Consider the following 57,671-nt stretch of genomic DNA (forward strand, 5'->3'; position numbering starts at 1 on the left):
GAAAGTATGACGAGCGCTTTTTTACCAAATGGTTTGATAACCAGCTCTTACCCTCTTTGTCAGAGCCACATCTTATTGTAATGGATAATGCCAGCTTCCATCCTAAAGCGAAATTGGATAAGCTTGCTATAGCCAAGGGACATTATTTTCTTCCATTACCTCCCTATTCTCCTGAACTTAACCCGATTGAACAATATTGGGCTAATCTCAAAAACAAGGTTCGGAATCTACTCAGAGCTGGAAAGTCTGTATATGAAAGTTTAGAATACTGTTTATAAACTAAACGACTATAAAAGACTATATTAGCTCGAAGCTAGCAATGGAAACTTCAAGATTGCACAACTGTGCTCCACTATCTGCTGCCTCTAGCATCATGCGCTAGCAATTTTTAACAGAGCAATATCAAAAAGATAGTCCTTGTCAAATTGTCCCTGTTTAATCTGATAATCCGTTTCGATCAAGACTTGCACTGCTTTTTTTAGAAAAGAAAGTGACAGAGAACGAGAATCCCGCAGAGCAAACTTAACTTGAAAGGGATTCATTTTCCGTCCCATAATGGTCGATAATTCAGTAACCATATGTTGCTCGCTCAATCCCTCCTTGTGTAACATCTGAACCTGTAAAAACAGACGGAATTGGTTGAGCAAAATTGCAATTAACTTAATCTCATCTTCTCCTTGTAAACGTAAGTCACGCACCAGGCTTTGAGCTTGATCAATCTTACCTTGTAAAAGAAGCTGGCTCATATCAAAGAGATTATCCTGCAAGGTTTTGGGAATAGCCTGTTCAATATCGTCTAGACTAATCTGACTATCCCCCTTATAGGAGTACAAAAAAGCAAGATTTTTATGGATTTCAGCAAAATCAAAATTGGATTTGTTCAACAGATGATCCATAACTGTATTGTCCATGCTCAGCCCCATTTTTCCAATTTCTTGTTTAAAAAATTGTCGAAGCTCTGCTTCTTTGAGACTATTGGCTTCCAAAACAAAACCATCCCGTTTTAAGAGTTTGACCAGACGACGCTTGCTATCGAGTTTTCCTCCAGCAATAACAATCAGCTTTGTCGTTTCAACTGGTTGGCTCAAATAGTCCTCAAATTTTTTTAGCTCCTCATCACTTAAATACCGTTTTTTATCGGTTGTCACATCAGCAAAATAATCCAAGATAACAATTTTTTCATCTGAGAAAAAGGGCAGAGACACCAAATCCAGCTCCACCTGGGCGTAATCTGTCTCTGACATATCAAAGTAGGCATAGGTTAAATCACTGCTATCAAAACCAATTCGTTTCAATAGGATTTCTTTGGCCAATTGAAACTGTCCAATATCCTCTCCAGTCAGAACCGTCAGCAGCGCCAGGTTCTCTTTCTTCATTTTCCGAATCTCATCAATAATAGTCATTAATATTTCCCTCGCATTTCTTCTCTTCATTATATCAAAAAAACGTCCAATGAACGTTTTTTCATACAGTCTAAAATTAGAAAACAAGGTCTAGCAGAAAAGTGACTGTTGAAGCCCAATCCTCTATAAAAAAGAATGAAATACCACTTCCAATCTCTTTTCGATGAGTCAAGCTACCATTAGAGATTCTTCATTTTCATCTCTGCTTCCATTTTCAAGCGCTGCACTTTCATGGTTGCCGTCCGCGGGATATCCTCATAGGCCAATAAGATTGGTTCCTTGAGTAGGGGTAAATCTGCCACTTGATGCCACCAAGCATCCCAGTCCATATCTGCACCTTCTACAAGAGCGATAATGGGTTGTGGAGCACCATTAGCATCGCGAATGATAACGACTTCTGACAAGAAATCCAACTGATCCAACAAGAAATCTTCCAAAGCGAGATTGCTATCAATTGATTCAATTACATCAACCTGACGATCTTTCAAAATCAAGCTTCCTTCCTCAGTCATACAGCCATAATCGCCACTATCCCACCAGTCTCCATAAACATTCTCCTGGAACCGAGCATCCTCTTTATAATAAGTTACCGCACGACCTCGCGATAAGAGTTGAATATGCCCATTTTGACCAGCTGGCAAAGGATAGCCATTTGCATCTGTAATTCGTGCCTCTGTATAGCCTTTAAGACCGAATCCCATATCCCGACCGCTTGTCTGCTCCAGTGTGTCTAGACGGTGATAACGCAAAATCATCGGTCCACATTCACTCTGACCATACACCTGCATAAAGACAGGATCTTTTTCCCTAGAAGCCTCTAAAAAGGCACGCAAGGTTCCGATATTGATAGCATCAAAAGTGGAATGATAGTAACGGATACTTGAAAAAAGGGATGGATTTTTCTTAGCAAGCTGCGCCCATTGAACAAAATTATTAGGATGGGTTTCAAGCGCCATTGGTCTATAGCGTTCCAAACTCTTTGCAACATCTTGAGCTTTAGCAGACGACAAGGGAAGCAAGGGAAAACCAAGCCCAATGGCAGAAGAAACACCTATATTGTAGCGTGAGTGAACAGGAGAAATATGGAAAGCCAATAAATGGCGCTCACTCATCTTTTCAAAAATCGTCTGCTGCCAGGCTACGCGCCAACCCATGGTCTGTGCCGTGTGACAAATCAACTTGGGAATTCCGGTCGTTCCAGAAGTATGGGTCATATACTGAATCACATCCTCAGGAAGTAGATTCTCAGCAACAGGATTAGCAGGAAATGCCAATAAGTCTGCAATCGCAAGTGTCGTCACTAAATCCTTACGCTCCATTGCTGCAACTCGCTCTGCTGTCTCCTCATCAAAAACGATAAAAGAATGTTCCAAACGCTCTGCAAAGACATCAATGGTACTAGCTGGCAGGTGATAGGATGGCATTACTGGAACGGCCCCCAAGGCAGTCGCTGCGACTGCTAACAAATAGGTATCAAATGCCGGGCTTTTATAAAACATGACCTTATCACCATGGGAAACTCCTGATGCCGCTAGCTGATAAGCCCTTTGCTGAATAGCAGTAAAAACCTGCGCATAGGTATTTTCAAGCCCCAATTCAGGGAAAGATTGATAAGACTTGTCAAAAACAATCTTAACTTCTGGAAACTGCTCTGCTGCTTTCTTAAATTGACGATATAAATTTAATGGTTGATAGGAAATCATCTGATTTATTCCTAACCTTTCTAAGTTTGTGAAAAACAAAACATGATTACAACTATTATATCACGTTGAAACCTCTTCCACAAATGAGAACTGCTCTAGACATCATAAATGTATAAAATTAAAACTCCTAAACCTTTATTTAGTTAGACACCAACCTGTTTCTAAAAGATGTTTCTACTTTTTAGAAAATAACAGACCTTAACATTCAGAAAACGAATATTTCTCCGAAAAGTCTTTCATAAATCTCCCCTAAAATCTAAATTGTTATCAGTATTTTAAAAATATGTTCATTGCATATTTTCTCAAAAGAAGCACCCGTATCACAAGTGAAGTTCCTTGTTTCTAGAAAAATCATCATTTCTATTGATGTTATAGTCATTTCGTTTATATTTTTATTACTTCGTTCACTCGTCTTGCTGTACTCCAGTACTACCTGCGACTCCTTGCCTAGTACTAAAAATAAACGAAACGGCTATATCTTCAATTATGAAAACAACTTAGAGGTTGATTGTTGCTCCTACCTTTGAACAACCTTGAAATATTGGTAAATGACCTCCGTCCTTTCATTGGTTTGGCGGTGGTTCCTTGCTTATTCACTGCATTTCATTTATAACAAACCTAGTATCCTCAAGGAGTGGTCATCATTAGGAAATAGGCTATTGATAGATACCCAATAGGAACTCCTGTTCAACTATCCCGTTTCTCTATCTCACCGTTTCAATCTTCCACTTCCTCCAACCTCTGAAACGAATAGCACCTTGTTCATCCGTTCGAAACACCTGGATCTGCCGTTCTTGAAAACGCGTCAGAGTTTCTTGATGCGGATGCTTGTAACGATTGTTTTTCCCAACTGAAATCAAGGCAATCCTTGGAGAAATAGCAGCCAAAAATTCTGGATGAGAGGAACCTTTCGAGCCATGATGTCCTACCTTTAAAACATCAACAGACAACTGAGGATACTGTTTCATCAACTCTAACTCACTATCTTCCAAATCCCCTGTGAATAGAAAACGAGTCTGCAAAAACTCCCCATATAACACAACCGAATCATCGTTACCACCGTCTCCTTTTTGATAAGGATAGAGTACATGTAAAAAGCCGTCACCTATCGGAATAGTATCTCCCACTTTCACAAGATGAGGTCGCACCTTTACGCTCTGCAGGATCTCTGCTAATTTCTGACTGCTAGCACTTCCCTCAGAAATATATATCCTACCAATAGCCATTTCTCTCACCACTTCCAGTAAATCTCCCATATGATCCGTATGGGCATGAGTTAAGATTAGATAATCAATCCTACTCACACCGCGACTACGAAGATAGGGGAGCAACGTTCGCTTCGCATTCGCTTGATTTGTCCCTTGTTGCCAAACTTCTTTTGTAGCAACATTCACTCTACCACCTACATCAATCAAGACCGTCCGCCCTCGTATATCTCTCAAAAAAATACTATCCCCTTGCCCAACATCCACTACTGTCACCTCATTTTCTAAGGGATATTTGACTATGAAAACGAGCAGAGCTAACAAGCTGATAAGTCCCCAACACCATTTCCAATTCCGATACAGATCATACAAAGAGAGCAAAATAAGCAGCAAGATTAGAAGTAAAACAACTGTCGGCTTCCCAAAAATCAATGGTTTTAAGTCCAAGTCTACTATCCACCGGATACAGGCTTCTAACCATACAAAAAGAGCATTCACTTGCGTGAGCTTCATAAGCGGCGAAAGAAGAAAGACAAGGCTCAAGCCTGGTAGCAAGACTAGATCAAAAAGAAAGGAAAAGAGAAATGTTAATAGAATAGATAAGGGTTGAAAGCTGTAAAAATAATAAATCAATAAGGGAAACATAGCTAGAGAAATCGCTAAACTTTCTACAGCTACTCGCTTATAAGCTGCCAAATCTTCAAAATCAAAAACAGCCAATAAAAAAGCATAGGCAAAACTCAGAACACCGCCTACTGTTAGTAAAAAATGAGGCATGATTAGAAAAGAAAGGATAATCGTACAAGCTATATTATCTAACTTACTCATTCCCATATTGCTCAAAATCCTTTGCAAAAGGGAACGATTGACTGAAACTGAAAATCCTGTCAAGCTTGCATAAATAAAGGCAAACGGAAGCTGTAGCCAATCAACTATTTCTTTTCTTATTCCGAAACGTAAGAAAAAGGAACGGAACCTATCTACAAAGAAGCCAACCTGCATACCAGAAAGCGCAAATAAGTGGATTATCCCTAGGCTAGAATACAAATCGCTCATCTGCTCAAATTCCTTGTCCAAATCTCCAAGCAACAACCCTGTCATATAGTGCCGCATTGGATTTGGAAAATGCTCCTTAATATAGACTAAAAGCTTTCGTCGAAGTAAGGAGAGCCAGTCCAAAGGATTCCATGAAGTCTGCTGGGCAATCTTCTTAATTTGACTAATCTTGACCGTTCGATAAATCTCTTGTGTCCCCAAGTAATCTTGGTAATCAAAGCCATTAAAATTCCGCTGACTTTCTGGGACAGATACAGTCGCTTCCACCTCTAGCCTCACCAGATGCGACAGACTTTTGAAGTAAACCTGCTCCCTTTGACTTTTTAATTGGTAAAAAACCATATACCGATATCCTGACGATCTTGCACGAAACGAAAGGCTGTCACCATTGATATGAATGGTATCTGGTTTGACATCTAAGTAGCTAATCTCTGTCAGAGTAGATGCAGCATCCATTGCCACTTTCATACGTTGCAGGCCAAATAGGAGAAAAAAACAGGCTAAGATAGGAAGCACCTTATAAACTATCATCTTCCCTTGCTGAAAATAGAGAAGAAGTAACATTGCCACCAAAATCACCATTGATAAGAAGGACAAATGATGCATAACAAAGTAAAGGGCTAGTAACAAGACAGCCAAGTGGATGGGAGTAAGGGGCAGACCTTTAATCAACTGTGACATAAGGACGAATGTTCTCCAGACTCTTACTACCAATTCCAGGTACATCTTTCAAATCATCAACCGATTGAAAATGCCCCTTGCTCTCACGATAGGCAATAATATCTGTCGCACGCTTAGTACCGATACCTGCAATGGTCTGCAAATCTGCCTCTGTTGCAGTATTGAGATTCACTAGCCCCTCCTTTACTCCCTTATCGCTACTTGTTTGTGCTGTCCTTGTAGTAGGTACAACAGAGATTGCTTCCTCCTTGGTTGCTACGTAAATAACCCCCTCATCACTCAGCTTCTGAGCTAAATTGATGGATTTAGAATCAGCAGCCTCTGTCAAACCACCCGCTGCTTCCACCGCATCATGAACACGACTACCTACTGACAAATGATAAATTCCTGGTTTCTTGACTGCGCCTTTGACATCAACCATTAGGCTCTCTATGGACTGCTTACTAATTGGCATCTCCATTACCTGTTCGCTGCTACTTACTAATTCTTCCACGCGACCCAGCTCCCCACTCGGTCTTATTGGAGCTATCAAAAAGAAAGTCACAGTCATCACAAGCCCCCCTACAGCTACCACAACCAATAATTGATAGTGACGCAAAAATGGTATCCATTTTTCAGACATATTCCTACCTCCACTTATTTATTCGTAAAAAATTAAAAAAACTCGTCTGAAACGAGTTTTTTATTTACTTATCTAAATGAGTAGTTGGTTTCCAAACGAAACTTGCGAGATAGCTAAAGAGATAGGTCAAGCCTAGGACAAGAGCGACAAGGATCAAGACGGGGACGCGGTAGATGAACGTCCAATAACTCATGCGTTTCTTGCCTATCTGAGCCGAGCGAGCAAGGTCGTCCAAGCGATTGAACTCTGACTCAATGCGGTGGGTTACTTCTGCAATTCCTGCATCATCCAGACGTTTAATATCTGAAATATCAATCGGATTTCCAAAGGCAACATCAATTCGATCTCCCAGCAATAGATTTTTCAAGCTCATCGGTCCAACATAGGTTGCGGGCATAATTTTAACTTTAGCAGTCTTTGCAATGACAGCCACACCACCTTTTAATTCGCTAGAGTGACGGCTCCCCGACGGAAACATTACTAAAGAACGGTTGCTTTTTTTCAACATTTTAACTGGGTATTTAATGGCCGCAGTTCCTGGATTACCCCGGTCAATTGGAAAGGCACCGCACTTACTAATCCACCATCCAAATCCTCGATTCTTGAACAATTCTTTTTTAGCCATAAAAATAAATTGTTTCGGTGCTGAAGCATATCCTAAAAAGACAGGATCCCAGAAAGTTCTATGCGGTGCTACCAAGATATAATTTTCATCCTGAGGTAAAATTTTCTCCCTATCATGATAATGAATATTACCGTTGACAGCCCACAGTAAAAAGAATAATAAACTTCGTAAATAAGAATAAAACATTGTGCTCTCCTTTGCTCATTTCTTACCTATTATACCATACTTTGGAAACGAACAAAGATTTTTCATCTGCCCTAACAATGTGCTATAATAGATGTATGAACAAGCCAGTATTACAAGCTGGAGAGAGGATTGATCAGCTCTTCTCCACTGATGTCAAGATTATTCAAAACAAAGAAGTCTTTAGCTATTCTATTGACAGCGTTCTTCTATCTCGCTTTCCAAAATTGCCTAAAAAAGGGCTTATAGTGGACTTATGTAGTGGAAATGGGGCTGTCGGTCTCTTTGCTTCTACTCAAACCAAGGCCAAGATTACCCTTATTGAAATCCAAGAACGCTTGGCAAATATGGCAAAACGTTCCATTGCTCTCAATCAATTAGAGGGACAGGTTGAGATGATTCACGATGATCTCAAACACCTGCTAGCTTACGTACCGCGTTCACAGGTTGACTTGATTCTCTGTAATCCACCCTATTTCAAGATTGAACAACATCCTAACCTGAAAGCTAGCGAGCATTATCTATTGGCTCGCCATGAAATCACTACCAATCTGGAAGAAATTTGTAACGTCAGCCGTCACGCGCTAAAATCAAATGGTCGTTTAGCCATGGTACATCGGCCAGAGCGCTTCCTTGAAATTATCGATACTATGAAAGCCTATAACCTAGCCCCAAAGCGGGTCCAATTTATCCACCCAAAACCTAATAAAGAAGCTAATATGCTCTTAATTGAAGCTATTAAAGACGGGTCATTAGAGGGATTGAACATTCTACCACCTCTGATCATTCATCAAGAAAACGGAAACTATACAGCAGAAATCGAGGAAATCTACTTTGGAAAAGGCTAACCATTACATGTATGTAGTTCGCTGTGCAGATGACAGCCTCTACACCGGTTATACCAACGATCTTGATAAACGGCTTGCGACCCATAACAGTGGCAAAGGAGCCAAATACACCCGTATCCAGAGCCGCAGACCTGTTGAACTCCTCTACCATGAAACTTTCCTCGATAAATCAAGTGCCATGTCTGCAGAAGCCCTCTTCAAGCGCAAAACACGCCAGCAAAAATTGGATTATATCACAAAAAATCTCACTCCCGATAAGGAGTGAGATATTTTTATAGGCTTTTAGTTTACTTTTAATACAAGGCGACGAGCTGCAGGCTGTACTAGCGTACGACAAAGTGAGTGAACGAAGTCATAAAAGTAAACTGAATGACTAGATTATTTCAAATAGGTATAGGCTACACAGTCCATTTCATCAACTGCCCTAAATCCTAAGGATTCATAGAAAGCCTTTGTCTTTTCTTCTTTTCCTGTCAAAAGATGGAGTTGATAGATATTCGGATAGTTTGCTAATAGCTTCTCCATTAACTGGCGACCAATGCCTCTGCGCTGATAATCTGGAAGAACCAAAATATCCTGGACAAAGATAATCGAATAACCGTCACCAACAGCCCGCAACAGACCCACGAGCTTTGCATCATCAAATGCAGCAATAACCAATAAACTATTGTTCAAGGCCTGCTCAAGTAACGCAGGATCCCTCGTATAATTTGTCCACTCCACTGCTTCATAGAGTGCCAGTACTGCTTTCATATCTAACCTTTTTTGTATCATATAGGTAAGCATCATCTTCTCCTTTTTGTAGTTAATCGTCTAGAGTGATGATGCTTTGTTCAAATTTCTAATCCCCATGAAACCTCCTCATTTACGAATGACGTGCTAGCTTTTTATAGGCTTTTAGTTTACTTTTAGTACTAGGCAAGGAGCTGCAGGCTGTACTAGCGTACGACAAAGCGAGTGAACGAAGTCATAAAAGATAAACGAAAAGGCTATACCCCCTGTACACAGGAAGAAAATACAGGTAAGCATTGTTGAATTCTAGGCAGTTTTTAAACGATTTGCAGGTACGGTACATCTCAAGAGAAACAATTTCCTTGCTGCAGTTTCTAGTATAACAGACTAGCCTACTTCGTACCCCTTTCGTTGAACAGCTATTATCGAAAACGAAACTTTCTTTATCCATTTAGCTGTGACTTTTCCCTCAGAACCCCCTACCCAATTCATAAATCTCCTAGCTGTTTGGCAGAATAACTTTCTCTAACAATTCCTCTTCTTCTCTAATCCGACGCCACAAAACGAGTGTATAAAAAGGCGCTAGAAATACGGCTGCCAACCATGAATGGCATAGAAGGGTCAAACCAACTAATTCTGGAATGATATTTAGATAATAGTTGGGATGTTTGACAACACGAAAAAGAATATGGTCATTATAAGTGTGATTCTTGGCAATCATCAACTTCACTGTCCATATTTCTCCTAAAATAGACTGTACAAGGTACAACATACACATGGAGAATATGAGTAACACAATCCCAATTACTCCCAGCATATCTACAGGACTATGCTTTATGAGGGCTTCTACTAGACTAAACAGATAAAATAAAATATGTAGAATGGTCAAATAGCGAGTATTTTTAGCTCCATACTCTCTTCCACCATCTTTCAAAATCATTCGTTCATGTTGAATCGAAATCTTTAAAAACCATAGCCGTACTAAAAATACAACTAAAACAATACTAATAATCATACGATTTTCTCCTTATTCATCATTGTAGCCTTTACAAGACTATCTTAAGATAGTCTTTTCGTTTGCTTTTATAGCCGTTTCATTTATTTTTAGTACTAGGCAACAAGCTGCAGACTGTACTAGAGTACGGCAAAGAGAGTGAACAAAGTCATAAAAATATAAACGAAATGACTATAGTACTAGGCAACGAGCTGCAGACTGTACTAGAGTACGGCAAAGAGAGTGAACGAAGTCATAAAAGATAAACCAAAAGACTAGATTATCTTGTAAAGGAACTTTCTTATTATATAAAGGAGACATCACAAGGTCAATCACTTTCCCATATTTTACATCTTGACGAGATGAAACATAGATAGTCTGTAGATTCAAACTATTATACGGTTTCTAAGCATTCTTATTTACCGGTGATTTTGTAGCCCTTTACCCAGACACGAATGCTCCAAATGCCAAACAGTAGTATAAAGATGAGACCAACAATCAGGGAGACGACGGGGGCAAAAAAGAGACTAATCAGCAAGGCAAGTGCTCCTCCTATAAAGAGATAGGCTGCTTTTTTGCGGTCAGTTAAGGTTTGAGGAGAGGTTATACCTGCCACATCTTTTGGCATATAATTGCCCGTAATCAGATAAACACCTGCTAAAAAAGCGACAACTAAACGACGGATGTCTACCTGATAACCCAAATTATATAACAAAATGAAGCCTGTTACAAGTGTAGTGAGGATAGGCATTAGCCATTTAAGCACTCTAACAGCAGGAATTTGACTATTTTTTGTGACATCAAGTGCAATACACAAGCAAACATGAAAAATAAACGCCAGTACAGGAGTTAGCACCAGGGTTTCCCATTTACTATTTATCCCGTTTGCCTGGTTGTCAATTCCAAAGTGCGTATACAAAACAGCTGGTAATTGCCCATAATAACAGACTGCGAAAGCCAATGGTATCAAAAAAATCAAGCTGGTCACAAGCAGCTTCTTCCAATCAATTCTTTTCATCACTTTTTCCTCCAAAGCTGGCAATCCAGACCAGCACTTCTTCAAACACAGTATAATTGAGCCGATAGTAAATGAAATTCTTCTGTTTCTCTTCTAAAATGAGACCTGACTTTTTCAAGACAGACAAATGATGCGACACGGTAGCACTGCTCAAGTGAAACAACTCCACAATTTGACCTGCAGATTTGGAACCCGACTTCAAATATTCCAAAATCTGCCTGCGAATCGGTGCTGAAATCGCCTTTAAGGTTTCTGATAAGCCCATGTAATTTCCTTTCTGCTTTCTATTTAGAAATATTTCTAAATAGAATTATACTCCTTTTATTCATAATATCAAGAGGCATTTAGAAAAAAATCGAAATAGATTTCAAAAAGAAAGAAGAGATGCTGAACACCTCTCCTAGAATCTTCTATTTATCCCCTTTATTGCGAATGACAAAACCTGTCTTTTTCTCACTTGAGATACGTTTGCGTGGATTTTTGTTGTTGTCTTTTCCGAAACGGTTCCGATCGTTGGAACGACGTTTTTCTTTGTAATCACGACGTCCTCCACGGCGGTCATCTCCACGACGGTTGTTTGATGATTTACCGCCTTTACCAGACTTACCACGACTACCGCCTTTATCACCTGGGACATATTTAAACGGCAATGGTTTTTCACGTGCAATCTCTACCTCTGGCATCGATTCTGGATCTTGTACAGTCAAGCTCAAGATGTACATTGCCAATTCTTCTGGCGAAAATTCACTAGCCAGTTTAAGGGCATCCTTACCAAACTTCGCAAAGTTCTTACGAGTATGTTCATCTGCAAAATCCCGTTCAATTTTCTTCAGAGCAACTTTTTTCTTAGCTTGAAAGGCTTCTTCTGCTGTTGCAGGTTTCATGCCTGTCATGCGTTTCTTAGTCAAGTCTTCGATAATCTTGAGGTAGCCCATTTCATTTGGTGATACAAAGGTAATAGATTGTCCAGACTTCCCTGCACGCCCTGTCCGACCAATACGGTGAACATAACTTTCAGGATCTTGTGGAATGTCATAGTTGTAGACATGAGTCACTCCTGAAATATCTAACCCACGGGCTGCAACATCTGTTGCAACTAGGACATCCAGACCACCGGTCTTAAAATCACGTAACACACGGAGACGCTTACCTTGGTCCAAATCACCATGAATACCCTCTGCACGAAAACCACGGATTTTTAGACCACGGGTTAATTCATCTACACGGCGCTTAGTCCGACCAAAGACAATCGATAATTCTGGCTGCTCCACATCCATAAGACGGGTCATAGTATCAAATTTTTCTTGTTCTTTGACACGAATATAGTACTGATCCACCAATTCAGTTGTTAATTCCTTAGCTTCAATCTGCACATGCTCAGGATTTTTCATGAATTGAACACCGATACGTTTAATCGGAGCTGGCATAGTCGCTGAAAACAGAAGAGTTTGACGGTCTTCTGGAACACGGGAGATGATTGATTCAATATCCTCCAAAAAGCCCATGTTGAGCATTTCATCAGCTTCATCAAGGATAAGAGTTTCAACATGAGTAAGGTTTAAGGCCTTACGTTTTATCAAGTCAAGGAGACGGCCAGGTGTTCCAACTACGATATGAGCGCCAGACTTGAGCGCCTTGATTTGCTTTTCAATACTTGAACCTCCGTAGACAGAGCGTACTTTGACCCCCTTACTACGACCAAAGCGGAAGAGTTCTTCCTGACTTTGAACGGCCAATTCCCGCGTTGGAGCAATGACTAAGGCTTGAATTGTCACTTCGTCCGTACGAATTTTTTCAAGAGTAGGTAGACCAAAGGCCGCCGTTTTTCCTGTCCCTGTCTGAGCCTGACCAATCACATCCTTACCGTCAAGGGCAAGTGGAATGGTTTTTTCTTGAATCGGACTTGCCTCCACAAAACCTGCTGTTTCGATTTCTGCTAGTAAGTCAGCAGATAACTGTAATTCATTAAATTTCATACTCTTCTTTCTAAGTTGGGAAAATCCCAACGACACCGATGGGACCTCAGCCCTCGTCTAAAAAATAAAAACCGTCTAAGCAGGACAGGTTTTTTTAGACATCACTCTGGTGCAAGAAGTGGAGCTTATTTCCCATATATACAATTTTGTTGCATGCAACTTATCTAGTATATCATAAAGAAAGGGCAAAAGATAGTAAAATTCATTATTATCTGTTTTTAATCAATCATGAACACTCTAACATGACGTTCGTCCTGTTACAAGTACGAAAAATATCCCAGAGAAATATACTCTAGTTCACGACCATACACATTAGAAAGGCGCTGAACTACAACACATTTCTTATTTTTTATGAGCGACCCATTTTAAAATATGTGCAATCACAATCCATAAAATAGCACTCATAATGATGATATAAATCCACGCATGATGATTCTCAGTCCAAGGAAGTGGAACATTCATGCCAAAGAAGCCTGTAATGACAGCAATAACAGCAAGTAAAATGGAGATAATGGTCAAAATCGTCAGGTTATCATTCAGATTGTTGTTTAAGACATTATTGTAGGAGTTAGACAACTGCTGCAAGACCTGGGAAACCAAATCCGTCATCGCGACCAACTGCTTAGCTTCAATCATCGCATCTTCAAATTGTTCATGTTCAATCTCATCAAAGCCGCGATAAATTGCATGTCCTCTAATATGCTCAAGCAGCATCAGATTTTGCTTAGCTGCAGCAAGCAGGTAGACCATACTGGTTTCCAAATCAGAGAGGGCAAATAAACGCGATTTCGTTGTCGTCTGGCGCAAGAGCGTATTGATCTCATCCTTTGCCTTATCCATTTTTTCAATGACAGGATAGTAAGAATGACTAATCAGCTCGATACTCGCAAAGAGGAATTTATAGACGGTGACTGGAGCATGGTGTTCAATATAGCGAACCATATTACGCGTCACATACGCATTATCCTGATTGGTAATAGTAATCAGGCGATCTTTTTGGACAATGAAAGTCATGGGAACCGTTTCATAATAATCCTTTTCACGCTCCAAATCAAGGACATTGTAGATAAAGACAACTGTACTATTTTCGCGATTGTAGTCCATATGGGCACGTTCATTCTTATCCAATGCATATTCAACCGTTTCCGTATCAATACGATATTTTTTATATAATTCTGGCGTTTGGTGCAAACTCTCAGCATCTAGGTTAATCCAAGACATCCCATTTTTCAAACTTTTCTTAATGAACATTGCTCCGCCTCCACTTTTTCCTCTGTCCCATTATACTATAAATCACCATTCAGAGTACTTTCTAAAATTGTATTTGACAAAAAGAGAAAGATAACGTACACTATTTGTATAGGAAATAAAGGAGTTTTTATGAAAAATCAACAATTAGACCCTCTCACAATGATGGTAGAAGCCAATAAGAAAAAACGGAAACGTATCTTGAAAGTTATCTTCGGAATAGTAGGAAGCCTCTTTTTCGTAGCTGCTGTTGCGGGCTTTATCTTTTATCGCAATGGTATCATTGAAGGAAAATGGGAAAATCCAAGCTTTGCTACTGAAATGAAACAAATAGCTGTGCATGAATTTTCAGGCGACTTGGAGGAAACGTTTCCACTCAATCCAGAAGAGGTTGTTGGAGAAACGGGAGTAACCCTTGAGGTCAAAGATAATAAAGCCGTTGTCACACTCTATTCCACCTTCAACAAAAAAGCCCTACTCACTGCCTATGATAAGGGCATTCAAAAGGAATATGAAAAAGTGCTAGCAGAGGCAGAACAAAAAGCAACAGAATATGGTGTTGATAAAGAAACCTTACTGAAAGAAACATTTGGAGATGACTACGAGGCTAAAATTAAAGCCAATTTCCCTAAGCCTGAGGGATTTGAGAAGCAATTCGATGATATGCTGGCTAGAGAACTAGCAGAAAATAGCAAGGCTCGGTATGATGCAGCAAGCGGTCGATTCTCTGCCGTTTACTTTGAAGGGGAGATCAATCCGCTGACACACTCACTCCAAATAACCGCAGTCAATCCTGCTCCTGACTTTGCTTCATTACCATTAATCCCTAAAAAAGGCGACACTATGTTCTACACACACAATGGGAATACACTAACCTTTATCGGAGGAGAGGAGTATCCATTTAAAGCTGCTGATTAGCAAAATTGAAGCAGTGCTGCTCCTAAAGTTAGGACAACCGAAAAACATTCGTGAAAGACTCATTTCCTCTATCGAGTAGGAAATGAGTCTTTTCATTTTCATTAAAGCCTAGGATTTTATAGTCTTTTAGTTTACTTTTAGTACTAGGCAACGAGCTGCAGGCTGTACTGGAGTACGGCAAAGCGAGTGAACGAAGGAATAAAAGATAAACGAAATGACTATAAGAATGGAAAAAGTTGATGTTTGACGAGTAGCAAGACAAGTACATTTCCTTTTCGCACATAGCTTTGACGATGCTAAAAACACTCCTGCCTTTAGTTTACACTAAATCAACAGGAGTGTTTTTCTTGTCCCCATTTCAAAGGGGCAATCTTTTTATTTTAGTACCGCTGCTGCAAGAGCCTGCTGAATAGCAACCACACTCTTATCGCTCTTGAATTGCAGTATTTCTGCTGGCTCTATACTCGATGAAATCCAGATTTTTAACTCTGCATCCAAATCAAAATGCCCAGATGTTTCGACCTCAAAACGGGAAATAGCGCGATAGGGAATAGACTTGTAGGAAGTTTTCTTTCCTGTCATTCCTTGTCTGTCCACCAAAATCAAGCGCTTATCCGTAAAGACAATCAAATCACGGATCAGGCTAAAAGCTGACAATACCTGCTCAGTCGGTAATAAAATCGCATCTAACTGAGCTTCTACTTTTGCCGTATCCGTTTGAGCGGCATTTCCAATTAAACCTGATAATAGTCCCATTCTCATGAACTCTTTCTACATCTTTTCTTCTAGTACCACATCTGGATACTTGTCTGCAAACCAACGGAGGGCAAAGTCATTTTCAAAAAGGAAAACAGGGTGATCAAAGCGATCTTTAGCTAAGATATTTCGACTAGACGACATCCGTTCATCCAACTGGTCTTGGGAAATCCAACGCACAGTCTTTTTCCCCATGGGTGTCATGACTACTTCTGCATTATATTCCTGTTCCATACGGTGCTTAAAGACCTCAAACTGGAGTTGGCCCACTGCTCCCAACATATACTCTCCTGTCTGATAATTGGTATAAAGCTGAATAGCTCCTTCTTGCACCAATTGCTCAATTCCCTTATGAAAAGATTTTTGTTTCATGACATTCTTAGCAGAAACTTTCATGAATATTTCAGGTGTAAAGGTTGGCAGAGGTTCAAATTCAAACTTATTCTTACCAACAGTCAAGGTATCCCCAACTTGATAAGTCCCTGTATCATAGACCCCTATAATATCTCCTGCCACGGCATTTTCAACAGTTTCACGTGCTTCAGCCATGAACTGGGTGACGTTTGATAACTTAGCTTTCTTACCTGTCCGCGTCAAATTGACATCCATACCGCGCTCAAATTCTCCTGAAACGATGCGAACAAAAGCAATCCGATCACGGTGACGAGGATCCATATTAGCCTGAATTTTAAAGACAAATCCTGAGAAATCATGAGAGAAAGGATCGACCATTTCCCCATCTGTTTTCAAATGTCCATGCGGTTCTGGCGCAAATTGCAAAAAAGTTTCAAGGAAGGTCTGTACACCAAAATTTGTTAAGGCAGAACCAAAGAAAACTGGGGTTAGCTTACCTTGTAAAATCGCTTCTTCTGAAAATTCATTTCCCGCTTCGCTCAACAGCTCAATATCTTCTAAAACCTGAGCATAGAAAGGATTGCTACCAAATAGCGCTTCTCCCTCATCAAAACTTGCAAAGCGCTCCTTGCTACGGTATAGCTCCAAGCGCTTGTTATGCAAATCATACAAGCCCTCAAATGATTTTCCCATACCGATTGGCCAGTTCATTGGAAAACTTGCAATTCCAAGGACTTCTTCCAATTCTTCCAAGAGATCCAGGGGCTCACGACCGTCACGGTCTAATTTGTTAATAAACGTAAAGACGGGGATATTGCGGTGTTTCACCACCTCAAACAATTTTTTAGTCTGGGTTTCAATCCCCTTGGCTGAATCAATAACCATAACCGCAGCATCGACCGCCATCAATGTTCGATAGGTATCTTCTGAAAAGTCTTCGTGCCCTGGAGTATCAAGAATATTGACACGCTTACCGTCATAGTCAAACTGCATAACAGAAGATGTTACCGAGATCCCCCGTTGCTTTTCAATATCCATCCAGTCAGATTTGGCAAAATTTCCTGTCTTTTTCCCTTTGACCGTACCAGCCTCACGAATTTCTCCACCAAAGTAGAGCAACTGCTCTGTAATCGTAGTTTTTCCCGCATCCGGGTGGGAAATAATAGCAAAGGTACGGCGTTTTTTTATTTCATCCTGTAATGTCATGTTGAATCCTTTTTTGCTTTTCTATACTCTTTGAAAATGGCAGAATAATTACCTGTCTCTTTTCTTGTATCTTTCTTATTATAAACAAAAGAGTACGATTTTTCAAATCAGAGTGATAAAAAACAAGGAGGTAACTCCAATCATGATGTAGCAACCTAACTATTGATACGTACGTCCAACTATTCATGCCATAAACTGTTACGTCAATGTTGTTCTCGCTTCTTTATATTGCTCATTTTCTTTCTGACGAGATACCTGTACCACTTGGAACATTTTCAAAAAGACAGATAGAATCATGGTAAAGAGAATCGATTCTATCAAATAATTCCAAATTAAGCCATAATTCCCTATTAAAGGCAGGTTTCTTAAAAAGCCATAATCCCCGCCTGTCACCACATCAACCAATAAAATAAATGTATTAATAGCAAACGTCAGCCCGGCAATTTTTCTTGAAGTTAGTCGATAAGAATATCGATGTAAGAGGTAATTTAGGGCATTTCCTAAAAGAGCTAGATGCCCAACAACGAAAGAAAAAATCGTTACATGGAACCAAGGAAAGGGATCAAAAATAGGATATATCAAAGCACATATGGAACCAAAGACTCCCATTAGCGAAAAATATTCCTTATAGGGTGACTCATCTGGAACTAGTAACAGCACAACCATTGCCATACGGCAATGGTAGAATGGCAAGGATTCAGAAATCGGTGCCATAATGACCAGATACCAGCCATAGAGCAGAACCAACTGAACTGCTTGTAGAGTTTTAAAAGTCAACTGCCACTTCCTATTTTCATGATACTTGACAGCTCCAAGCACTACCACTATCAAGCTGAACAAGAGAAAAAGATGCCCAGCAAATCCCAGTTGAGGCGGAAAACTGGGCTGATTAGTAAAAAATTCTTTCATGTTTACTTTCCTTTTGTACGATATTCTTAGGAAGTAGCTACCAATGCCGCAACAAGCTGATCGAGGTGCATGGAATTACTTCCTTTAAGTAAAATCTGATCTTGTGGCTCCATACTATCTATGACATGTGTAACAAGCGCATCAAATTGATCTTCGGTTTCGTTTTTTCTAAAGAAATATACCTTGCCAAGCGGGAAGACTTGGGCAGCCAAGCGAGCGAGTTCTTCAATATCTTGTCCATAAAAGAAGAGCATATCCAAACAGTCAGGCGAAAGACTGGTAATGATCTCTTTGTGTAATGGAATAGACTGCTCTCCCAATTCTTTCATGTCTGCCAAAACAGCTAATTTCTTGCCATTTTCATTTGCAGGAATACTCGAAAAGCTTTCTAAAATCAGGCGCATGGCTGTCGGATTGGCATTGTAGACATCGCTTAAAATATCAGCTCCGTTTCCTGCTTTTTTCCATTCCGTCCGATTACGGGTCAGGCTCAGATGCATCAGAGCCTCTCGAATTGCCCTATCTGAAACGCCCAAATATTTGCCCACATAAATTGCTAGCATAGCATTGGTCGCATTATATTTACCTGTAACAGGTAAAAAAATATCTCCATCCATAAAATTGACCTGAAAAGTCAGACCGTCCTTGCGTTCAATTAAGCTCGTCACCTGTAAATCGCCACCCTCACCAAAGCTCACCAACTGCTGCCGATTTGGTAGATGAGGAGTTGCAATCGGGTCATTTGGTAGTAATAAGATTGCACCGTCCGGCAAACCATCCGCGATTTGGAGTTTTCCTTGTGCAATCTGCTCCCGCGAGTCGAAAAATGCCAAATGAGCTTCGCCAAATAAGGTAATGACCGCAAGGCTTGGTTTTGCAATTTCTGACAGAAGATGAAGATCTCCCAAGTGGTCCTGTCCCATTTCCAAAACCAGTTTTTCTGTATTGTCCGGCATGTGAAGTACCGTATAAGGCAAACCTATTTCATTATTGTAATTTCCCTGGGTCTTGTAGGTAGCAAAAGTTGTCGCTAAAACATCATGAATCATATCCTTAGTCGTGGTTTTCCCATTTGATCCTGTCACGGCAATGACCTCAACCTGCATTTTTTTCAAATAGTAGGCAGCCAAGGCCTGAAAAGCTATCAAGCAATCATCAACTAGAATATGGGGAAACGCTACTTCTTTCTCAGATAAGGTAATGGCGCAACCATTTTCAAAGGCAACAGGAATAAAATCATGCCCATCTCTAGCTCCCTTTAGCGGGATAAAAAAATCTCCCTCTACTATCAAACGGCTATCAAACTCAACCTTTTGCAGCGCTCGATCCTCATACATTCTCACATCGTTTTTCGCTCCAACAACTTGAGCGACTTCATATACGGTTAATTTCATCATTTTCTCCAAAAACACTCTTATCTACTGTAGATATGTTTCTATTCTTCATCAATTATGGGATTTGGTTTGCTTGGATACGACTCCTTTGGGGGAGTAATGCAGATGTTCTAGCTTTAGCTGGCTCCATATACCTTTTGGGGACGCAGCCGTTTCAAGGGTTGTTTGCCTAACATAGCTATCTGGTTCTGCACTGTACTTCATTGTAACGAACCTAGCTATCTTCATCGGGAACTCACAAGGGGACTGGGCTAAATCAAAGTCGGCATCAACAGCTCAAGCCCAGTGGTTGATTGCTTCAACAGCTATCATGCTGTTAAAAGTTGGAAATGCTGTCCCTTTTTGTTTCAAGGGAACAGGCTAAACATCTCCACTGGAGCTTTTCACTCCTCTTTGTTCGTGTTTTAGATTTAAACGCTAGCATCATCCACTGTACAGAGGGGGAGAGTGAAACGACCTACCTCTAGACTGTTTCAGCCGAACCTAGAATTAAAAAAGTGTGGAAAAACGAACTCTTTTTCTACCTGCCAATTTCTTTCTCGCCCCCTGTTCGACCGAGAAGTTGCTTCAACCGTCCAGAAATAAACTGTTGAATATTGGAGATAAAACGAATGGCATTCGCATCAAACACTCTCACGTCTTGTACAAGATGAGGCTGATACCGCTTCAGGTTGCTATTATAGTCTTTTAGTTTCTCTTTTATTATTTCGTTCACTCGCTTTGCCGTATGCCAGTACAGTCTGCAGCTTCTTGCCTAGTACTAGAGTCATTTCGTTTCTATTTTTATGACTTCGTTCACTCGTCTTGCTGTACTCCAGTACTACCTGCGACTCCTTGCCTAGTACTAAAAATAAACGAAACGGCTATAACATATGGCAATATCGGAAACTAACAAGATACGACGGTTCTGTTTTAATGAGTATAAAAGCTGTAAAACAAAAAGAGCAAACGCTCTTTTCATTATATCATACCTTGGGTAAAGTATCTTATCAAACCTGAGCTAAGGTTCCCTCTTTCGTTTTTTATCCACCTGAGAAGAATAAGCTATCTACTCGCATCTAGAAAGCCTTAAAACAGCACTGCTCTAAAACCTCATAGAATCGTTTCCTACTGGATTTCGCAACCGTACTATTCGTGACTGGGGAACATTTTTGTAGAACGACTACTCGCTATATAAGGAAAACGATCGGAGAGTTGATAAAGGTAGATGCTCGGATAGCACTCTCTAGCAAGACGACAAATCGGAGAAAAGTAAGGAGAACTCAACTTTCTTCACTCTTATTTTCAGCTCTAGAAAATCTATATCTACAACAAAAATAATGCTCAATTTTTAAAACTTAATTACTATACATAAGCTTTAAACCAGATGTTGTTCGCGTTTACGAAAGGTTTCCTTGGCTAGGGACACCAACTTTTTAATCAAATCAGAGTAACCAAGTCCCATATTATCCCACAAGAGAGGATACATTGACCACTGGGTAAAACCTGGCATGGTATTCAACTCATTGAGAAAAATCTCTCCCGCTTCTGTCAGGAAGAAATCGCAACGTGACAAACCGCAACCACCAATGGCACGAAAGGCTGTAGCGGCGTAAATCCGCATTTGCTCTGCCACATCAGCCGAGATTTCAGCTGGAATCGCCATGGTAATGTTATTGTCGATATATTTGGCATCGTAATCATAAAAAGCTACATCTTTGACAACTTCACCAGGTAGAGTCGTCTGAACATCTGCATTTCCTAGCAGCCCAACCTCGATTTCACGGGCATTGACTCCTTGCTCTACCAAGAGACGGCTATCATAGCGAAAAGCTAACTCAATAGCAGATCGCAATTCAACTTGATTTTCTGCCTTTGAAATTCCGACGCTGGATCCCATATTGGCTGGTTTGACAAAGACAGGATAGTGCAAATTAGCTTCTACAGTAGCGATTTTTGCCTCTACATCCTCGCCCTCTATCACCGTTTCAAAGGCCACTTGGGGAATTCCCTCTGAAGCCAGCACCTGCTTAGTCGTGATCTTATCCATTGCTACACTAGAAGCAAGAACATTGGTTCCTACATAGGGCAGGCGTAAAACTTCTAAGAAACCTTGGATAGAACCATCCTCACCCATTGGACCGTGAAGCACAGGAAAAACTACAGCATTTTCCTCATAAATATCGCTCGGACGAATGCATTGGCTTGAAATAATAGTGCTGTTAGTCATTAACTTTTCATCCGCAGACGGCGTTTTATTAAACTCCTGGGTCTTAATAAAATCACCATTTTGAGCAATAAAGTAGGTTTTTACAAAAAATTTATCATAGTCGATAGCCCGCATGATACTTTCAGCAGACAAGACTGACACTTCACGCTCAGCCGAACGTCCACCATACAGGAGAATAATGGTTTCTTTTGACATGGATTTCCCTAACTTTCTATACTAATTTTCTTGATAACACTTATCGCAAAAGGCTATAGCTCCGTACGATTTTCAATGGCTCGAAGGAGAGTTACTTCATCAGCATACTCAATATCGGCTCCAACGGCAAGCCCCCGTGCCAGTCGTGTCACTTTGATACCAGCAGGTTTTAAAACGCGTGAAATATACATAGATGTCGCTTCCCCATCTGCTGTCGCATTAGTAGCAATGATAACTTCAGTCACCTCGTTCTCCATCAAACGCATGAGCAAGCTCTTGAGGTTAATATCATCTGGACCGACTCCATTCATTGGGGAAATAAGACCGTGAAGAACATGATACAAGCCATGATACTCTTGAATATGTTCCATGGCTGAAACATCTCTACTATCTTCTACGACTAAAATCGTTGACAAATCCCGCGTCGAATCCTGACAAATCGCACAGATCTCATCTTCAGCAAGATTACCACAAACCTGACAATAGGCTAAGTCACGCTTAGCTGCCAGGAGATTTTTCGCAAATTCATTGACCACATCCTCCTCCATACCAATCGTATAAAAGGCTAGACGGGTCGCAGTTTTAATACCAATTCCAGGGAGTTTCGAATAACTCTCAATCAATTTCGCAATAGGTGTAGGATATAACAATGCTCTTTTCTATCTTTCTAAAAAATCTATAAACTTTGATTTTGAGGACCTTTTAATCATCTCTCTTTGATAAAATTCTATATTTTTATCGTTTAATGAGATTTTATCTTTTTAGCCCCCTTTTGGTACAAACATATTGTACAGAGGTTTCGTATACGTTGTCTGTATTAGTATACCACAAAAAAGATAAACGTGGTTTCTTTTTTTAACTCTCTTTTATAATCCTCTACCATTGTTTTGAAAGCGATTTTGTATTTATTATAGACATTTCGTTTATCTTTTATTCCTTCGTTCACTCGCTTTGCCGTACTCTAGTACAGCCTGCAGCTTGTTACCTAGTACTAAAACTATATAGCACCATTCAGCGCGTCAGAGTTCAAGTTTTGAGTGCAGTACCTCCATAATAACCTCATATTCTATAAAAGCCAGCTCTGACAAACTTTTATAGTCATTTCGTTTCTATTTTAGTACTTCGTTCACTCGTCTTGCTGTACTCCAGTACTACCTGCGACTCCTTACCTAGTACTAAAAATAAACGAAACGGCTATACAATTAAAAATTGCGAAAGCTAGAAAAAAGTTATAAAATCTTTGACATTTTTCCTATGGCTTCTAAATGGAATAAAGAACTTTTAAAACCTTGATGCTAACAGTAAAGTAAAAACAGTAGCCTCTTGTCTAAGACAAAAACTACTGTTTTTTAATGATCATTAACATAACGACCTAGCAATAGTTCTATTCTCGCTTTTGAAGCGTTAGAATCAAGCTACAACAAGCGTCTGGTTTATCTCCCTGCTTACTAGGTTCTTGGCGTAGTCTAAATAATTCACTGGATTATTTTAGTCCCTAACATTGTTAGATACGCCAAATGGTTTACTATACTATCACTATCCAATATCGTTGATAGTATCGATTAAGGTTACATACAAGACGGGGAGGTCACTAAAATCCTTAGGGGAACGCTCCTTGGAGCATTCATGTTTCTAATTCATCGGATGAAGCGATTGATAGAGATTGATAATTTCTGTCGTGATGCGTTTGCTTGTAGACGAATCAAGGTCTGTCAAATTCGGTAGAATAACCGCAACTGCAATCTTGGGATTAGAACTCGGCGCATAGGAAACAATATTGGTGTTAACTGCAGCCAAGACTTGACCTGTATCTGTTGTCACAAAGGTTTCGGCCGTACCAGTCTTAGCACTAATTGATACACTAGCACCGTCTGCAATAGTTCTCCCTGTCGTAAGACCACTTTCACCATTGACAACCCGATAAAATCCTTGCTGGATAAGCCCCATCTCCTCTTCTGAGATATTGACTTGATTCAAGTCCCTACCAGTAATGGTTTCAATAACCTCGCCTAGACCACCCTCTGCATTATTAGCATAAATTCCCTCTGCTAAATGCGGACTAATGCGCTTTCCTCCATTTGCCACTGTCGCCACGTATTGGGCCATTTGCATCGGGGTGTAATTGTCAAACTGTCCAAAAGAATTGGTCAGATAATTTGAAATGGAATAATCTTTAGGTATAAATCCAGTTGATTCAAGCGGTAAATCAATTCCTGTTGCAACACCTAGGCCATATTCACCAAAAGTACCGCGCAATTTTTCCATTGAGGTCTTGAGGGTTTCATTCACATTCAAAATCATTCCAGGAACATAAGGTTGTCCAATCATGTCAAGGGCAATCTGAACCATGTAGGTATTAGAGGAATATTGCAAGGCTTCAACTGCATCAATGTTACGATTACCGAACACTGTAAACCAAGAATTAATCGGAGCAGAACCTGCAAATTGAATCGGTTGATCTACCAACACTTGATTTCCTGAAATAACACCGTTCTCCCAACCTGCTGTCAGAGTCGCACCCTTGACAATCGATCCTGGAACAAAGGTATTGGTAACAGTTCCTAAGGCATTTTCCTTAACCTCATTGGTCTTTGTATCATGGCTATAACCTGCCATGGCAAGAACAGCACCTGTCTTGGGCTCAAGCACCACAGCATAGACACCCTCGGAATAACGGGCACTTCCCGTTGACAATTCACTATCAAAATGGTGCTTCAAAATGGCATTAACTCCGTCTTGAAAGGCTAGGTCAATCGTTAATTTGACATTTTTCCCCTTGTTTCCCTCTTGAATAGTGGTAATGCTTTCGACATTTCCACTACGGTCAAGATTGATTTCTTTCTTCTCTCGTTGACCTTGCAAGACTTCTTCATATTGCTTTTCTAGATAGGCTGTTCCCACACGATCATTGAGTGAGTAGCCCTTGGCTAAATAATCCTTAGCATCTTCTTCTGGTAAACCTGCTTGTTGCGTGGTCACTGTTCCGATAATGGAGGCTAGAGAGGTCGGAGCTACAACCCTCTTCCAGCTACTCGCCGTAGAAATTCCTGGTAACTCAGCCTCATTTGCTGCAATCCTGGCAATCTGCTCAGCCGTCAGCGAATCCGTTACCAGATTAACCGTTTCAAAATAAGCCGCGGCATTCATTTGTGAAAAAAGCTCTATAGCCTTTAATTCCTCTTCCGAATAAGCTGTTTGTTCTTCTGTCAAACTCAAGATAGCATTATTGTATATGGTCGACTCATCTAAGCTGTTGCCGTCTGTATCTAATCGCTGATCTTTAGGCAGTTTGCTCACAACTTCCGCATAAACCTCTGGATCTGCCAAATAATAGTCAGCACGCTCCCGTGGCGTTACATCCACATCCGTCAAACTCACCCATTGCAAGAGCTTGGTTGCAATCTCTTTCATTTGACGAGCTGTCATTTTATTGGATCGTGTAAAGGTAGCTACCTGCTCTACTTGGTTCTCCACCAAGGCGACCCCTTTCGCATCATAAATCTGTCCGCGAACAGAACTATTTGTAATCACTTTTTGGCTGGCCTTGGCCAATTTATCAGTATAAAAATCTTTGTTGATAATCTGCATGTAGGCCAGACGCGAAATCAAGATTGAAAATAAGATAATTACAATAGCAAATAAAATATTCAAACGCCTAGGAATAAAGGCATCCTCGCGCCCCTTGCGGGAAGGTGCATTTTTTGTCACTTTTAAAACCTCATTCTAGAAAAATTTCCTCTATTATATCACATTGAGCCTATTTTTTCTGTTTACATGGACAGATTCTAATGATTTTTCAAAAACTTGTATCAACAGATGCGACCCCCTTTAGATGTGCCTCTCATTGGTTATAAGACAACCTATGTCCAGTCACTTGACCGTAACTAGCTACTTCCTCCCTCATTTCATTTGCGCCAAAGCTAATTAGCCTCTATCTAGATTTCACAACAAACCTCTGTTCAGCCGCCTATTTTGGGAGATCCTTTTTTAACGCCCTTGTATCTTATGTATTTGAATTCGGGCTAGCATCATCCTCTGCTTTATCCGCGATTGATACGTTCTTGGCACGGGGTAACATTATCCACCGGATGATGTTATAGTCATTTCGTTTGTCTTTTATCACTTCGTTCACTCGCTTTGCTGTACTCCAGTACAGCCTGCAGCTCCTTGCCTAGTACTGAAAGTAAACTAAAAGACTCTCCCCCCTATTTTCTCAACAGCTTATCTGAATAAGATGACAACATCTAATTGAAATTTTCGAAGAGCCTCAATCCATTCCTACCTACAACTTTTAAGAGGGAGGAGGAAAGAACTCAAAACACATAAAAAATAGTCCGGTTTTTATCTTATTTCCTGCATTCTAGCTTAGGGCTGAAACGGTCTATTCCCAGAGCGTTTCTCTCCCACCCCCGCACAGCTCCAACAGTCAGAGTAGTGACTGTTGGGGGTGGAAATGAAGCGAACGCATTCGCATCAGTCGTAGAGGTCAGATGTGGAGTGGGAAACACGAACAAATATGAGTATAGTCGTTTCGTTTATCTTTTATTCCTTCGTTAACTCACTTTAACGTACTCTAGTTATGCCTGCAGCTCCTTGCCTAGTACTAAAAGCAAACTAAAAGACTATCAAAACTCCAGTGGGGCTTTTGAGCCTGCTCCTTTAAAAAAGAGCAGCAGTTCATTTTCAACCTCCAACTGCATGATAGCCATGGAAGAAATCCACCACTGCATCAACATCATTCGGTTCATCAAATGAGAAAGCTGGGACTCTTTGCCCAGCCTCTCTGATTGTATCATTACATTGCCGTTAGGGGTGTTGCTGTGTCTGGCGATGTATCGTAAATCTGAAAATCTACACCTACTCCTAAATCTGCTTGGGCTAGTTGATTGACCATGGTCATATGAGCCAATTCCTTGATGTTATTTTCCTTACTGAGGTGCCCTAAGTAAATCCTCTTGGTTCGGTTTCCCAGAGTTCGAATCATAGCATCTGCTCCGTCCTCATTACAAAGGTGCCCCTTATCTGACAAAATCCGCTGCTTGAGATTCCATGAATAAGAACCTGCCCGCAAAATTTCCACATCGTGATTGGACTCAATGAGGTATCCGTCAGCATTTTCCACAATCCCTGCTAGACGATCACTGACATAGCCTGTATCCGTCAGCATGACAAAACTCTTGTCATCTTTCATAAAACGATAAAATTGCGGACAAGCTGCATCGTGACTGACCCCAAAACTTTCAATATCCAAATCGCCAAAGGTCTTTGTCACACCCAATTCAAAAATATGCTTTTGCTCCAGAGCAATTGGACCTAATTTTCCTTCCATAGCTTGCCAGGTCGCCTCATTGGCATAGATATCCATACCATATTTGCGAGCCAAAACACCGATCCCGTGGATATGATCGCTATGCTCATGCGTGACCAAAATGGCATCCAACTGCTCAGGTCTGCGGTCAATTTCTGCTAATAAACTGGCTATCTTCTTCCCAGACAAACCAGCATCTACTAAAATCTTTTTCTTCTCTGTTTCTAAATAAAAGGAGTTTCCACTAGAACCAGAGGCTAAAATACTATATCGAAATCCTGTTTCTCCCATACACTCCTATTCTTCCTCTTCTGCATCCTCCCACTCATCAGCTGACATGTCCTTAATATAAGGCAGAACAATGGTGAAAGTTGAGCCATGTCCATATTCACTCTTGGCCCAGATAAAGCCCTTGTGTTGCTTGACAATTTCCTTAGCAATCGCAAGACCAAGTCCTGTACCACCTTGCGCTCGTGAACGAGCCTTATCCACCCGATAAAAACGGTCAAAAATTCTTGGCAAATCAGCCTTGGGAATTCCTAATCCCTCATCAGAAATAGAAACTATCAACTGACTATCTGTCGTCTTCATGCTAAAGGTAATCTTGCCACCGTCTGGTGAATACTTAATGGCATTGTCTAAAATATTGTCCATGACCTGGGTCATCTTGTCTGTATCAATCTCAATCCAAATCGGTGTAATCTGATAATCACGGACAATAACATATTCCTTACCTGTATCCTGCTGGCTCTTCATCTGTTCAAAGCGATTTAAGATAAACGTCACAAAGGCTGTAAAGTTAATTAACTCCACATCAGCTGAACTGACTTGATTGTCAATCCGTGACAGGCTCAGCAAATCAGAGATCATTCGCATCATACGATTGGTTTCATCAAGCGATACCTTAACAAAGCTAGGCGCAACTGGATCCGTCAAGGCCCCGTCATCAAGGGCTTCCAGATAAGATTTAACCGATGTCAACGGTGTTCTCAACTCATGGCTGACATTTGAAACAAATAGGCGTCGCTCCCGCTCTTCCTTAGCCTGCTCGGTCATATCGTGCAGCACGACAACAAGACCTGAAATCAAGCCACTCTCACTGCGAATGGTCGCAAAATTCGCCCGCAAGGTCAAAAATTCACCGTTTTCATTATCATGATCAATGACAATCTCAGGTGTCTGCGCTAGCAAATCTCGAAAGCGATACTCTTCATGAATTCCCAAGATTTCTAGCAAATCACGCTGTTCCAGCGTTTTTGAAGAAAGCCCCAACTGCTTTTGGGCTGTTTCATTGACCATGATGACCCGACCCCTGCGGTCTGTGGCCATTACACCGTCACTCATATAGGCAAGAATGGAGGACAGACGCGTCTTTTCCTGCTCCAAATGGTCGTGGGTCAGCCTAATAACTTCTGACAAATCATTGAGCGAATTAGCCATTTCTGTAATTTCAGGGCTCCCCCGCATATCAAGAACATCTGAATAGTCCAGCTCAATCAAGCGTTTAACCTTTTGATTGAGTTCCTTGATTTGCTGATTATCTCGGTGGTTTTCAATCAATAAGACCGTCAATGCAATGACAAAACCAATCAAGATGACCACAAACCAAAACTCAGGTGTCGTTATTAAATATCGTAATTGATTAATCATTTCCTTTTATATAATATCCTACGCCACGCCGTGTCAAGATATATTCCGGACGGCTCGGTGTATCTTCAATTTTCTCACGCAAGCGACGAACAGTCACGTCAACAGTCCGCACATCTCCGAAGTAATCGTAACCCCATACAGTTTCAAGCAAATGCTCCCGTGTCATGACCTGCCCCAAATGCTTAGCTAAATGGTGGAGCAACTCAAATTCACGGTGGGTCAACTCCAACTCCTTACCATGCTTTTTAGCCACAAAGGCATCTGGAATAATTATCAAATCCCGAATGGTCAACTCAGGTGTACCAGTCGTATCCAGCTCAACTTGCGTTTCAGCCAATTCACTGCGACGCAACAAGGCTTTGACCCGAGCTTGCAATTCTCGATTCGAAAAGGGTTTGGTTACATAATCATCTGCTCCAATTTCAAGACCAATCACCTTGTCAAATTCGCTATCCTTAGCAGACAGCATCAAAATCGGCACGTTACTGGTCTTGCGAATGGTCCGTGCCACTTCAAGTCCATCAATCTCTGGAAGCATCAAGTCCAAAATCACGATATCTGGGAATTCCGCCTCAAATACCGCCAAGGCTTCTCGACCATCAAAAGCCGTCACCACCTCATACCCCTCTCGTGTCATATTAAATTTGATAATATCCGAAATCGGCTTTTCATCGTCTACAATCAAGATTTTTTTCATCTTTTCTCACCTCGTTATTCTTATGCTATTATACCAGAAAAATAAAATAGGTGCCATTACGGCTAATCGCCCATATTGTAGCTTTCTTTTTGCTAGGAACATCGCCAGAAAAGCAGACGATTCTACCTGTCAAAAATCATTCTTTGCAGTTTCTGGAACGACATGAAAAATTCAGCAAGAAGATGTTGCTGGGCTAGAGAGCTGGCTTAATCTGTATCTTTCTAACAGTTAGGGTCGTAATCCTACTATTCTTGGATCAGAGAATATCTAGCTCCATTAAAAGGCAACGGGACAAGACAACACTCACCCATAAAATAATGAAAACAGACAGAAAGCCCTTACTCGGAGCCAGCTTAGTGAGGATTTTGTAACTCATTAGTTTATTGTTCTCATCCACCATTGGCTCACCTTACTGAAGCTTAGCTCGACTTTTGATGTGGAGGAGGAGAGCTGTTCTATCTTTATCCCCAACCTGTGATAGTTCAAGCTATTTAGGGGTTGGTAGGTAGAGAGTATGAGTCTACAATCAAGAGCAAGATTGACTCCCTCTATTGACAAACACCTCAAACATATGCGATCGGACAGAAATATAAAAAGTCTTGAAATAACTAAAAGGCTTAACATCACGTTAACAAAAACAATGAGATTAAGCCTTTTTTACTAGATACTGAATGTTTAGAGAGTACGAGTCTACAATCAAGAGCAAGATTGACTCCCTCTATTGACAAACACCTCAAACATATGCGATCGGACAGAAATATAAAAAGTCTTGAAATAACTAAAAGGCTTAACATCACGTTAACGAAAACAATAAGATTAAGCCGTTTCTACTAGATACTGAATGTTTAGAGAGTACGAGTTTTTACTCCGTATCTTCTTTTCTTCAACAGCCGTTTGAAATCTTGCACGACTAACTTGGTCTGTTGATAGCTGGACAAACCATCTTTAGCATAGAAGCCTTGGGGATTAAAATAGCTGTGCTCATAGTCTGAATCCTTTCTTCCGCTCCGATTCGGAGCACGAAAGCCTTTAGTCGCTCGATTGCGAAAGTCAGGGTCATGAGGACCGACAGGTTGTACATCTAAATCCCAGTGGCGTTTGCCTGCTTTTCCATAGTTAAAACTCGCTCCATTAACAACACCAATCTCATCTATCCTTTGCGCATCCATTTCATTGAGAAAATGCCCCTGACTATCGAGAATAAATTCTGTATGAAAATGAATTAAAATCTTAATATTAAAGGATGAATAACCTGACGGATACCACTTGTCACCTTTCTCAAACTTGAGTTTGTTGTGCAAGCGGGCAGAGCTTCCAATGGTATAGTCCTTCTTCCAGTATCTAAAAGGATAGGTTTGCCGCAGATAACGAGCAAGAGCTTGACTATCTGTTTCACCGACATGTTTAAAATGCTTGCGAACATACTCCGCCTGCTGACTAGAGATGACGTAGCGGAGCTGGTGTAATTGTCGTGCCAACAAATCGTTTTGACTCATCATCTGCTCTGGAAAGGCTTGATTCACAATACGAGAAAGCTCCCACCAAAAAGGATCATGAGGCGCAAGTTCTGGATAAAATTGTGCTACCAAAGCCTGATTCTCAACTAGTTCTCCTGTGACATCTTCTGGCATACCGACACTTGTGACCAATAGCTGCAACAGTTGTCGAGGTGTTTTATGAACTTTTTCTAATTGCCATAATGTTCGAAATAGATACGAACCAACCCGACTATCACTCATATCTTCTTTTCTTGCAACTGCTTGAGCTAATATCTGATCCGACCAGCCCTGCTTTTTTAAGGATAGCAGTTGTTTCGCCATAAGATAGCGTTCCTCAAGTCCTTTCTGGGTAAAGGACCAATTACGCCTTGATAGGATCTGCCACATCTTTTCCTCTCTTTTTTCCAATGCTCTTTAAAGTACCGTCCTTATCGCTGTCCCACCTACAACTGCTTGCTTCGATTATAGTCTTTTCGTTTACTTTTAGTATAGCCGTTTCGTTTATTTTTAGTACTAGGCAAGGAGTCGCAGGTCGTACTGGAATACAGCAAGACGAGTAAAAATATAAACGAAATGACTATACTAGGAAAGGAGCTGCAAGCTGTACGAGAGTACGGCAAAGCGAGTGAACGAAGTAATAAAAGATAAACGAAATGACTATATCATCAATCATGACAGGAGCTGAACCAATCACATATGAGGGACCGAATTCCCCTTAGTCCCTAATGTTTCATCTTACCAGATTATTTACGACCTATAGTCCATGAAACCCCAACATAAACTAACTAAACTCAGGCAAACAGTGTAGCAAAAGGGGACATAGTCGAGGGGCTTTGTAAATCGTCCAAATACGGCGACCGTTAGGCGAACATAGTCGTGGAGCCTTGTAAACCTTTCAAATACAGCTACCATTAAGGAGAGAAATAGGCGGGAAAGTGACTATGTCTACCTGTGACTAAAAACTAAAAATGGTAAGGGGTGCCACATCTTCCTTACTAGCGGTAGACAGCTAATTCTTCCCTCCATTTCATTCTGGAGGGAGAACTGTTGATGAATTCCGAATGAAAACTTCTGTTTGACCGCTTGGCGGTAGTTAACCACTTCCTCACGCATTTTAGTTGAACCTAGGCCTCTACCTAAATCCCACGACGAAGTTGCTAGCAACTTCTGTCCGACCACCTATTTTTCCCTACATTTTCTTAATGACCTCACATCTTTTTTACGCGAGAATAATTAGCAATATCTGCAAGGATTTGCTCGGTAAAGTCTGCGAGACTCACAGTTTGCGTTTCTTTGTGACCATAGCGACGAACATTAACAGCACGATCTTCCATTTCCTTATCTCCGACAATTAACTGATATGGAATTTTCCCTGTTTGACTCTGGCGAATCTTGTACTGCATTTTTTCATTGCGCTCATCAACAACAGCACGTACACCACGGTTTTGCAATGCTTTTGCTACTTCCCAGGCATAATCCACGTGTTTTTCATTAGAAACTGGAATTAAGGTTACTTGGGTTGGTGCAAGCCATGTTGGAAAAGCGCCCTTGTAAGTTTCAATTAAGATGGCAGTGAAGCGTTCCATGGTTGAAATTACGCCACGATGAATCATGACCGGACGATGTTCTTCCCCGTCAGCACCGATATAGTGAAGATCAAAACGTTCTGGCAACAAGAAGTCAAGCTGGATAGTGGACAAGGTTTCTTCATTTCCAAGAGCTGTTTTCACCTGAATATCCAATTTCGGACCATAGAAAGCTGCTTCCCCTTCAGCCTCAAAATAATCCAAGCCCATATCGTCCATAGCAGCTTTTAGCATCGCTTGAGCATTTTCCCACATTTCGTCATTGTCATAATATTTATGCTTATCATCCGGGTCACGATACGAAAGACGGAAGCGGTAATCTGTCAAGTTGAAGTCTTCATACACATCAATAATTAACTGAAGCGCACATTTAAATTCTTCTTGAATTTGCTCTGGTGTCACGAAGATATGACCGTCATTCAAGGTCATTTCACGCACCCGTTGAAGACCTGAAAGAGCACCTGATTTTTCATAGCGGTGCATCATGCCAAGTTCAGCAATACGCACTGGCAATTCGCGATAAGAACGCACATGATTCTTGTAGACTTGAATGTGGTGTGGACAGTTCATTGGACGAAGAACAAACTCTTCCCCATCTCCCATATCCATTGGTGGAAACATATCTTCTGAATAATGCTCCCAGTGTCCTGAAGTCTTATACAGCTCCACAGAGGCAAGTGGTGGAGTGTAAACATGCTGATAGCCTGATGCCAATTCCTTATCTGTAATGTAACGCTCCAAGGTACGGCGGATAGTTGCTCCGTTTGGTAACCAGAATGGCAAACCTTGTCCCACTTCTTGGCTAATCATAAATAAATCAAGCTCTTTACCAAGTTTGCGGTGGTCACGTTCTTTCGCTTCTTCCCGCATTTGGATATAGTTCTTCAAGTCTTTTTTATCAAACCAAGCCGTACCATAGACCCGTTGCATCATGGCATTATCGCTATTTCCACGCCAGTAAGCACCTGCTACATTGAGCAACTGGAAAATTTGAATGCGGCCTGTTGACGGCACATGGGGACCACGGCAAAGGTCTACATATTCGCCTTGACGATAAATGGTCAAACCACCCTCATCCTCAGAATGTTCCTCAATCAACTCCAACTTATACGGATCGTGTTTGAAAATCTCACGTGCTTCATCTTTTGAAACTTCCTCACGAATACTTGGAAAATTCTCTTTGACAATGTTCCTCATCTCGTCTTCAATGGCAGCTAAATCTTCATTTGAAATCTGTCCAGCTTCATTGTCTGTATCATAGTAGAAACCGTCTTGAATAGCAGGACCAACTCCCAAGCGAATATCTGGAAAACGACGACGAGCCGCTTGGGCAAACAAGTGCGCAGCTGAGTGACGCAAAATATCAAGCGCATCTTCATGGTCTGGCGTAACAATCTCAAGTGAACCGTCCGCTGTAATCGCACGTGTTGTATCAATCAATTTGCCGTTCCATTTCCCAGCAAGTGCCTTTTTCGCAAGGGAATTGCTGATCGATTGTGCAATTTCAAAAGTCGTCACACCAGACTCAAATTCGCGCACAGCACCGTCTGGAAAAGTAATCTTAATCATATAATATTCTCCTTATTTTTATACTCTTATATTTCATTGACCGTCCCACGTGAACCAAACACTCACTCTCTCCTAGTGACAGGTTGGTAACGCAAACGGCGAAAGACAAATCCTATGAATAACAGGTCTGTATTGTAATGGGAATTCTTCATTCATGCATGTGAGTATCTTTGCTCTGTCGGATTGCTCATCAGCCTCAGACAGATATATAGTCATTTCGTTTATCTTTTATTACTTCGTTAACTCGCTTTACCGTACTCTCGTACAGCCTGCAGCTCCTTGCCTAGTACTAAAAATAAACGAAACGGCTATACTAAAAGTAAACGAAAAGACTATATCTACCCAAATTCATCCACTACCTTGTTTTATTTTCTGTTCCTATATTTGAAATTCCAAAGCGCTCTTCCTTATCTGACAAGAATATCTCTACCTCTTTTTCAAGGTCAATTCCCAAACGTTGAGACAACTCTACCAACCACCAGATATTTTCTGCCAACTTTTGCTCCAAAATATAAGGGGTTTCATCATAGTAACGCTCCTGCTTGGTCATCACAAGACGGTTGAGATTTCCGATATCATTGGACAAGCCTAGCAAATCTTCTTCAATCGTCCACTCACTACCGTGCTGCTTGATTTCAAACCCACGGTAGGCCTCTCGAATGGCTAGACTACGCTGGAGTAATTCCTGAATCGTCATATTCTCTCCTTTCTCTTTAGATTACAATACTCTCTATCTTTTGACACTTTCTGGACAGTATCAATGTAAGACTATTCTCTGACAGCTTTTTATATACAATAGAAATGGAATAGCCCTTTTGTGGGATTCCAAAACTAGCAAACTTTCCTATCCAGCTTCCATATTCTATCAAAAATAAAAAAACGCCGCCCTAAAAAGGACGTCGCAACGTGGTTCCACCTTCATTTATGCCTGCCCGCTATAAAAACACTAGGACAAACACCTCGAATGAGCTATATCGTAGCAACCGTTTTATGTTTTCATAAAAAATTGAAAGAGGAGTATCTCGTCAGGCCTTTTATGCGTTTGCAGCAACCACGCACTCTCTTAAAAAACGTTCCTAACAGACTTGTCTCTGATTGTTATTATAGCACCTTTCAATGAAATTTCAAGTATTTATTCTGATTTTTTTCTGACTATCTCTTAGATAGGAGCACTTTAGTGAGCGTTCCATAGATGGCTTTCGTCCTTGTGCAGTTCATATTGCTGCATCTCATCTTGCTGCATCTTTTGTAATAAGGACAACAAGTCGTGTTTAGTTGTGGCATTCCATATACTAGCCTTTAATTGTTCCTACACTGTTGGTTGAAAACCTCTAACAAGGTACACAAATTCATCCAGTTCTGTATGGATATTTTCTAGAACAATTAGCAACTTCGAAATGGTGATGTCTGACGCTCCATTTTCAAATTTACTAAGCATAGAATAAGAAAATGCGCCTCCTGTGGCTTCTTTCAAAGAAATTTTTCTACTCGTTCTCTAATCTTTGAAGATTTCTCCCATGTCATTCATCTTTATACGCTCACTCCGTTCACATCACAAAAGGCAGGACAGCTTGATTTATACTGAAGCAGCAACATTTTTGAATACTGTCTAAAGTAGGCTTCCTTTTGATCTTGTATCATGGACACAACAAAGGTAAACAGTCTATCATCTTTTAAATATTTTCAAGCGATTCTTTCAGAAAATATCCTCTTTCATCACTTCTGAACCAATCTACTCAATCCTCAAAATAATTACGGATTGATTTGACCTGCTCGACAGACTTTTTAAAGATTGCAGCGGTTGTATCAGAAGACTTGACAAAGGCACGTTTGGGCAAGCTCATCGCTCCCTTGAGTAAGCTTTCAGCTGTGCTAGCATCATTGATATGCTCCCGTCTGAAATCATAGGAAATTTTCAAATCAAGATAGTATTCATAGACTCTACGACCGAAGTTTTCAGCAGAAATTTCGTACAACTTTCTGGTTAAATGATGAGGGCTCATGTTCGGCGTGACTAAAATAGCATCTAAAACAGCATCGGTCAATTCTGCCTCACGCTTATACAGGGTTCCAAACATCTTGTCAGTCACAAGATTTTCCAAATAAGGATTCCACTCTGCGATGACAGGTGTCCCCGAAGCAAGGCTTTCCAGATAGGTCAAGCCCTGGGTTTCACTGGTTGAAGCTGAGATGAAGAAATCCGCAGCCTTATAGTAAAGCGCTGTTTCGCTCGGCGCAATCATGCCGGTCATCAAGACCCACTCTTTCAACTTCAATTCTTGAATCTGTTTCTCCAAGTCTTGGGCATAAGGTCCACCTCCTGCAATAACCAGCTTGACCTTTTCATTTTCTGCAAGAATGCGCGGCATGGCAGCAATAATAGCCTGAATATTTTTTTCATAGGAAATCCGTGACAAGCTGAGCAACATGGTTTCGTCTGGCTGAATCCCCAGTTGCTCCCGCAATTCAGCTATTGCGTCTGCCGTAATTTCTGGACGCTCAAACTTTGCCAGCTCAATCCCTGTCGGAATGACCCGTTTTGAAATCAGGACATTGTATTCTGTGAGAAGATTTTCCACAATCTCGCTGGGGCAAATCACCCCGTCCAAGTCATTCAAAAAGGCACGTACCAGGTACTTTACCATACTAGGACGAATCAACTTTCCCTTGGCAATATAGCGGACATAATCTTCATACTGAGTATGGTAGGTATGGACAACTGGAATATCCAGCTCCCTTGCAATCATTTTCCCCAATATCCCCAAGGAAAATTCCGTCTGGGTATGGATGATATCCAAATCGTAGCGGCCAGCAATTTTTAAGGCCTCAGTAAAGCCACGATAGGCGACACGCCGATCCTTAAAGGCAAAGAAAGGGACGCTTGGAATCCGAATAATATCCCAATCCTCATAGCGGTTGACGTCCTTGTCTGTCGTAGTAAAGATAAAAACACGGTGTCCCTGCTTTTCAAGTTCCGTCTTAAGGGTCTTAATTGATGTTGCCACCCCTGATACCTGCGGGAAATAGGTATCTGTAAATAATCCAATTCTCATCTATAGCTCCATTACTTGACGATACGCATCAGCCAGTTGATGCGAAACTTTATCTATCGAGCGACTTTCTGCCACTTGGTAACCAGCCTCTCTCTTATCCACCTGCTTATCTAATATTTTCTGGATAGAGGCTACAAAGTCATCGACGGTATCTCCCAACTCAGCACTATTCTCATCAATCCAGCCCTCGTAAACTGGAATATTACGCAAGACTACCTGCTGGCGACTGGCAAGGGCTTCGAGAACAACGATTCCTTCTGTTTCCTCATAAGACGGGAAGAAAAAGGCATCAGCACCGCTCATGGCTCCTTGAAAAACAGCACCTTTAAAATAGCCAGGAAAAGACACATTTGCTGGATGAGCCCCTTCTACTATCTTGCGAATGTAAGCAGGAATAATCCATTTATTAACACTGCCTAACCAGATAAAGCGGACATGAGGCATCCGTTCTGCCACCTTAACAAAATCTTCAATCCCCTTGCGGCGAAAATACAGCCCTGCACAGACTACCACCGGTTGATCTGCTGCAAGATCAAAATGCTTGCGAAAAATTTCTTCTTTGCGTGGATCTGTTTGGTATTTGTTAAGATCAATCCCATTTGAAACAGCAACAATTGGAGTTGTTACACCATAGCCTTGAATCAATTTCTTGGAGTATTCAGACGGTGTAATGACAAAATCTGCCTGCTGGTACATACTCGCCAGATATTTTCCCACAAAAGGAGCTAGGAGATTAGAGCCAATAAACGAATTGCGAAAATCTTCCATGGTCGAATGCCCATGCAAAATGACCTTTTTACCCTGGCGCTTCGCTGCCTGCAACAAGAGCCAACTGCGAGGGCCGTAGGTATTGATATGGACGACATCATAATCCCCCAATAAATCTGTCGTGTAGGGAATCCCCGCCAAATCAAGCGCCTCCATTTGATGGTGGAGAGCACGGCCGATGCCTGATTTTTCTAAAACTGTCTTTCCTTCTAAATACAATAGTACTTTCATGCCCTTATTATATCACATAATCCCCTTTTCCAGCTTCCTCAACTATAGATACGTGCCAGAAAAACCTCAAACAGGCATGTATATATCCTGGATTACGATTCATGTTACTTTATGGATTGTTTCTTCGTTTTTTAGTTCCAACAGTTCTAACTGTATGGTTTGAACGGTCTTTTAACCCCCTATAAAATCAACATCTTCCTAGCTCCAAAGATATAGCATACCTTTGGAGGCGGGAAATGGATGTTTGCAGAGGCCAAACGCTTCCTAGGAAGTAGGCTGAAAACCTCCACTGGAGCTTTTCACTCGTCAAATTTCCTATTTTCGCTTTGGGTTCTTTACGGGCTTGGTCTCTTGATGTAACTGAACACAGCCTACGAGCTATGTAAAAAAGGGACGAAGCCGTTGCGAACTATGTTCGCTTACGGATACGGCTCCCTTTAGGGGGACAGGCCGTTGCGAACTATGTTCGCTTACGGATAGGGCGCCTTTAGGAGGACAGACCGTTACAAATTATATCCGCTTACGGATACGGCTCTTTAGAGGCCAATCTCATTGGTTACAAACCAACCTGCTTCGATTGTCAGGAGGTAAACTCACCACCGCTTCTTCCCTAGATTTCATTTGTGGCAGACCTAGCTATCATCAACGAGGCTTCAACAGCCTAGGAATAGATGACTAAGGGTTAGAAATAAAAGAAGCGTCAATAAAAAAAAGCTGGATAAAAAGTCCCAGCTTTCTCACTTTATGAACCGAATGACGTTGACACAGTGGTTGATGGCTTCAATGGCTATCATGCCGTTAACGGTTGGAAATAACATGCTGCTCTTTTTTCAGGGAGCAGACTAAAAAGCTCCCGTGGAGCTTTTGATAGTCTTTTAGTTTGCTTCTTAGTATAGCCGTTTCGTTTATTTTTAGTACTAGGCAACGAGTCGCAGGTAGTACTGGAGTACAGCAAGACGAGTGAACGAAGTAATAAAATAGAAACGAAATGACTATACTAGGCAAGGAGCTGCAGGCATAACTAGAGTACGGCAAAGTGAGTTAATGAAGTAATAAAAGATAAACGAAACGATTATACTCATATTTGTTCGTGTTTCACACTCCACATCTGACCTCTACGACTGATGCGAACTCGTTGGCTTCATTTCCAACCTCCAGCAGTCACTACTCTGACTGTTGGAGCTATGCGGAGGTGGAATCTGGGAATAGACCGTTTCAGCCCGAAGCTAGAATGCAGAAAATAAGGTAAAAACCGAACTCTTTTTTGACCTGTCGAGTTCTTTCCCACTCCCTTGTTTTCTATTTTTATTTGGTTGACTTGCGTTCTTTAATACCGTGGTTCAAGATAACTTCACGTGTATCCAACTCTTCCTTGTGCATAATCTTAGTCAACATCCGCATAGCAATCGCTCCGATATCATACAAAGGCTGACTGACAGAAGTCAAGTTTGGATTCGTAAATTTCGTGACTAAAGAGTCGTCACTCGTAATAATTTCAAAATCTTCTGGAACCTTGATTCCTTTATCAACAATTCCGTTCAACAATCCCGCAGCTATTTCATCTTCTGCCACATAGGCCGCTGTTGCTCCAGCATTCAAGATACGCTCCGCAAGCGCATAGCCTTCTTCGTACTTGTATTTTGATTCAAAGACAAGTCCCTCGTTAAAGGACAATCCATTTGCTTTCAATCCTTCTCTGTAGCCTGAGAAACGAACTTTACCATTGATGTCATCCACTAATGGACCTGATACAAAGGCTATCTTTTCATTGTTTTTAGCCAACAAATCCACTACATCCTTGCTTGCTTTTGCATAATCAATGTTGACGCTTGGCAACTGATGCTCCAAATCAACTGTTCCTGCAAGCACGATTGGTGTTCGGGAACGAGAAAACTCTGCACGAATTTTATCAGTCAAATGATAGCCCATGAAAATAATACCGTCAACCTGTTTGGAAAACAAGGTATTCACCACGTTGATTTCTTTTTCATCATTTTCATCACTGTTAGCAAGGACAATATTATACTTATACATGTCCGCAATATCATCGATCCCTTTGGCCAAGGTCGCAAAATAAGCATTGGCAATATTTGGAATGACAACTCCCACTGTCGTTGTTTTCTTACTAGCTAAACCACGCGCTACCGCATTTGGTCGGTAGTCCAAACGATCAATCACTTCCAATACTTTTTTTCGCGTGTTTTCTTTTACATTCTTATTCCCATTTACCACTCGGCTGACTGTTGCCATCGAAACACCAGCTTCGCGAGCGACATCATAAATGGTTACTGTATCATCAGTATTCAACATAATTGATAAGATCCTTTCACTTTTCTTTTTATGAAAATTACGCTTTCACCCTCTCTATAGTGTATCATTTTTTGAAATCCCTTTCAAGCGATATACCGCATTTTTTGAAAAGTTTTAAGAAATTAGGAAAAAGCATTGCAAACCGAAAAATGACTTCCTCTTCAATCCATTTGATTACTCCTTGCTCTGCCACTCCCCAATTATTTTTCCTCCTATCTCTATTTTTACGATAAATTCTTGATTTTTTATTCCTTTTTTGACACAATGAAACAAATAGAAAGAAGGTGTCCTTATGACCAAAATCATTGATATTCTCTCGCATTTACAAAGCACTGACCTGGATATGGCTGTCCTTTCTGATCCTGTTTCTATCAATTATCTAACAGGCTTTTACAATGACCCGCATGAACGCCAGATGTTCCTCTTTATCAGTCAAACAAGTGCTCCGCTCCTCTTTGTACCTGCACTTGATGCAGAACGGGCACGAAAAAGTCTAGATTTTTCAGTGGTTGGCTATATTGATTCAGAAAATCCTTGGGAGAAAATCAAGGCTTCCTTACCAGAAAAAAACTACAAACGGATTGGCCTTGAGTTTGATCAGCTCATTCTCACTAAATATCAAGGATTAAAGACAGTTTTTGAACATGCAACATTTGACAATCTAACCCCTATCATCAACCGTATGCGCCTAATTAAATCAGCCGATGAAATGCAAAAGATGATGATTGCAGGAAAATGGGCAGATAAGGCTATACAAATCGGATTTGAAGCTATTTCGCTTGATAAGACAGAAACCGACATCATTGCTGAGATTGAATTTGCCATGAAACGTGAAGGACTTGAAATGAGCTTTGAAACCATGGTCTTAGCCGGACATAACGCAGCCAATCCCCATGGTATTCCTGGACCCCACAAGGTAGAAAATAACGCTCTCCTCCTCTTTGACCTAGGTGTCATGGCAAATGGCTATGCTAGCGACATGACACGAACCGTTGCAGTTGGGCAGCCTGACCAATTTAAAAAAGACATCTATGCCCTCACTCTTGAAGCCCAACAAGCTGCTCTTGAGATGATTAAACCAGGTGTGACTGCTCACGAAGTGGATTGGGCAGCCCGGCAAGTCATTGAAAAAGCTGGTTACGGCGAGTATTTCAATCACCGCTTAGGGCACGGAATCGGTATGGATGTGCATGAATTTCCATCCATCATGGCAGGAAATGACCTCATACTTGAAAAAGGTATGTGCTTCTCTGTCGAACCTGGTATCTATATCCCAGGTAAGGTCGGTGTCCGCATTGAAGACTGTGGTTATGTGACTGAAAACGGCTTTGAAGTTTTTACCAATACTGGTAAGGATTTGTTCTACTTTGAGTAATTCTGAAAAGATTAGTGTCAACTGACCAATATAAGAACGGTGCGTCACATACATCTCAAAAAGCATTAAACTAAAAGGGAAACACGCGAAAGATTCTAGCATCTGATTCAAACCTTGAAAAGGGAGTGGGGCAAGATTATGCTTTCAAGGCAATCGATTTTCTCCCCAACTACCATAGTAGTAGCATAACCTACATAGCTGATTAAGATTGAAGAAAGAGTCTATCTTTGACTCTTTCTTCAATCTTTTTCTTCTGCATTCCCAACAAAAAGACTCTTAAAAATAATTTGAACAAGGATTATAGGTGCGTCATGAACGTTGTTTTATAGTCTTTTAGTTTACTTTTGGTACTAGTCAAGGAGCTGCAGGCATAACTAGAGTACGGCAAAGCGAGTGAACGAAGGAATAAAAGATAAACGAAATGACGATACATCTGTTTTTACATGTTTCTACTATCCTAGAGGGCTATCTAAACTCCAAGACTACATAACAAACACTCATCAAAAACTCACTTCTTCTGTCGTTCGCTCACCTTGCCAAACTTCAGTTTTTCTTTCGGTTTAAAGGGGGCTAGAGTTACTATTCTTCGCTATCCCTATCTCCAATCTTTAACAATTCTTAACCGTAAAAGCTAATCACAAGATACGAAGCCCGTAAAGAACTCAAAGCGAAAATAGGAAATCTGACGAGTGAAAAGCTCCGGTGGAGGTTTTCAGCCTACTTCCTAGGAAGCGTTTGCCCACGACGTCTATTTCCCACCTCCAAAGGCATACTATACCTTTAGAGCTAGGAAGATTTATCTTTTTCGCACAGAGTTTAGGGCGGGTCCAATTACACAAGATACAAGGGCGGGGAAAAAGCGAATGTACCCTGTGCCTAAGAAACTCTCCGCTGGATAGTTTCTTCCGTATCTGTAAAGCAGGCGCAGCCTGCAACAGCTACGGTAAAATAGGAAATACGACGAGTGAAAAGCTCTGGTGGAGGTTTTCAGCCTGTTCCCTTAAATAGGACGGAATAATGTCCCATCTTCGGCTGCTTTTCCTTGTCTATTTTCTTTAAGTACGCGTTATCTTGCAATCAATGTCTTCGCTTCCTAGTTTCTAGGATTGGGCTAGCCTACTCCCCTGGATTAATTAGTAGTAGATGTATCAAATTGTTCATACTCTATAACTTTATGAGCTCAATACTTTCTAACCTCTATTAAAAAAAAACACTTGACATTGACGCAACGTCAACATATATAATAAAAAGTGGGATGAGAAGCGTACATGTTTCTCACTCCTATCTTGCAAGATATAGACAATAAAGAGGAATAAAATATGGCTTATTCAATTCGCAAATTGGCAAACCTATCAGGTATCAGCACTCGTACCCTGCGCTATTATGAAGAGGTTGGATTGTTACTTCCAGCCTATAAAAAAGACGGAGGTCAGCGCTTTTATGGTGAACAGGAAGTGGACAAGCTCCAGCAAATTCTCTACTACAAGGAGCGGGGATTTGAACTCAAACAAATTAAAAAATTCCTTACCCAAGAAAAGGTTGATACACTGAGTAGCTTAGAAGACCATTTGACAGACCTCCACGCGAAAAAGGAGAGAATTGAAGCCATGATTGAAAACCTCATGCGCACAATTCAAGCACAGAAAGGATACCTAACAATGACCACAAGTGAAAAATTCCAAGCATTTAAAGATACTCTTATCCAAGAAAATGAAACCAAGTACGGAACTGAACTCCGTGAAAGATACGGAGACGAAGAAATACAGAGAGCCAAACAACACTTTGCCACAATGAGCGAAGAAAATTACCAAGGCTGGCAAGCATTCGATCAAGAAATTAAAGTGCTCCTGCAGAAAGCCCTTGCTGAAAACTGGAAACCAGAAGATGAACGTAGCAAACAAATCGTCCAGCTCCATAAAGAATGGCTCCAAATGGCTGATAAACACTATTCTGCTGAAAAGCACATCGGCATTGCCCAGCTCTATACAGCCGACGAACGCTTCAGTGCTTACTATGATGAAGCAACCCAAGGTTGTGCTGCCTTTCTCACAGCCAGCATTAGCTACTGGGCAGGATTGATTGACTAATACTCATCAACATTAGCGTAACTCACTTCCCGAACTATGGTTTTCCTTTCCGTTTAAAGAGGACTAGCTTCGCTATCCTTATCCAATTCTCAGTTGTAAAAGCAGGTCAGATAGTGATAACTATAGAGTATCAAAGTCCAACTAATGAATATCCATAGCTGTTACGAGCCTCCTCGTTTAATAGATACGGGTCCCCTTTAGAGAGTCACTATTTGCGCTCTGCTATATTGATAAATGTCCACTACGATAAAAATGCCTAAAACTGTGCTGTTTTAGGCATTTCGTAGGGAAATCTATTAAAAATTACGTTTCGAGCTATTATAACCATAGCGCTCAACAAAATCTGCACGGAACTCCAAAAGATTATCGTCCATAATGGCTTGGCGGACGTTACGCATGAGTTTGAGCAAGAAGTAAAGATTGTGGTAGCTGGTCAAGCGGATACCAAAGGTTTCATCTGCTTTGAGAAGATGACGAAGATAGGCCCGTGTATAGTTGCGACATGTGTAGCAGTCACAGTCATGGTCAAGCGATGTGAAATCTTCTGCAAACTGGGCATTTTTTACCACCAGACGACCCTCACTGGTCATACAAGTTCCATTTCTAGCAATCCGTGTCGGTAAGACACAGTCAAACATATCCACTCCACGAATAACCCCGTCAATCAAGCTATCAGGCGCCCCAACTCCCATGAGGTAGCGCGGTTTATTTTCTGGTAGTAATGGCGTTGTAAAATCAAGTACGGCATTCATCTCTTCGTGCGATTCACCAACAGCTAAACCACCAATAGAATAGCCCGAAAAATCCATGCCAACTAGGTCATGGGCTGACTGGCGACGCAAATCTTCAAAACCTGCTCCCTGCACAATCCCAAATAGACCTTGGTCATGCGGACGGCGGTGAGCTTTCAAGCCACGCTCTGCCCAACGACTGGTACGTTCGATTGATTTTTTGACATAGTCATACGGCTGATAGAACTGCGGACATTCATCAAAACTCATCATGATGTCGCTACCTAGATTGTTCTGGATAGAAATCGCTTTTTCAGGCGATAGGAACATGTTAGACCCGTTGAGGTGGTTTTTAAAGGTTACTCCTTCTTCTGTAATGTTACGGCTATCAGCCAAGGAATAGACTTGGAAACCTCCGCTATCGGTTAAAATGGCCTGATCCCAATTCATAAACTTGTGCAGACCTCCTGCACGCGCAATCAGCTCATCTCCTGGACGAAGCCAGAGGTGATAGGTATTCGATAAAATAATGCCTGAACCCATTTCCTTGAGTTCTTCAGGGGACTGGGTCTTGACCGTTGCCTGCGTACCTACCGGCATAAACATGGGTGTTTTAAACGTACCATGCGGCGTGACAATCTCTCCCAAACGCGCACCTGTATGCTTTTCTTTTTTGACTAATCGATAATAAATCGGTGATGTCATCTTGTACCTCCCACTAGGAAAAACAGTCCTAGGTATTTGTCTTGTCTGCAGGATTTCTTTTTAGATATATGAAGAGGTATAATCTTTCAGTTTTGATTTAGTACTAGGCAACAAGTCACTGACATAACTGGAGTTAGACAAGACGAAAGAACACGGTCATAAACGAAAACTGAACGACTATTATTTCTCACAGAAACCTCACAAGCTCCTCTAGTCTATCAAAAAAAGACTAGCTTGTCACCTCATATTGTGCTACACTATGGGAAGGAGGTTTTTATGTTTTCAATTCGACAAATTCGTGCGAACGCACGCCAACTAATCGCAGAGACACCCGGAGCCTATCTCCTTGCCCTCATTCCCGTCATTCTTGGGGTGATTATTCAACTAGTCTATTCGTCCCAATCCGATGATTTAGCTCTACAATTAGCGAATTCTTCTATTGGTACATCCCAACTCATCAACTTGATCGCTTTCCCTCTTGTATACAACATTTTGGTTGATTTAATGACCTTATCGATGTCGCTTGCTCTTTTCCAAGTCATCTACCACTATCGTGATAGTGTCAGCTTCAAGGATTCTTTTACCCTCTTTAATCATAGATGTTTTGGTCGTATCCTAGCCACCTATCTCTTAAAAAATCTCTTTCTCTTTCTTTGGGGTTTGTTTATCATTGTTGGATTGTCTTTCATGCTAGCTGGAATCTACATGGCTGAGCTAGCAATGAATGTACATCAGAACTCAGAAGGGCTTCTCGTGGGTGCTGGAATGATGATAATCGTCGGGTTCATTATCATGATTGCAGGAATCCCTCTCCTACTGACTCAAGCTCTTGCTTACTTTCTCGTAGAACCTCTTCTCTTTGACAAATTAGCACAGGATACCTATACCGGGCCACTAGCAGTTATTAAGGAAAGTCGCCGCTTGATGAAAGGGTATAAAACGAAAGCTTTCATCCTGAACCTATCCTTTATCGGTTGGTTCTTCCTTAGTTACATTAGTATAGGAATCGTGGGAATCTACGTTATTCCTTACTATCTTGCTAGTCACATTTACTTCTATCAAGCTGTCCTTGAAGATCGCTCCATGAAAGAAAAGCTTTTCCAAGGCATGATGCTATAGTATAGGAAAAGGGAGTGGGAAAGAACGCGACAGGTCAAAAAAGAGCTCAGTTTTCACCTTATTTCCTGCATTCTAGCTTCGGGCTGAAACGGTCTATTCCCAGACCGTTTCACTCCCACTCCGCATAGCTCCAACAGTCACTACTCTGACTGTTGGAGGTTGGAAATGAAGCTAACGAGTTCGCAGCAGTCATAGAGGTCAAATTGGAGTGGGAAACACGAACAAAATATGAGTAAAAAGCTCCAGTGGGACTTTTGAGCCTGCTCCCTGAAAAAAGAGCAGCATGTCATTCCCAACCGTCAATGGCATGATAGCCATTGAAGCAAGCAACCACTGCGTCAACGTCATTCCGTTCATAAAATGAGAAAGCTGGGACATAAGTCCCAGCCTCTTTTTAACTGGTTTCTTCAAGGAAATCAGTTTTTATAGCCATTTCGTTTATCTTTTATGACTTCGTTCACTCGCTTTGCCATACTCTAGTCATGCCTGCAGCTCGTTTCCTAGTACGAAAAGCAAACGAAAAGACTATATACTCTAGAGCTACAACCGATTAAAACAAAGCGCATGACTATCTAAAACCATTTTACTTAAAAATAATAGCTTCAAGAGAGCAAAACTGTATCAATCTTTTTGACAAATGCTCTCAGGTATGGGGATACATCAGACACTCATCCTCACACTATGGTAGCAACTAGCCAATCGATACTCCTTTCTGGCTGTTTTTTCCAAATTAGGATACGCTTGAAGATACAAACCCTCTATCACTCCACCATATCTGATTTCAAATAGACATCGACCATTTTCTCCGTTGCCTCAATCGAATCAATATGAGTACGTTCGTAAGAATGGCTAGACTCAATCCCTGCACCGAGAAGAGCGTGTCTGACATCTGCTCCTGCATGCATAGCAGCCGAAGCATCCGAACCATAGTAAGGATAAATGTCAAGTTTATAGGGAATGGTATGCTGTTCAGCAAGAGCAACCAGATGCTGGCGCAATTCATAATGATAGGGTCCTGAGGCGTCCTTGACACAGATAGAAACGGTATATTCATCAGTCTGCTGATCATCTCCCATAGCCCCCATATCAACAGCTAAATATTCCACTACCTGATCAGGCAAGCTAGAATTGGCACCGTAGCCGATTTCTTCATTATTTGAAAAATAAAAATGTGTTGTATAAGGGAGGGTAACCCCCTCTTCCTTGTAAACCTTGAGCAAATTGATCAAGATAGCAGCTGATACCTTGTCATCCAAATGTCGGCTCTTGATAAAGCCATTTTCGGTTAGGACTGTCCGCGGGTCAAAAGAGATAAAATCTCCTACATCAATCCCTAAGGCACGTGTTTCTTCGGCAGAGTTCACCTTTTCATCTAGGCGAATTTCCATATTAGTCTGGTTGCGCTCTGCTGTTTTGGCATCAGCATAGACATGGACAGAGGTCTGGTGCATGAGAATCGTTCCTGTATGAGTCTTACCAGTCTTGGCTACATGAATTAGACAGTTCTCCCCTTCAATAGAGGGGTAGCCAAAGCCACCGATTAAATCCATCTTTAGGCGACCGTCTGCTTTAATCGCCCGTACCATGGCGCCCAATGTATCCAAATGCGCTGTCACAACCCGATGCTTGCTCTCATCTGCTCCTCTTACACTCACCATGACACCACCTTTGGCAGTTCTTACTGCCTGATAGCCAAAACCTGCAATCTCCGCCTGGATATAGTCCATAATGGCTCTTGTATAACCTGTTGGAGAGGGGGTATTGGTTAATGTGACAAGGTAATCCACTGTATTCATATCGTACTCCTTTTCTTGCTTGTTCATCTTTTCCTATTATACCACGTTTAAGTGCTTTTTTTGTTATAATGGAAGCATGAAAACCTATGAAAAAATTTACAAACTCTTATGGAATACCAAAGACTCTATCAGCGAAGAAGAGCTAGCCCAGACATTAGGAATTTCAAGAACCTCTGTCTGGAAAGGCATCAAGTCTTTAGAAAAGCAGGGACTTATCATTAAGGTAAGCTCCAATCGGAGCTATCGCTTGGAACAGGGTGACCTATTGCTCCCTGAAGAAATAGCGCAAAATCTTGGCATTCCTGTTCATTTTATGACAGATAGTACTTCAACACAGCTAGATGCAAAACGCGGAATTGAGCGTCAGGATAAGAGTCCTGCCCTCTATCTAGCACCCACTCAAGCCCAAGCCCAGGGGCGGTTTGGTAGATCCTTTTTCACAGCTAAAACCGGTGGGATTTACATGACCTTACGCCTACGTCCTGAGGCTAGCTTCAAAGATTTGAAACCCTATACTCTCCTCGTTGCAGCAGCCATTGTCAAGGCTATTGAGCAGTTAACCGACATTCAAGTCAATATCAAATGGGTCAACGATATTTACCAAAATGGCAAGAAAATCGCTGGGATTTTAACCGAGTCTATTTCTTCCGTTGAAGCCCAAGTCGTAACCGACATAATCATCGGGGTGGGCCTGAATTTTCACCTGCTTGATTTACCAGCAGAGCTATCAAAAACCGCAAGCAGTCTCTTCACAGATACCCCTTCTATCACACGGAATCAGTTGATCACAAAAATCTGGCACATCTTTTTCACCACTAGCGAGGAAGAATTACTGACTTTATACAAAAAAAAATCACTTGTCCTAGGAAAACAAGTGACCTTTTCACAACAAAATCAACACTACTGCGGACTAGCTACAGCCATTACTGACACCGGAACTCTTCAAGTCCAGTTAGAAGATGGCTCCCTTAAAATGCTCTCAAGCGGGGACATTAGCCTTGCTTCTTGGTCAGATTCTCCAAGACCCGAATGACCTTACTCACCCGATAACTCAAGCGGAGATTGCGTACGACAAAAAATCCATAAATGAGGGTCCAAACATAGTCCCCCGCCAAAATTGACTCATTCATCCAGTAAGTCGCAAAGACTGTCGTAATGGTAAGAAAGATAAATTGTGTTACTCTCATAGGTCTAGTATATCACTCCCAAATAATAGTTGCCAATCAACTTGCATCACATTGTAGCAAAGTCTACCAAATCAGCCTTTAAGCTGATTTTTTGTGTATTTCCATTCTGATAGTCATCGGATACTGGTTGGGAAGTGCTGAAGAAAGTATCATTTGGATTCTCCACAGATATTGATTCAATCCTCCACAACCGTGATATCATCTGCCAAGAATTGGAAAGCTTCTGGGACAAGGGGTTCTTCTACAACTTCTGGCGCAGCTTCTTTTTGTCCTTTTACCTTGACTGAAAAGTCCGCACGCATGGTCAACCAATCCTCGTGAGCAATGGCTAAAATATGGGGAGAAAATCCTGCTGCCTTGCTGAGGATATTGCCAAACATGGTATCTAAATTCTCCCGCTTCATGGTTTGTTCGGCATTGAACGTTGATTCAAAGGCTAGGATTGCATGGTGTTCATTGGCTGCAACAGGTTGAGAACCAACCAACAAGGCCTTATCCGCTCCTGAGAGACTTTCAATAATTTCTCCCCAAGCATTTTGCAGCCGGGTCAAATTCTCCCGCGCCAGACTTGGATTTTCCATCGCTTCCTGCAAGATAGCGTGGACCTTATTCGTATCTGGACGGTATTTTTTACTGACCTGCGGTTTGCGCGAAACTGGCTTGACTTCAAGCGGTTGTTTGCCAAGGCTGGCCAACTGTTGTTGCAGAGATTGGACCTGGGTTTGAAGAGTTTGAAGCTGCTCACGGACATTATCTGGAATAGCTGCTGACTCTTGACCAATCTTTTGATCTGAAACATCTGCCAGGCGAATCGTCATCATTTCAGCATAAATCTTGGGCTGGGGACTCGTTTTAATATCCACCAAGGAGCGCGTGACCGTTTCAATCATGGCAAAAATCCGCTCCTGCCCCATTTGGAGATTATCTGAAAAAATGGAGCTTGTACGAGGATTTTCCCCACCTGCTTGTACAATCAGCAAATCCCGTAAATAGTAAAGGATGTCCGTTGTAAACCGAATCATGCTCTTGCCATTATCAAAAACGGTCTGCAAATGTGTCAAAGCTGTAGAAGCATCTTGCTCACGAATACTTTCCATATAGGAATCCAGAGCTTTAAGACCGATTGAACCTGTAATTTCCTCTGCTACTTCAAGAGTTAAATCATGGTCTGCACTAAGGCTAAGAGCCTGATCTAAAATAGACAAGGCATCCCGCATGCCGCCCTCAGCCCGGCGAGCAATCATCGCAAGAGCCTGCTCATCAAAGCCGATCTTTTCTTGGTCCAGAATATAGGCCAAATGATGTGTAATATCTGTCGCCTTAATCGATTTAAACTCAAAACGCTGAACTCGTGATAAAATCGTTGCCGGAATCTTGTGCAACTCGGTCGTTGCGAGAATAAAGACTACATTTTCTGTCGGCTCTTCCAAGGTTTTCAAGAGGGCGTTAAAAGCTCCCGTTGAAAGCATATGAACCTCATCAATAATATAAACCTTATAGTGAGCAAAACTCGGTGCATATGTTGATTTATCACGAATATCACGGATTTCATCGACCCCATTATTTGAGGCCGCATCAATCTCAATCACATCTTCCAAACTTCCTTCGGTAATAGCCTTGCAGACATAGCAATCATTACAAGGTTCCCCGCCCACTTGATTGGGACAATTCATGGCTTTGGCAAAAATTTTGGCAGCTGATGTTTTCCCTGTTCCTCTAGGACCAGAAAAAAGATAGGCGTGGCTGATTTTTTTTTGTTCAATAGCCTGCTTGAGAGTGACTGCTACTACTTCTTGCCCGACCATTTCTCCAAAGGTTTGACTACGGTATTTCCGATAAAGAGCTTGATACATTAATTTTTCTCTCCAAACATGGCAAAATTCCAATCCGTCCCCTCTACTAAGAGAGCTACGAAGCGTTCTAGATATTCCTTGTCAAGGCTATCATAATCTGCCTCCAAGCGAGAATCCAAGTCCAGTACACCGAGTAATTGACCATTTTTAATCATGGGCACGACAATCTCGGACAAGGCTTTCGCATCGCAGGAAATATAATTAGCATGTGTCCGCACATCGTCTACGATGATTGTTCTGCTTTCTTCAGCCGCTTGTCCACAAACACCTTTTCCAAGTGCAATATGCACGCAAGAGACGCCCCCTTGGAAAGGGCCTAAGATTAACTCTCTTCCGTCAAATAGATAAAAACCTGCAAAAACTGAATTAGGTAGAGCTTGGTAAAGGAGGGCTGAGCTGTTGGACAAATTAGAAAGAGCATTGCGTTCGCCTGCAAGAAGCCCTGTAAGCTGGGCTAAGAGTAAGTCATAATGTGATTTTTTTTCTTGTTCTAACATAGTTTACATTATAGCATAAAAGGAGACAAAAAGAGGGATAGAGCCGTTCTTTTCTTGTGAAATTCTCTTTCCCCATTATCTTTACCACTACTCATCATTTCTCCAATAGGAGGGTCGCTTGCGCTCATAGGCTGCAATCAACTCCTCATATTGAAGTGTCATACCAATATCATCTAACCCATTTAAAAGCTTGTACTTCCACTCGCTATCGATGTCAAAGTGAAAATCACCTACAGGTGAAGCAATCGTCTGTCGTTCGAGATCAACAGTGACGTGTTCATCGGGCGCAAGCCCTGCCAATTTCTCACGGACTTCTCTAGGCTGGACAATGGGTAAGATGCCGTTGTTTAATTCGTTGTTATAGTGAATATCTCCAAAAGAACCTGCAATCACAACTTTAAAACCATAGTCTACTAAGGCCCAAGCTGCATGCTCCCGAGACGAACCTGCTCCAAAATTATCGCCCGTCACTAAAATGGTCGCTCGTCGATACTCATCCTTATTAAAAACAAATTCAGGATTCTCCGTATAAGCATGGTCCAAGTAACGCCAAGCATACATGAGGTACTTGCCAAATCCTTTCTTGTCAATCAACTTGAGAAATTGCTTGGGGAGAAGCTGGTCTGTATCAATATTATCATTCATGAGCGGGACAGTCGTTCCCCTATAAATGTTGAATTTTTCCATATTCAGTCTACCTCCGTAACGTTTCGCACATCAACGAAGCGACCAGCGATTGCTGCAGCTGCTGCCATAGCTGGACTGCACAGATGTGTCTTGGCTCCAAAGCCTTGTCTGTCCTCAAAGTTTCGATTGCTGGTTGAGGCACAATGGACACCGTCTGGCACCTTATCTGGATTCATGCCTAAGCACATGGAACATCCCGGATCCCGCCATTCAAAACCTGCCTCCAAGAAAATCTTATCTAAGCCCATTTTCTCAGCTGCTCGCTTAACAGGTCGACTTCCCGGCACGACAATGGCCGTCAAATTAGGGGCAATCTTCTTGCCTTTGACAAATTTGGCCGCAAGCACTAAATCACTCAAACGAGCATTGGTACAGGAACCGATAAAGATATAGCCCAGCTCAATCTCTTCAATCTTCTGCCCTGGACGAATCCCCATATACTGATAAGCCCGCTCATCATTGATATCCTTGATAGCAGGAAAAGCTTCATGAAAGGCAACCCCCATGGACGGATTTGTTCCCCACGTCACCATGGGTGCTAAGGTTGATACATCTATCCGGATGACTTTATCATAAACCGCATCCTCATCTGAAACCAAGGTCTGCCAATCAGCAATCGCAGCTTCCATGTCACTAGGAGCATGAGCTGTCTGTTTCACGTAATCATAGGTCTTTTGATCAGGATTCATCATACCAATTTTTGAACCAAATTCAATGGACATATTGCAGATGGTCATCCGTTCTTCCATGCTGAGGCGCTCCACTGCATCTCCACGATATTCGACCGCATACCCAACACCCAATCCGACCCCATGCCTTGCAATCAAAGCTAAAATATAATCCTTGGCATAAACTCCTTTCGGTGCCAATCCGACAAATTCGATTAAAAGTTTCTTGGGCTTAACCTGCCAAATAGTCTGGGTAGCAAAGACATGTTCGACTTCGCTGGTTCCGATACCAAAGGCCAAGGCACCAAAAGCCCCGTGTGTTGCCGTATGACTATCTCCGCAGACAATAACCTTTCCTGGTTGTGTAAGACCTGTTTCAGGTCCAATCATATGGACGATGCCTTGTAGCTCTGAACCATGATCAGCACAATCAATGCCAAACTCAACCACATTTTCTGCTAGTTTATCCATCTGCGCTTTTGAAATCACATCTCGAATATCATAGATGTTGACTGTTGGCACATTGTGATCAAACGTTCCATAAGTCAAATCTGGTCTGCGCAGGCATCTACCTGCATCACGCAAACCTTGAAAAGCCTGAGGACTCGTCACTTCATGAATATAATGTTGATCTACATACAAGAGCTGTGGTTGCCCCAACCTGCCTGTAATGACATGGCGCTCCCAGAGCTTGTCCAAAATTGATTTTCCAGTCATCCTACCTCCAAATCCAATAGATGATTGCTCCATCTATCATCAGTCCGAGTAACCAAGCCACTCGAAAATACCATTTTTTCGTCTTATGGTGGAAACGGGTTCCGCCAGCCCAGGCACCAATACCACCACCTAGAATACTCATTGCAAGCAACGTTTTTTCTGGAATGCGATAGATTTGCTTTCGAGCTTTTCCTTTGTCTAACCCATAAGTCATAAAGACGGTGATATTCCAGATTACAAGAAGCATACTAACCATTTGTTTCATTGTCATAACTGTTTGATAATCGCTTCTACCGCTTCTTGGGTAGAGGCTTTTCCTCCTAAATCTCTAGTCAAGATCCATTGAGCAAAACTTGCTTCAACAGCATCTTCTATTTGTTGAGCGACCGCAATTTCTCCAAACGTTTCCCGCAACATCATGGCAAGGGATAAAATCATGCTCGTAGGATTGGCAATCCCCTGCCCTGCAATATCAGGAGCTGATCCGTGAATTGGCTCGTAAAGACTAACCCCTGTTCCATGACTAGCTGACGGCATGACCCCCAGCGTACCCGATAGGACACTGGCCTCATCTGACAAAATATCGCCAAAAAGATTCTCCGTCACCAAGACATCAAATTGAGCAGGATTGGTAATCATAACCATAGCCACGCTATCGACCAATTGGTGCTCCAACATCACATCAGGATAGTCTTTGGCAACCCTATCTGCTACATTGCGCCACAATTTTGAAGTTGCAAGAACATTTTGCTTGTCAATACTGGTCACCTTTTTCTTACGCACCCGTGCTAGTTCAAAAGCTTGGCGCAAAATCCGTTCAATCTCAAAAGCCTGGTATTCATTGACATCGCGTGCAATATCAGATTTTAGCTCATGTTTACCGAAATAAATGCCCCCTGTCAACTCGCGCACCACTACAAAATCCACATCCGCAAGTCGTTCTTCCTTTAACGGTGACAAATGCCTCAAGGCAGGGAAAATTTTGACTGGGCGAATGTTCGCATAAAGTCCCAATTCCCTACGTAGCATCAACAGACCTTGCTCTGGTCGAAGAGGGGCACTATCGTACTGAGGTCCTCCAATCGCAGCAAGTAGCACCGCATCAGCTTTTCTACAAGCCTCCAAGGTATCTTGGGGGAGCGGATGCCTTTTGGTATCAATTCCTGCACCACCAAAAGCTTTTTCCTCCAGTTTGTATTCAAAGGAGAGGTTTGGTTTGACTGCTTCTAGCACCTGCAAACCAGCTGCCATAATTTCAGGTCCAATTCCATCCCCTGCAAGGACAACGATTGTTTTTTTCATACAGAATCCCCTCGGTTAGTCTAGTATATCACGGTAAGATACGATATGCCCTATTATTCCTTCATTTTCCTTTTGGACAAAGATATTGGCATGAATATAGGCAATAGCGCTGGCTTTCAAGACATCAAAGTCCAGACCTGATGCGTTAAAAATAGTCTCAGTTGCCTGATTTTCCACAGTTACCAATACTCGCGCCTGCGAATCAATTCCGTCTGTCACTGCCTCAATATTGTAAGACAGAAGTTTGACATCTTGGTGGAAAAAGTCATCAATGGCATTGAAAATCGCCTCAACGCTCCCCTTACCAGTCGCTTGACACCCCACCTGCTCACCTTGAGCATTGACCAAGTAAACCATAGCCACCATGTGCTCTCCGTCCACTGCAAGGGTCAAATCATCAAAGTGGAAACCTTCTGGATTTTCCACGGTCACACCTGCAATTAAGGCCCGAATATCTGCATCTGTAATTTCTTGCTTCTTATCCGCCAAGGTTTTGAATTTACGGAACAATTTATTGATTTCTACCTCATCAAATTCCAAATCTAATTCTTTTAATTTCTCTATAAATGCATGGCGGCCAGAGAGTTTTCCAAGTGGTAAACTATTGTGTGTAACACCGACCAATTCTGGCGTAATGATTTCATAGGTGAGGGGATTTTTAAGAACTCCATCTTGGTGAATACCTGACTCGTGCGAGAAAGCATTTCCCCCTATGACAGCCTTGTTTTTAGGAATAGCAATTCCAGAAAAGCGCGAAACCATTTCAGATGTATGCATTGTTTCATTCAAGACAATATCTGTCTCCACCTGATAGTAGTCCGCACGGATATTGAGTGCAACAGCTACTTCTTCTAGAGCCGCATTTCCTGCTCGCTCACCGATTCCGTTCATCGTTCCCTCCACGCGCCCTGCTCCATTTTTTATAGCCGAAAGGCTATTTGCTACAGCTAGACCAAGATCATCGTGGCAATGAGGACTAAAGATAATCTCTCTTTCAGATACTACATTTTCAATCAGATACTTGAATATATAACCGTATTCGTCAGGTGTAGTAAAGCCGACTGTATCAGGAATATTGATATAGCTTGCACCTGCATCTACCGCCGTTTGCACCACTTCCAAAAGAAAGTCTAACTCCGTCCTTGTGCCATCTTCAGGTGAAAACTCTACCACATCAAACCTTGAACGAGCATAGCTGACATATTCTTTAATACTAGCAAGAATGTCTTCCTTGGTCTTTTTTAACTTAAACTCCCGGTGAATAGGGCTGGTTGCGATAAAGACATGAATCTGAGGATACTGAGCGTCTTTCAACGCCTCATAACAGGCATCAATATCTGACTTAACCAGACGAGCCAGACCTGTCACAGCAGTTGTTTTCATCGCTTTTGCAATCTCATTTACCGCCGTAAAGGAATCTGGACTAGCTGCAGGAAAACCTGCTTCAATGGCTGAAATACCCCATTTTTCTAGTTGCTTGGCAATGGCAATCTTCTCCTTAATGGAAAAATTCACTCCTGGGGTCTGCTCCCCGTCACGAAGACTGGTATCAAGAAATTCAACTTTACGCATAATCTACTCCTCTTTCTCCATAAATAAAAACATCTCACTTGACCCAGCGAGATGTTTACCCGCTTGGCCAGCCAAACAGGACTAATGCTTTTATGCACTAGCCCGCTCGTCGCAACAATAGGTTCATAGATAAAACAAGTTTCATTTGATCTTCTCCTTGTAGATGAATGATAGTATCGTATCATGTTTTAAACTTTATTGCAACAATTTTCTGTATTATTTTAATTATCTGACAATTATGCGTTGCTAACTGACTCCTATTGCCCACTTTTGATCGTTTTCTATACTCTGCCAAAATCAACATCTGAAAAACTTTGATTTTTATAACGAAGAATTGTGAAAGAATGAAGATAAAGGAGCTAGAAATTGACGTTTGCGGAGGCAAACGCTCCCTCGAAAGTAGGCTGAAAACCTCCACTGGAGCTTTTCACTCGTCGTACTTCCTATTTTTATAGTCATTTAGTGTATA

The 57,671-nt window shown here is 41.5% G+C and carries 49 protein-coding genes; 9 read left to right on the top strand and 40 right to left on the bottom strand.

Going from position 1 to position 57,671, the window contains the following annotated elements:
• A partial coding sequence (locus E4T79_RS02310) for a transposase (protein WP_194183763.1) occupies positions 1 to 278 on the top strand: 278 nt, incomplete at its 5' end.
• A gap of 93 nt (positions 279 to 371) precedes the next feature.
• Here E4T79_RS02310 and holA read toward each other — a convergent pair.
• The 5 genes from holA to E4T79_RS02335 all read right to left on the bottom strand — a co-directional run bounded on the left by holA (position 372) and on the right by E4T79_RS02335 (position 7,481).
• Positions 372 to 1,403 carry a DNA polymerase III subunit delta gene (holA, locus tag E4T79_RS02315; protein ID WP_135027221.1) on the bottom strand — a complete coding sequence of 344 codons (1,032 nt, stop codon included), beginning with the start codon at positions 1,401 to 1,403 and terminating at the stop codon, positions 372 to 374.
• Between the two features lie 179 nt (positions 1,404 to 1,582).
• A complete protein-coding gene (locus tag E4T79_RS02320; RefSeq protein ID WP_135027223.1) occupies positions 1,583 to 3,106 on the bottom strand; it encodes an acyl-CoA synthetase in 1,524 nt (507 codons plus the stop codon).
• Between the two features lie 704 nt (positions 3,107 to 3,810).
• Entirely contained in the window at positions 3,811 to 6,048 is a 2,238-nt protein-coding gene (locus E4T79_RS02325; RefSeq protein WP_135027225.1) for a DNA internalization-related competence protein ComEC/Rec2, read from the bottom strand.
• Complete coding sequence (locus tag E4T79_RS02330) at positions 6,032 to 6,670, bottom strand: helix-hairpin-helix domain-containing protein (RefSeq protein WP_135027227.1); 639 nt, start codon at positions 6,668 to 6,670, stop codon at positions 6,032 to 6,034. The genes E4T79_RS02325 and E4T79_RS02330 overlap by 17 nt, the downstream gene beginning before the upstream one ends.
• 64 nt (positions 6,671 to 6,734) lie before the next feature.
• The gene (locus E4T79_RS02335; protein ID WP_135027229.1) at positions 6,735 to 7,481 is read right to left on the bottom strand and encodes a 1-acyl-sn-glycerol-3-phosphate acyltransferase; all 747 of its coding nucleotides are present in this window, start codon (positions 7,479 to 7,481) and stop codon (positions 6,735 to 6,737) included.
• 95 nt (positions 7,482 to 7,576) lie between these two features.
• Between E4T79_RS02335 and E4T79_RS02340 the strand changes: the two genes are divergently transcribed.
• Positions 7,577 to 8,326: a tRNA1(Val) (adenine(37)-N6)-methyltransferase gene (locus E4T79_RS02340; protein ID WP_135027230.1), complete on the top strand. Its 750-nt coding sequence runs from the start codon at positions 7,577 to 7,579 to the stop codon at positions 8,324 to 8,326.
• A 7-nt stretch (positions 8,327 to 8,333) separates the two neighbouring features.
• Positions 8,334 to 8,591: a GIY-YIG nuclease family protein gene (locus E4T79_RS02345; protein ID WP_135027375.1), complete on the top strand. Its 258-nt coding sequence runs from the start codon at positions 8,334 to 8,336 to the stop codon at positions 8,589 to 8,591.
• A 113-nt stretch (positions 8,592 to 8,704) separates the two neighbouring features.
• Here E4T79_RS02345 and E4T79_RS02350 read toward each other — a convergent pair whose 3' ends face one another.
• From E4T79_RS02350 to E4T79_RS02375, 6 genes are all read right to left on the bottom strand, one after another.
• Positions 8,705 to 9,112: a GNAT family N-acetyltransferase gene (locus E4T79_RS02350; RefSeq protein WP_135027377.1), complete on the bottom strand. Its 408-nt coding sequence runs from the start codon at positions 9,110 to 9,112 to the stop codon at positions 8,705 to 8,707.
• Positions 9,113 to 9,557: 445 nt separating this feature from the next.
• A complete protein-coding gene (locus E4T79_RS02355) occupies positions 9,558 to 10,073 on the bottom strand; it encodes an isoprenylcysteine carboxyl methyltransferase family protein (protein ID WP_135027232.1) in 516 nt (171 codons plus the stop codon).
• A gap of 394 nt (positions 10,074 to 10,467) precedes the next feature.
• Positions 10,468 to 11,070: a DUF1648 domain-containing protein gene (locus E4T79_RS02360; protein ID WP_135027234.1), complete on the bottom strand. Its 603-nt coding sequence runs from the start codon at positions 11,068 to 11,070 to the stop codon at positions 10,468 to 10,470.
• Entirely contained in the window at positions 11,057 to 11,335 is a 279-nt protein-coding gene (locus tag E4T79_RS02365) for an autorepressor SdpR family transcription factor (protein ID WP_135027236.1), read from the bottom strand. The genes E4T79_RS02360 and E4T79_RS02365 overlap by 14 nt, the downstream gene beginning before the upstream one ends.
• Positions 11,336 to 11,480: 145 nt before the next feature.
• Positions 11,481 to 13,046: a DEAD/DEAH box helicase gene (locus E4T79_RS02370; RefSeq protein ID WP_135027238.1), complete on the bottom strand. Its 1,566-nt coding sequence runs from the start codon at positions 13,044 to 13,046 to the stop codon at positions 11,481 to 11,483.
• 342 nt (positions 13,047 to 13,388) lie between these two features.
• Entirely contained in the window at positions 13,389 to 14,297 is a 909-nt protein-coding gene (locus E4T79_RS02375) for a magnesium transporter CorA family protein (RefSeq protein ID WP_135027240.1), read from the bottom strand.
• A gap of 129 nt (positions 14,298 to 14,426) precedes the next feature.
• Here E4T79_RS02375 and E4T79_RS02380 point away from each other — a divergent pair, with 129 nt between their 5' ends.
• Positions 14,427 to 15,212, top strand: coding sequence for a hypothetical protein (locus E4T79_RS02380; protein WP_135027242.1), 786 nt, complete (start codon positions 14,427 to 14,429; stop codon positions 15,210 to 15,212).
• A gap of 375 nt (positions 15,213 to 15,587) precedes the next feature.
• Here E4T79_RS02380 and E4T79_RS02385 read toward each other — a convergent pair whose 3' ends face one another.
• The 12 genes from E4T79_RS02385 to yycF all read right to left on the bottom strand — a co-directional run bounded on the left by E4T79_RS02385 (position 15,588) and on the right by yycF (position 29,890).
• Positions 15,588 to 15,968 carry a PH domain-containing protein gene (locus E4T79_RS02385; RefSeq protein ID WP_135027244.1) on the bottom strand — a complete coding sequence of 127 codons (381 nt, stop codon included), beginning with the start codon at positions 15,966 to 15,968 and terminating at the stop codon, positions 15,588 to 15,590.
• A 15-nt stretch (positions 15,969 to 15,983) separates the two neighbouring features.
• On the bottom strand, positions 15,984 to 17,528 hold the full coding sequence (locus E4T79_RS02390) for a peptide chain release factor 3 (protein ID WP_135027246.1): 1,545 nt from the start codon (positions 17,526 to 17,528) through the stop codon (positions 15,984 to 15,986).
• 198 nt (positions 17,529 to 17,726) lie between these two features.
• Positions 17,727 to 18,437, bottom strand: coding sequence for a YwaF family protein (locus tag E4T79_RS02395; RefSeq protein ID WP_135027249.1), 711 nt, complete (start codon positions 18,435 to 18,437; stop codon positions 17,727 to 17,729).
• Positions 18,438 to 18,463: 26 nt separating this feature from the next.
• Positions 18,464 to 19,831, bottom strand: a complete 1,368-nt coding sequence (murF, locus tag E4T79_RS02400) for a UDP-N-acetylmuramoyl-tripeptide--D-alanyl-D-alanine ligase (RefSeq protein ID WP_135027379.1) — start codon at positions 19,829 to 19,831, stop codon at positions 18,464 to 18,466.
• Between the two features lie 520 nt (positions 19,832 to 20,351).
• Positions 20,352 to 20,546 carry a hypothetical protein gene (locus E4T79_RS10945; protein WP_167752602.1) on the bottom strand — a complete coding sequence of 65 codons (195 nt, stop codon included), beginning with the start codon at positions 20,544 to 20,546 and terminating at the stop codon, positions 20,352 to 20,354.
• 642 nt (positions 20,547 to 21,188) lie between these two features.
• Positions 21,189 to 22,235 (bottom strand): D-alanine--D-alanine ligase, encoded by a 1,047-nt coding sequence (locus E4T79_RS02405; protein WP_135027251.1) that lies wholly within the window; start codon positions 22,233 to 22,235, stop codon positions 21,189 to 21,191.
• A 53-nt stretch (positions 22,236 to 22,288) separates the two neighbouring features.
• Positions 22,289 to 22,885 (bottom strand): recombination mediator RecR, encoded by a 597-nt coding sequence (recR, locus tag E4T79_RS02410; protein WP_135027253.1) that lies wholly within the window; start codon positions 22,883 to 22,885, stop codon positions 22,289 to 22,291.
• 982 nt (positions 22,886 to 23,867) lie between these two features.
• On the bottom strand, positions 23,868 to 25,943 hold the full coding sequence (gene pbp2b, locus E4T79_RS02415; protein WP_209304548.1) for a penicillin-binding protein PBP2B: 2,076 nt from the start codon (positions 25,941 to 25,943) through the stop codon (positions 23,868 to 23,870).
• Between the two features lie 917 nt (positions 25,944 to 26,860).
• Complete coding sequence (locus E4T79_RS10950) at positions 26,861 to 27,031, bottom strand: hypothetical protein (RefSeq protein WP_167752603.1); 171 nt, start codon at positions 27,029 to 27,031, stop codon at positions 26,861 to 26,863.
• Positions 27,031 to 27,834 (bottom strand): MBL fold metallo-hydrolase, encoded by an 804-nt coding sequence (locus tag E4T79_RS02420; protein ID WP_135027255.1) that lies wholly within the window; start codon positions 27,832 to 27,834, stop codon positions 27,031 to 27,033. Before E4T79_RS02420 ends, E4T79_RS10950 begins: the two co-directional genes overlap by 1 nt.
• A gap of 6 nt (positions 27,835 to 27,840) precedes the next feature.
• Complete coding sequence (vicK, locus tag E4T79_RS02425; protein ID WP_135027258.1) at positions 27,841 to 29,193, bottom strand: cell wall metabolism sensor histidine kinase VicK; 1,353 nt, start codon at positions 29,191 to 29,193, stop codon at positions 27,841 to 27,843.
• Positions 29,186 to 29,890, bottom strand: a complete 705-nt coding sequence (gene yycF, locus E4T79_RS02430) for a response regulator YycF (protein ID WP_135027260.1) — start codon at positions 29,888 to 29,890, stop codon at positions 29,186 to 29,188. The genes vicK and yycF overlap by 8 nt, the downstream gene beginning before the upstream one ends.
• A 50-nt stretch (positions 29,891 to 29,940) precedes the next feature.
• Between yycF and E4T79_RS10955 the strand changes: the two genes are divergently transcribed.
• Positions 29,941 to 30,087 carry a hypothetical protein gene (locus tag E4T79_RS10955; RefSeq protein WP_167752604.1) on the top strand — a complete coding sequence of 49 codons (147 nt, stop codon included), beginning with the start codon at positions 29,941 to 29,943 and terminating at the stop codon, positions 30,085 to 30,087.
• A 648-nt stretch (positions 30,088 to 30,735) separates the two neighbouring features.
• Here E4T79_RS10955 and E4T79_RS02435 read toward each other — a convergent pair.
• From E4T79_RS02435 to ccpA, 6 genes are all read right to left on the bottom strand, one after another.
• Positions 30,736 to 31,776, bottom strand: a complete 1,041-nt coding sequence (locus E4T79_RS02435) for a DUF3114 domain-containing protein (protein WP_135027262.1) — start codon at positions 31,774 to 31,776, stop codon at positions 30,736 to 30,738.
• Positions 31,777 to 32,597: 821 nt separating this feature from the next.
• Positions 32,598 to 34,544 (bottom strand): threonine--tRNA ligase, encoded by a 1,947-nt coding sequence (gene thrS, locus E4T79_RS02440; RefSeq protein ID WP_135027264.1) that lies wholly within the window; start codon positions 34,542 to 34,544, stop codon positions 32,598 to 32,600.
• Positions 34,545 to 34,899: 355 nt separating this feature from the next.
• Positions 34,900 to 35,241 carry a MazG-like protein gene (locus E4T79_RS02450; protein ID WP_135027268.1) on the bottom strand — a complete coding sequence of 114 codons (342 nt, stop codon included), beginning with the start codon at positions 35,239 to 35,241 and terminating at the stop codon, positions 34,900 to 34,902.
• A 1,039-nt stretch (positions 35,242 to 36,280) separates the two neighbouring features.
• Entirely contained in the window at positions 36,281 to 37,597 is a 1,317-nt protein-coding gene (locus tag E4T79_RS02455; RefSeq protein WP_135027269.1) for a glycosyltransferase family 4 protein, read from the bottom strand.
• Positions 37,598 to 38,596 (bottom strand): glycosyltransferase family 4 protein, encoded by a 999-nt coding sequence (locus E4T79_RS02460; protein ID WP_135027271.1) that lies wholly within the window; start codon positions 38,594 to 38,596, stop codon positions 37,598 to 37,600.
• 1,305 nt (positions 38,597 to 39,901) lie between these two features.
• On the bottom strand, positions 39,902 to 40,903 hold the full coding sequence (gene ccpA / locus E4T79_RS02470; RefSeq protein ID WP_167752606.1) for a catabolite control protein A: 1,002 nt from the start codon (positions 40,901 to 40,903) through the stop codon (positions 39,902 to 39,904).
• A 295-nt stretch (positions 40,904 to 41,198) separates the two neighbouring features.
• On the opposite strand from ccpA, the gene E4T79_RS02475 reads away from it, so the two are divergent.
• Complete coding sequence (locus E4T79_RS02475; protein ID WP_135027277.1) at positions 41,199 to 42,281, top strand: Xaa-Pro peptidase family protein; 1,083 nt, start codon at positions 41,199 to 41,201, stop codon at positions 42,279 to 42,281.
• A 1,319-nt stretch (positions 42,282 to 43,600) separates the two neighbouring features.
• Entirely contained in the window at positions 43,601 to 44,368 is a 768-nt protein-coding gene (locus E4T79_RS02480) for a MerR family transcriptional regulator (RefSeq protein WP_135027279.1), read from the top strand.
• 296 nt (positions 44,369 to 44,664) lie between these two features.
• Here the strand turns inward: E4T79_RS02480 and tgt are convergent, their stop codons facing one another.
• On the bottom strand, positions 44,665 to 45,804 hold the full coding sequence (gene tgt, locus E4T79_RS02485; RefSeq protein WP_135027281.1) for a tRNA guanosine(34) transglycosylase Tgt: 1,140 nt from the start codon (positions 45,802 to 45,804) through the stop codon (positions 44,665 to 44,667).
• Between the two features lie 276 nt (positions 45,805 to 46,080).
• Here tgt and E4T79_RS02490 point away from each other — a divergent pair, with 276 nt between their 5' ends.
• Positions 46,081 to 46,923 carry a DUF975 family protein gene (locus E4T79_RS02490; RefSeq protein ID WP_135027284.1) on the top strand — a complete coding sequence of 281 codons (843 nt, stop codon included), beginning with the start codon at positions 46,081 to 46,083 and terminating at the stop codon, positions 46,921 to 46,923.
• A 198-nt stretch (positions 46,924 to 47,121) separates the two neighbouring features.
• Here E4T79_RS02490 and E4T79_RS10960 read toward each other — a convergent pair whose 3' ends face one another.
• Both E4T79_RS10960 and E4T79_RS02495 read right to left on the bottom strand, forming a co-directional pair.
• Entirely contained in the window at positions 47,122 to 47,334 is a 213-nt protein-coding gene (locus tag E4T79_RS10960; RefSeq protein ID WP_167752605.1) for a hypothetical protein, read from the bottom strand.
• A 350-nt stretch (positions 47,335 to 47,684) separates the two neighbouring features.
• Entirely contained in the window at positions 47,685 to 48,719 is a 1,035-nt protein-coding gene (locus tag E4T79_RS02495; protein ID WP_135027286.1) for a M42 family metallopeptidase, read from the bottom strand.
• A 76-nt stretch (positions 48,720 to 48,795) separates the two neighbouring features.
• On the opposite strand from E4T79_RS02495, the gene birA reads away from it, so the two are divergent.
• Positions 48,796 to 49,752, top strand: coding sequence for a bifunctional biotin--[acetyl-CoA-carboxylase] ligase/biotin operon repressor BirA (gene birA, locus E4T79_RS02500; protein ID WP_135027288.1), 957 nt, complete (start codon positions 48,796 to 48,798; stop codon positions 49,750 to 49,752).
• Here birA and E4T79_RS02505 read toward each other — a convergent pair.
• From E4T79_RS02505 to E4T79_RS02540, 8 genes are all read right to left on the bottom strand, one after another.
• A complete protein-coding gene (locus E4T79_RS02505; RefSeq protein ID WP_135027289.1) occupies positions 49,712 to 49,906 on the bottom strand; it encodes a DUF3272 family protein in 195 nt (64 codons plus the stop codon). The two genes, birA and E4T79_RS02505, sit on opposite strands and share 41 nt — an antisense overlap.
• Positions 49,907 to 50,082: 176 nt before the next feature.
• Entirely contained in the window at positions 50,083 to 51,759 is a 1,677-nt protein-coding gene (gene dnaX, locus E4T79_RS02510) for a DNA polymerase III subunit gamma/tau (protein WP_135027291.1), read from the bottom strand.
• Positions 51,759 to 52,256: a GAF domain-containing protein gene (locus E4T79_RS02515; protein WP_135027293.1), complete on the bottom strand. Its 498-nt coding sequence runs from the start codon at positions 52,254 to 52,256 to the stop codon at positions 51,759 to 51,761. The genes dnaX and E4T79_RS02515 overlap by 1 nt, the downstream gene beginning before the upstream one ends.
• A gap of 87 nt (positions 52,257 to 52,343) precedes the next feature.
• A complete protein-coding gene (gene leuD, locus E4T79_RS02520) occupies positions 52,344 to 52,943 on the bottom strand; it encodes a 3-isopropylmalate dehydratase small subunit (RefSeq protein WP_135027295.1) in 600 nt (199 codons plus the stop codon).
• 2 nt (positions 52,944 to 52,945) lie between these two features.
• Positions 52,946 to 54,328 carry a 3-isopropylmalate dehydratase large subunit gene (gene leuC, locus E4T79_RS02525; protein WP_135027297.1) on the bottom strand — a complete coding sequence of 461 codons (1,383 nt, stop codon included), beginning with the start codon at positions 54,326 to 54,328 and terminating at the stop codon, positions 52,946 to 52,948.
• Position 54,329: 1 nt separating this feature from the next.
• Positions 54,330 to 54,599, bottom strand: a complete 270-nt coding sequence (locus E4T79_RS02530) for a DUF1294 domain-containing protein (protein ID WP_135027299.1) — start codon at positions 54,597 to 54,599, stop codon at positions 54,330 to 54,332.
• Entirely contained in the window at positions 54,596 to 55,630 is a 1,035-nt protein-coding gene (gene leuB / locus E4T79_RS02535) for a 3-isopropylmalate dehydrogenase (RefSeq protein ID WP_135027301.1), read from the bottom strand. Before leuB ends, E4T79_RS02530 begins: the two co-directional genes overlap by 4 nt.
• Before the next feature lie 15 nt (positions 55,631 to 55,645).
• Entirely contained in the window at positions 55,646 to 57,202 is a 1,557-nt protein-coding gene (locus E4T79_RS02540) for a 2-isopropylmalate synthase (protein WP_135027302.1), read from the bottom strand.
• Positions 57,203 to 57,671 lie beyond the last annotated feature (469 nt).

The sequence above is a fragment of the Streptococcus sp. LYSM12 genome (assembly GCF_004569635.1).
Lineage (GTDB): Bacteria > Bacillota > Bacilli > Lactobacillales > Streptococcaceae > Streptococcus.

Excerpts from the sequence above, each read along its gene's own strand:
- holA (WP_135027221.1), bottom strand. The coding sequence starts at position 1,403 with ATGACTATTATTGATGAGATTCGGAAAATGAAGAAAGAGAACCTGGCG.
- E4T79_RS02320 (WP_135027223.1), bottom strand. The coding sequence starts at position 3,106 with ATGATTTCCTATCAACCATTAAATTTATATCGTCAATTTAAGAAAGCA.
- E4T79_RS02325 (WP_135027225.1), bottom strand. The coding sequence starts at position 6,048 with ATGTCACAGTTGATTAAAGGTCTGCCCCTTACTCCCATCCACTTGGCT.
- E4T79_RS02330 (WP_135027227.1), bottom strand. The coding sequence starts at position 6,670 with ATGTCTGAAAAATGGATACCATTTTTGCGTCACTATCAATTATTGGTT.
- E4T79_RS02335 (WP_135027229.1), bottom strand. The coding sequence starts at position 7,481 with ATGTTTTATTCTTATTTACGAAGTTTATTATTCTTTTTACTGTGGGCT.
- E4T79_RS02340 (WP_135027230.1), top strand. The coding sequence starts at position 7,577 with ATGAACAAGCCAGTATTACAAGCTGGAGAGAGGATTGATCAGCTCTTC.
- E4T79_RS02345 (WP_135027375.1), top strand. The coding sequence starts at position 8,334 with ATGTATGTAGTTCGCTGTGCAGATGACAGCCTCTACACCGGTTATACC.
- E4T79_RS02350 (WP_135027377.1), bottom strand. The coding sequence starts at position 9,112 with ATGCTTACCTATATGATACAAAAAAGGTTAGATATGAAAGCAGTACTG.
- E4T79_RS02355 (WP_135027232.1), bottom strand. The coding sequence starts at position 10,073 with ATGATTATTAGTATTGTTTTAGTTGTATTTTTAGTACGGCTATGGTTT.
- E4T79_RS02360 (WP_135027234.1), bottom strand. The coding sequence starts at position 11,070 with ATGAAAAGAATTGATTGGAAGAAGCTGCTTGTGACCAGCTTGATTTTT.
- E4T79_RS02365 (WP_135027236.1), bottom strand. The coding sequence starts at position 11,335 with ATGGGCTTATCAGAAACCTTAAAGGCGATTTCAGCACCGATTCGCAGG.
- E4T79_RS02370 (WP_135027238.1), bottom strand. The coding sequence starts at position 13,046 with ATGAAATTTAATGAATTACAGTTATCTGCTGACTTACTAGCAGAAATC.
- E4T79_RS02375 (WP_135027240.1), bottom strand. The coding sequence starts at position 14,297 with ATGTTCATTAAGAAAAGTTTGAAAAATGGGATGTCTTGGATTAACCTA.
- E4T79_RS02380 (WP_135027242.1), top strand. The coding sequence starts at position 14,427 with ATGAAAAATCAACAATTAGACCCTCTCACAATGATGGTAGAAGCCAAT.
- E4T79_RS02385 (WP_135027244.1), bottom strand. The coding sequence starts at position 15,968 with ATGGGACTATTATCAGGTTTAATTGGAAATGCCGCTCAAACGGATACG.
- E4T79_RS02390 (WP_135027246.1), bottom strand. The coding sequence starts at position 17,528 with ATGACATTACAGGATGAAATAAAAAAACGCCGTACCTTTGCTATTATT.
- E4T79_RS02395 (WP_135027249.1), bottom strand. The coding sequence starts at position 18,437 with ATGAAAGAATTTTTTACTAATCAGCCCAGTTTTCCGCCTCAACTGGGA.
- murF (WP_135027379.1), bottom strand. The coding sequence starts at position 19,831 with ATGAAATTAACCGTATATGAAGTCGCTCAAGTTGTTGGAGCGAAAAAC.
- E4T79_RS02405 (WP_135027251.1), bottom strand. The coding sequence starts at position 22,235 with ATGTCAAAAGAAACCATTATTCTCCTGTATGGTGGACGTTCGGCTGAG.
- E4T79_RS10950 (WP_167752603.1), bottom strand. The coding sequence starts at position 27,031 with ATGATACAATCAGAGAGGCTGGGCAAAGAGTCCCAGCTTTCTCATTTG.
- E4T79_RS02420 (WP_135027255.1), bottom strand. The coding sequence starts at position 27,834 with ATGGGAGAAACAGGATTTCGATATAGTATTTTAGCCTCTGGTTCTAGT.
- vicK (WP_135027258.1), bottom strand. The coding sequence starts at position 29,193 with ATGATTAATCAATTACGATATTTAATAACGACACCTGAGTTTTGGTTT.
- yycF (WP_135027260.1), bottom strand. The coding sequence starts at position 29,890 with ATGAAAAAAATCTTGATTGTAGACGATGAAAAGCCGATTTCGGATATT.
- E4T79_RS02435 (WP_135027262.1), bottom strand. The coding sequence starts at position 31,776 with ATGTGGCAGATCCTATCAAGGCGTAATTGGTCCTTTACCCAGAAAGGA.
- thrS (WP_135027264.1), bottom strand. The coding sequence starts at position 34,544 with ATGATTAAGATTACTTTTCCAGACGGTGCTGTGCGCGAATTTGAGTCT.
- E4T79_RS02450 (WP_135027268.1), bottom strand. The coding sequence starts at position 35,241 with ATGACGATTCAGGAATTACTCCAGCGTAGTCTAGCCATTCGAGAGGCC.
- E4T79_RS02455 (WP_135027269.1), bottom strand. The coding sequence starts at position 37,597 with ATGAGAATTGGATTATTTACAGATACCTATTTCCCGCAGGTATCAGGG.
- E4T79_RS02460 (WP_135027271.1), bottom strand. The coding sequence starts at position 38,596 with ATGAAAGTACTATTGTATTTAGAAGGAAAGACAGTTTTAGAAAAATCA.
- E4T79_RS02475 (WP_135027277.1), top strand. The coding sequence starts at position 41,199 with ATGACCAAAATCATTGATATTCTCTCGCATTTACAAAGCACTGACCTG.
- E4T79_RS02480 (WP_135027279.1), top strand. The coding sequence starts at position 43,601 with ATGGCTTATTCAATTCGCAAATTGGCAAACCTATCAGGTATCAGCACT.
- tgt (WP_135027281.1), bottom strand. The coding sequence starts at position 45,804 with ATGACATCACCGATTTATTATCGATTAGTCAAAAAAGAAAAGCATACA.
- E4T79_RS02490 (WP_135027284.1), top strand. The coding sequence starts at position 46,081 with ATGTTTTCAATTCGACAAATTCGTGCGAACGCACGCCAACTAATCGCA.
- E4T79_RS02495 (WP_135027286.1), bottom strand. The coding sequence starts at position 48,719 with ATGAATACAGTGGATTACCTTGTCACATTAACCAATACCCCCTCTCCA.
- birA (WP_135027288.1), top strand. The coding sequence starts at position 48,796 with ATGAAAACCTATGAAAAAATTTACAAACTCTTATGGAATACCAAAGAC.
- E4T79_RS02505 (WP_135027289.1), bottom strand. The coding sequence starts at position 49,906 with ATGAGAGTAACACAATTTATCTTTCTTACCATTACGACAGTCTTTGCG.
- dnaX (WP_135027291.1), bottom strand. The coding sequence starts at position 51,759 with ATGTATCAAGCTCTTTATCGGAAATACCGTAGTCAAACCTTTGGAGAA.
- E4T79_RS02515 (WP_135027293.1), bottom strand. The coding sequence starts at position 52,256 with ATGTTAGAACAAGAAAAAAAATCACATTATGACTTACTCTTAGCCCAG.
- leuD (WP_135027295.1), bottom strand. The coding sequence starts at position 52,943 with ATGGAAAAATTCAACATTTATAGGGGAACGACTGTCCCGCTCATGAAT.
- leuC (WP_135027297.1), bottom strand. The coding sequence starts at position 54,328 with ATGACTGGAAAATCAATTTTGGACAAGCTCTGGGAGCGCCATGTCATT.
- E4T79_RS02530 (WP_135027299.1), bottom strand. The coding sequence starts at position 54,599 with ATGACAATGAAACAAATGGTTAGTATGCTTCTTGTAATCTGGAATATC.
- leuB (WP_135027301.1), bottom strand. The coding sequence starts at position 55,630 with ATGAAAAAAACAATCGTTGTCCTTGCAGGGGATGGAATTGGACCTGAA.
- E4T79_RS02540 (WP_135027302.1), bottom strand. The coding sequence starts at position 57,202 with ATGCGTAAAGTTGAATTTCTTGATACCAGTCTTCGTGACGGGGAGCAG.